The sequence below is a fragment of the Herbiconiux liangxiaofengii genome (genome assembly GCF_041927335.1).
GTDB lineage: Bacteria > Actinomycetota > Actinomycetes > Actinomycetales > Microbacteriaceae > Herbiconiux > Herbiconiux liangxiaofengii.
The window spans coordinates 54921-111070 of sequence record NZ_JBHFHD010000001.1 but is presented as its reverse complement, the minus strand read 5'-3'; the positions used below and the strand labels follow the sequence as shown (position 1 = coordinate 111070).

At 70.9% G+C, this 56150-nt stretch carries 49 protein-coding genes and 1 pseudogene (1 of these 50 only partly in view); 20 read left to right on the top strand and 30 right to left on the bottom strand.

Annotated features, from left to right (window positions below; genetic code table 11):
* Positions 1-667, bottom strand: the 5' portion of a protein-coding gene (locus ACEXOR_RS00540; RefSeq protein ID WP_374847390.1) for an O-acetylhomoserine aminocarboxypropyltransferase/cysteine synthase family protein. 695 nt of this gene lie to the left of the window's left edge; 667 of the gene's 1362 nt are visible here — the first part of the coding sequence; its start codon is at positions 665-667; the stop codon falls past the left edge of the window.
* A 136-nt stretch (positions 668-803) separates the two neighbouring features.
* On the opposite strand from ACEXOR_RS00540, the gene ACEXOR_RS00535 reads away from it, so the two are divergent.
* Entirely contained in the window at positions 804-2309 is a 1506-nt protein-coding gene (locus ACEXOR_RS00535) for a glycoside hydrolase family 1 protein (RefSeq protein WP_374847389.1), read from the top strand.
* Positions 2310-2313: 4 nt separating this feature from the next.
* The gene (locus ACEXOR_RS00530) at positions 2314-3312 is read left to right on the top strand and encodes a LacI family DNA-binding transcriptional regulator (protein ID WP_374847388.1); all 999 of its coding nucleotides are present in this window, start codon (positions 2314-2316) and stop codon (positions 3310-3312) included.
* Between the two features lie 96 nt (positions 3313-3408).
* Here ACEXOR_RS00530 and ACEXOR_RS00525 read toward each other — a convergent pair whose 3' ends face one another.
* From ACEXOR_RS00525 to ACEXOR_RS00495, 7 genes are all read right to left on the bottom strand, one after another.
* Complete coding sequence (locus ACEXOR_RS00525; protein WP_374847387.1) at positions 3409-3582, bottom strand: CsbD family protein; 174 nt, start codon at positions 3580-3582, stop codon at positions 3409-3411.
* Positions 3583-3632: 50 nt separating this feature from the next.
* Complete coding sequence (locus tag ACEXOR_RS00520) at positions 3633-4646, bottom strand: iron-siderophore ABC transporter substrate-binding protein (RefSeq protein WP_374847386.1); 1014 nt, start codon at positions 4644-4646, stop codon at positions 3633-3635.
* A gap of 63 nt (positions 4647-4709) precedes the next feature.
* Positions 4710-5549 carry an ABC transporter ATP-binding protein gene (locus ACEXOR_RS00515; protein WP_374847385.1) on the bottom strand — a complete coding sequence of 280 codons (840 nt, stop codon included), beginning with the start codon at positions 5547-5549 and terminating at the stop codon, positions 4710-4712.
* Positions 5546-6616: a FecCD family ABC transporter permease gene (locus ACEXOR_RS00510; RefSeq protein WP_374847384.1), complete on the bottom strand. Its 1071-nt coding sequence runs from the start codon at positions 6614-6616 to the stop codon at positions 5546-5548. The genes ACEXOR_RS00515 and ACEXOR_RS00510 overlap by 4 nt, the downstream gene beginning before the upstream one ends.
* Positions 6613-7674 (bottom strand): FecCD family ABC transporter permease, encoded by a 1062-nt coding sequence (locus ACEXOR_RS00505; RefSeq protein WP_374847383.1) that lies wholly within the window; start codon positions 7672-7674, stop codon positions 6613-6615. The genes ACEXOR_RS00510 and ACEXOR_RS00505 overlap by 4 nt, the downstream gene beginning before the upstream one ends.
* Positions 7671-8702: a siderophore-interacting protein gene (locus ACEXOR_RS00500; RefSeq protein WP_374847382.1), complete on the bottom strand. Its 1032-nt coding sequence runs from the start codon at positions 8700-8702 to the stop codon at positions 7671-7673. Before ACEXOR_RS00500 ends, ACEXOR_RS00505 begins: the two co-directional genes overlap by 4 nt.
* A 7-nt stretch (positions 8703-8709) precedes the next feature.
* Positions 8710-9825: a glycosyltransferase gene (locus ACEXOR_RS00495; protein ID WP_374847381.1), complete on the bottom strand. Its 1116-nt coding sequence runs from the start codon at positions 9823-9825 to the stop codon at positions 8710-8712.
* A 148-nt stretch (positions 9826-9973) separates the two neighbouring features.
* Between ACEXOR_RS00495 and ACEXOR_RS00490 the strand changes: the two genes are divergently transcribed.
* From ACEXOR_RS00490 to ACEXOR_RS00475, 4 genes are all read left to right on the top strand, one after another.
* Positions 9974-10816: a CPBP family intramembrane glutamic endopeptidase gene (locus ACEXOR_RS00490; RefSeq protein WP_374847380.1), complete on the top strand. Its 843-nt coding sequence runs from the start codon at positions 9974-9976 to the stop codon at positions 10814-10816.
* A gap of 56 nt (positions 10817-10872) precedes the next feature.
* Positions 10873-11880, top strand: coding sequence for a WcbI family polysaccharide biosynthesis putative acetyltransferase (locus ACEXOR_RS00485; RefSeq protein ID WP_374847379.1), 1008 nt, complete (start codon positions 10873-10875; stop codon positions 11878-11880).
* Positions 11877-12959, top strand: coding sequence for a glycosyltransferase (locus tag ACEXOR_RS00480; RefSeq protein ID WP_374847378.1), 1083 nt, complete (start codon positions 11877-11879; stop codon positions 12957-12959). Before ACEXOR_RS00485 ends, ACEXOR_RS00480 begins: the two co-directional genes overlap by 4 nt.
* Positions 12960-13033: 74 nt before the next feature.
* Positions 13034-14428 carry a glycosyltransferase family 2 protein gene (locus ACEXOR_RS00475; protein WP_374847376.1) on the top strand — a complete coding sequence of 465 codons (1395 nt, stop codon included), beginning with the start codon at positions 13034-13036 and terminating at the stop codon, positions 14426-14428.
* 104 nt (positions 14429-14532) lie between these two features.
* Here the strand turns inward: ACEXOR_RS00475 and ACEXOR_RS00470 are convergent, their stop codons facing one another.
* Positions 14533-15537: a DNA-methyltransferase gene (locus tag ACEXOR_RS00470; RefSeq protein ID WP_374847375.1), complete on the bottom strand. Its 1005-nt coding sequence runs from the start codon at positions 15535-15537 to the stop codon at positions 14533-14535.
* A 47-nt stretch (positions 15538-15584) separates the two neighbouring features.
* Here ACEXOR_RS00470 and ACEXOR_RS00465 point away from each other — a divergent pair, with 47 nt between their 5' ends.
* Positions 15585-15872, top strand: coding sequence for a GNAT family N-acetyltransferase (locus ACEXOR_RS00465; RefSeq protein ID WP_374847374.1), 288 nt, complete (start codon positions 15585-15587; stop codon positions 15870-15872).
* 45 nt (positions 15873-15917) lie between these two features.
* Complete coding sequence (locus ACEXOR_RS00460) at positions 15918-16679, top strand: cyclodeaminase/cyclohydrolase family protein (protein ID WP_374847373.1); 762 nt, start codon at positions 15918-15920, stop codon at positions 16677-16679.
* A 97-nt stretch (positions 16680-16776) separates the two neighbouring features.
* Here ACEXOR_RS00460 and hxlA read toward each other — a convergent pair whose 3' ends face one another.
* Positions 16777-17400 (bottom strand): 3-hexulose-6-phosphate synthase, encoded by a 624-nt coding sequence (gene hxlA, locus ACEXOR_RS00455; protein WP_374847372.1) that lies wholly within the window; start codon positions 17398-17400, stop codon positions 16777-16779.
* 50 nt (positions 17401-17450) lie between these two features.
* Positions 17451-18164, bottom strand: coding sequence for a 6-phospho-3-hexuloisomerase (hxlB, locus tag ACEXOR_RS00450; protein ID WP_374847371.1), 714 nt, complete (start codon positions 18162-18164; stop codon positions 17451-17453).
* Positions 18165-18264: 100 nt separating this feature from the next.
* Here hxlB and ACEXOR_RS00445 point away from each other — a divergent pair, with 100 nt between their 5' ends.
* Positions 18265-19101, top strand: a complete 837-nt coding sequence (locus tag ACEXOR_RS00445) for a LuxR C-terminal-related transcriptional regulator (protein ID WP_374847370.1) — start codon at positions 18265-18267, stop codon at positions 19099-19101.
* 21 nt (positions 19102-19122) lie between these two features.
* Here the strand turns inward: ACEXOR_RS00445 and ACEXOR_RS00440 are convergent, their stop codons facing one another.
* On the bottom strand, positions 19123-19749 hold the full coding sequence (locus ACEXOR_RS00440; protein ID WP_374847369.1) for a hypothetical protein: 627 nt from the start codon (positions 19747-19749) through the stop codon (positions 19123-19125).
* 47 nt (positions 19750-19796) lie between these two features.
* Positions 19797-20378 carry a hypothetical protein gene (locus tag ACEXOR_RS00435; protein ID WP_374847368.1) on the bottom strand — a complete coding sequence of 194 codons (582 nt, stop codon included), beginning with the start codon at positions 20376-20378 and terminating at the stop codon, positions 19797-19799.
* 83 nt (positions 20379-20461) lie between these two features.
* On the opposite strand from ACEXOR_RS00435, the gene ACEXOR_RS00430 reads away from it, so the two are divergent.
* The 3 genes from ACEXOR_RS00430 (at position 20462) to ACEXOR_RS00420 (ending at position 22763) form a co-directional block, all read left to right on the top strand.
* The gene (locus tag ACEXOR_RS00430; RefSeq protein ID WP_374847367.1) at positions 20462-20722 is read left to right on the top strand and encodes a hypothetical protein; all 261 of its coding nucleotides are present in this window, start codon (positions 20462-20464) and stop codon (positions 20720-20722) included.
* A 305-nt stretch (positions 20723-21027) separates the two neighbouring features.
* A complete protein-coding gene (locus ACEXOR_RS00425; protein WP_374847366.1) occupies positions 21028-21564 on the top strand; it encodes an MmyB family transcriptional regulator in 537 nt (178 codons plus the stop codon).
* 140 nt (positions 21565-21704) lie between these two features.
* On the top strand, positions 21705-22763 hold the full coding sequence (locus ACEXOR_RS00420) for a TIGR03617 family F420-dependent LLM class oxidoreductase (protein ID WP_374847365.1): 1059 nt from the start codon (positions 21705-21707) through the stop codon (positions 22761-22763).
* Between the two features lie 87 nt (positions 22764-22850).
* Here the strand turns inward: ACEXOR_RS00420 and ACEXOR_RS00415 are convergent, their stop codons facing one another.
* The 5 genes from ACEXOR_RS00415 to ACEXOR_RS00395 all read right to left on the bottom strand — a co-directional run bounded on the left by ACEXOR_RS00415 (position 22851) and on the right by ACEXOR_RS00395 (position 29817).
* Positions 22851-24779 (bottom strand): glycoside hydrolase family 35 protein, encoded by a 1929-nt coding sequence (locus ACEXOR_RS00415; RefSeq protein ID WP_374847364.1) that lies wholly within the window; start codon positions 24777-24779, stop codon positions 22851-22853.
* Complete coding sequence (arfA, locus tag ACEXOR_RS00410) at positions 24772-26364, bottom strand: arabinosylfuranosidase ArfA (protein WP_374847363.1); 1593 nt, start codon at positions 26362-26364, stop codon at positions 24772-24774. The genes ACEXOR_RS00415 and arfA overlap by 8 nt, the downstream gene beginning before the upstream one ends.
* A 156-nt stretch (positions 26365-26520) precedes the next feature.
* Positions 26521-27873, bottom strand: coding sequence for an ABC transporter substrate-binding protein (locus ACEXOR_RS00405; RefSeq protein ID WP_374847361.1), 1353 nt, complete (start codon positions 27871-27873; stop codon positions 26521-26523).
* Between the two features lie 68 nt (positions 27874-27941).
* Positions 27942-28751, bottom strand: a complete 810-nt coding sequence (locus tag ACEXOR_RS00400; protein WP_374847462.1) for a carbohydrate ABC transporter permease — start codon at positions 28749-28751, stop codon at positions 27942-27944.
* A gap of 157 nt (positions 28752-28908) precedes the next feature.
* Entirely contained in the window at positions 28909-29817 is a 909-nt protein-coding gene (locus ACEXOR_RS00395) for a carbohydrate ABC transporter permease (RefSeq protein WP_374847359.1), read from the bottom strand.
* A gap of 128 nt (positions 29818-29945) precedes the next feature.
* On the opposite strand from ACEXOR_RS00395, the gene ACEXOR_RS00390 reads away from it, so the two are divergent.
* Both ACEXOR_RS00390 and ACEXOR_RS00385 read left to right on the top strand, forming a co-directional pair.
* Complete coding sequence (locus tag ACEXOR_RS00390; RefSeq protein ID WP_374847358.1) at positions 29946-30992, top strand: LacI family DNA-binding transcriptional regulator; 1047 nt, start codon at positions 29946-29948, stop codon at positions 30990-30992.
* A gap of 61 nt (positions 30993-31053) precedes the next feature.
* Positions 31054-31548: pseudogene (locus tag ACEXOR_RS00385) on the top strand (TetR/AcrR family transcriptional regulator); the annotation flags it as partial.
* A gap of 111 nt (positions 31549-31659) precedes the next feature.
* On the opposite strand, the gene ACEXOR_RS00380 reads toward ACEXOR_RS00385, so the two are convergent.
* Together ACEXOR_RS00380 and ACEXOR_RS00375 are read right to left on the bottom strand one after the other, a co-directional pair.
* Entirely contained in the window at positions 31660-35589 is a 3930-nt protein-coding gene (locus tag ACEXOR_RS00380) for an Ig-like domain-containing protein (RefSeq protein WP_374847357.1), read from the bottom strand.
* 105 nt (positions 35590-35694) lie between these two features.
* Positions 35695-36234 (bottom strand): GNAT family N-acetyltransferase, encoded by a 540-nt coding sequence (locus ACEXOR_RS00375; RefSeq protein WP_374847356.1) that lies wholly within the window; start codon positions 36232-36234, stop codon positions 35695-35697.
* A 53-nt stretch (positions 36235-36287) separates the two neighbouring features.
* Between ACEXOR_RS00375 and ACEXOR_RS00370 the strand changes: the two genes are divergently transcribed.
* Both ACEXOR_RS00370 and ACEXOR_RS00365 read left to right on the top strand, forming a co-directional pair.
* Positions 36288-36857, top strand: coding sequence for a helix-turn-helix domain-containing protein (locus ACEXOR_RS00370; protein ID WP_374847355.1), 570 nt, complete (start codon positions 36288-36290; stop codon positions 36855-36857).
* 79 nt (positions 36858-36936) lie between these two features.
* Positions 36937-37551 carry a GNAT family N-acetyltransferase gene (locus ACEXOR_RS00365; RefSeq protein WP_374847354.1) on the top strand — a complete coding sequence of 205 codons (615 nt, stop codon included), beginning with the start codon at positions 36937-36939 and terminating at the stop codon, positions 37549-37551.
* Between the two features lie 142 nt (positions 37552-37693).
* On the opposite strand, the gene ACEXOR_RS00360 is transcribed toward ACEXOR_RS00365, so the two are convergent.
* The 4 genes from ACEXOR_RS00360 to ACEXOR_RS00345 all read right to left on the bottom strand — a co-directional run bounded on the left by ACEXOR_RS00360 (position 37694) and on the right by ACEXOR_RS00345 (position 41750).
* Positions 37694-38185 carry a heme-binding protein gene (locus ACEXOR_RS00360; RefSeq protein ID WP_374847353.1) on the bottom strand — a complete coding sequence of 164 codons (492 nt, stop codon included), beginning with the start codon at positions 38183-38185 and terminating at the stop codon, positions 37694-37696.
* Positions 38182-39231 carry a lipoate-protein ligase LplAB gene (gene lplAB, locus ACEXOR_RS00355; RefSeq protein ID WP_374847352.1) on the bottom strand — a complete coding sequence of 350 codons (1050 nt, stop codon included), beginning with the start codon at positions 39229-39231 and terminating at the stop codon, positions 38182-38184. The genes ACEXOR_RS00360 and lplAB overlap by 4 nt, the downstream gene beginning before the upstream one ends.
* Before the next feature lie 114 nt (positions 39232-39345).
* Positions 39346-40008 (bottom strand): response regulator, encoded by a 663-nt coding sequence (locus ACEXOR_RS00350; RefSeq protein WP_374847351.1) that lies wholly within the window; start codon positions 40006-40008, stop codon positions 39346-39348.
* Positions 40005-41750, bottom strand: coding sequence for a sensor histidine kinase (locus tag ACEXOR_RS00345; protein WP_374847350.1), 1746 nt, complete (start codon positions 41748-41750; stop codon positions 40005-40007). Before ACEXOR_RS00345 ends, ACEXOR_RS00350 begins: the two co-directional genes overlap by 4 nt.
* Positions 41751-41894: 144 nt before the next feature.
* On the opposite strand from ACEXOR_RS00345, the gene ACEXOR_RS00340 reads away from it, so the two are divergent.
* The 3 genes from ACEXOR_RS00340 to ACEXOR_RS00330 all read left to right on the top strand — a co-directional run bounded on the left by ACEXOR_RS00340 (position 41895) and on the right by ACEXOR_RS00330 (position 46964).
* A complete protein-coding gene (locus ACEXOR_RS00340) occupies positions 41895-43406 on the top strand; it encodes a CitMHS family transporter (RefSeq protein ID WP_374847348.1) in 1512 nt (503 codons plus the stop codon).
* A 71-nt stretch (positions 43407-43477) separates the two neighbouring features.
* Complete coding sequence (locus ACEXOR_RS00335) at positions 43478-44224, top strand: HAD family hydrolase (RefSeq protein ID WP_374847346.1); 747 nt, start codon at positions 43478-43480, stop codon at positions 44222-44224.
* 136 nt (positions 44225-44360) lie between these two features.
* On the top strand, positions 44361-46964 hold the full coding sequence (locus ACEXOR_RS00330; RefSeq protein ID WP_374847345.1) for a glycoside hydrolase family 65 protein: 2604 nt from the start codon (positions 44361-44363) through the stop codon (positions 46962-46964).
* 51 nt (positions 46965-47015) lie between these two features.
* Here the strand turns inward: ACEXOR_RS00330 and ACEXOR_RS00325 are convergent, their stop codons facing one another.
* Both ACEXOR_RS00325 and ACEXOR_RS00320 read right to left on the bottom strand, forming a co-directional pair.
* Positions 47016-48338, bottom strand: coding sequence for an alpha/beta hydrolase-fold protein (locus ACEXOR_RS00325; protein ID WP_374847344.1), 1323 nt, complete (start codon positions 48336-48338; stop codon positions 47016-47018).
* Positions 48335-49246, bottom strand: a complete 912-nt coding sequence (locus ACEXOR_RS00320) for an alpha/beta fold hydrolase (protein WP_374847343.1) — start codon at positions 49244-49246, stop codon at positions 48335-48337. Before ACEXOR_RS00320 ends, ACEXOR_RS00325 begins: the two co-directional genes overlap by 4 nt.
* Before the next feature lie 79 nt (positions 49247-49325).
* Between ACEXOR_RS00320 and ACEXOR_RS00315 the strand changes: the two genes are divergently transcribed.
* Entirely contained in the window at positions 49326-51251 is a 1926-nt protein-coding gene (locus ACEXOR_RS00315) for a cell wall-binding repeat-containing protein (protein WP_374847342.1), read from the top strand.
* 51 nt (positions 51252-51302) lie between these two features.
* On the opposite strand, the gene ACEXOR_RS00310 is transcribed toward ACEXOR_RS00315, so the two are convergent.
* From ACEXOR_RS00310 to xylA, 4 genes are all read right to left on the bottom strand, one after another.
* On the bottom strand, positions 51303-52148 hold the full coding sequence (locus ACEXOR_RS00310; protein ID WP_374847341.1) for a transglutaminase family protein: 846 nt from the start codon (positions 52146-52148) through the stop codon (positions 51303-51305).
* Positions 52145-53077: an alpha-E domain-containing protein gene (locus ACEXOR_RS00305; RefSeq protein WP_374847461.1), complete on the bottom strand. Its 933-nt coding sequence runs from the start codon at positions 53075-53077 to the stop codon at positions 52145-52147. The genes ACEXOR_RS00310 and ACEXOR_RS00305 overlap by 4 nt, the downstream gene beginning before the upstream one ends.
* 5 nt (positions 53078-53082) lie before the next feature.
* A complete protein-coding gene (locus ACEXOR_RS00300; protein WP_374847340.1) occupies positions 53083-54765 on the bottom strand; it encodes a circularly permuted type 2 ATP-grasp protein in 1683 nt (560 codons plus the stop codon).
* Positions 54766-54950: 185 nt separating this feature from the next.
* Positions 54951-56144 (bottom strand): xylose isomerase, encoded by a 1194-nt coding sequence (gene xylA, locus ACEXOR_RS00295; RefSeq protein ID WP_374847339.1) that lies wholly within the window; start codon positions 56142-56144, stop codon positions 54951-54953.
* Positions 56145-56150: the final 6 nt, after the last annotated feature.

The window sequence follows — 56150 nt, the reverse complement described above, 5'->3', positions numbered from 1 at the left end:
GCACGGAGCCGTGCCCGGCGAGGAACTTGCTCGCCGAGTGCACCACCACGTCGGCACCGTGTTCGAGCGGCCGCAGCAGGTAGGGCGTGGCCAGCGTGTTGTCGACGATGAGCGGGATGCCGTGCCGGTGCGCCACCTCGGCCACGAGGGACAGGTCGACGACATCGTTCTTGGGGTTGGGGATCGACTCGACGAAGAAGGCCCGGGTGTTCGGCCGCACGGCGAGCTCCCAGGCGAGCGGGTCGTTCGCGTCGACCACGAAGTCGGTCTCGATGCCCAGCCGTCCGAGGTTGTCGAGGAAGAGACCGCGCGAGCCCTCGTAGATGCTGTTGGCCGACACCAGGTGATCGCCCGACTGCAGCAGCGCGAGAACCGCCACCGTCACGGCCGCCTGGCCGCTGGCCACGAGCACCGCCTCGGTTCCGCTCTCGAGCGCGGCGATGCGACGCTCCGCGGCGGAGTTGGTGGGGTTCGCCAGCCGCGTGTAGCTGAAGCCGCCGTCGACTCCCGAGAACCGGTCACGCGCCTGGTCGAAGTCGTCGAACACGAAACCGGCCGTGAGGTGGATGGGGGTGGCTCGCGGATTGATGCCGTCGACGGCGCCCTCTCCGGCATGCACCTGCCGGGTGGCGAATCCGTGCTGCGGGGCTGTGAGGTGGTCGGTCATGATGCCTCAGGGTCGCACGCCCGCCGGAGGCACACCCCGAATGCGAAGTTCTGTTACGGCGGAGGCGGCCTGTAGGCTCTAGAGAGCGCTCTCATGCCAGCTGGGCGCGCGCACCGAGCAAAGGAGCAGTGCCTTCATGACGACCTCATTCCCGCCCGGATTCCTGTGGGGATCGGCGACGGCTGCCGCCCAGATCGAGGGCGCCGCCTTCGAAGACGGCAAGGAGGCCTCCATCTGGGACACGTTCTCGCGCGTGCCCGGTGCGGTGCTGAACGGCGACACCCCCGACGTGGCGGTGGACCACTACCACCGCATGCCCGAGGATGTCGCGCTGATGAAGCGACTCGGCCTGCAGTCGTACCGGTTCTCGACGAGCTGGGCCCGCATCCGCCCGGGTGATCGTGAAGTGAACCCCGCCGGGCTCGACTTCTACTCCCGGCTCGTCGACGAACTGCTCGAAGCCGGCGTGCTGCCGTGGCTCACCCTCTACCACTGGGACCTGCCGCAGGCGCTCGAGGAGCGCGGCGGCTGGGCGAACCGCGACACCGCCTACCGTTTCGCCGACTACGCCGAGATCGTGCACGGCACCCTCGGCGACCGGGTGTCGAACTGGACCACGTTCAACGAGCCCTTCTGCTCGGCCCTGCTCGGCTACGCCTCGGGCGTGCACGCCCCCGGCCGCCAGGATCCCGTGGCCGCCGTCGCCGCCGTGCACCACCAGCACCTGGCCCACGGCCTCGCGGTGCAGCGCCTGCGCGAGCTCGGCGCCCGGAACGGCGACGACCTCGAGATCGGCATCACCCTCAACCTCACGAACGCCATCCCGAAGGATGCCGACGACCCCGTCGACGTGGAGGCCGCCCGCCGGGTCGACGCCCTGAACAACCGCATCTTCCTCGACCCGCTGCTGCGCGGGGAGTACCCGGCCGACATCCGCACCGATCTCGCCGGCTACGGGCTCACCTTCGGAGACGAGGCGCTCGTGCGCCCGGGCGACCTCGAGACCATCGCCCAGCCGATCGACTTCCTCGGGGTGAACCACTACCACGACGACCTGGTGAGCGGGCATCCCCTCGAGGCACCGGCCGACCCCGACGTGGTGCCGGCCGACCCGCACGCGGTCGCGGGCGGCATCCGTTCGGTGGGCTCGCCCTTCGTGGGTGCCGAGTACGTGACGTTCCCGCTGCGCGGACTGCCGCTCACCGGCATGGGCTGGGAGGTGAACCCGGCGGGCCTGCATCACCTGCTGGTGCGGCTCGGCCACGAGTACGACAGCCTGCCTGCGCTGTACGTCACGGAGAACGGCGCCGCCTACGACGACGAGGTGTCCGGCGACGGCGCCATCCATGACGCTGGCCGTGCGGGGTACATCACCGACCACATCCAGGCGGTGGCGGAGGCGATCGCCGACGGCGCCGACGTGCGCGGCTACTTCGTGTGGTCGCTGCTGGACAACTTCGAGTGGGCCTGGGGTTACGGCAAGCGCTTCGGCATCGTGCGGGTGGACTACGACACGCTCGTGCGCACCCCGAAGGACAGCGCGCTCGTGTACGCCGAGCGGATCGCGGCCGCCGTGCAGGCGGCCGGTTCTCCCGCCGGATCCACCGGGGTTTTGCGGGAAGCCGCCGAGCTGCCACGATGATGCGATGAGCCGCGCGACGGGATCGCCGACGCTCGAGATGGTGGCCGCCGCCGCCGGGGTCTCGCGCGCCACCGTCTCGCGCGTGGTGAACGGCTCGCCCTCGGTGACCCCCGAGATCGTGCGGGTGGTGAACGCGGCCATCGCCGAGCTCGACTACGTGCCGAACCGGGTGGCTCGTTCGCTCGCGAGCCGTCGCGCCGACGTGATCGCGCTGATCGTGCCCGAGTCGGCCTCGACGGTGTTCGCCGACCCCTTCTTCGCGCCCGTGGTGCGCGGGGTGGCCCGGGCGCTCGGCGACACCGACTACACGCTCAACCTGCTGATCGCGTCGGAGGCCCGGCCCGAGAAGACCAGGCGCTACCTGCAGGGCGGCAACGTCGACGGGGCCCTCGTGGTGTCGCACCACGCGGAGGACCACTCCTACGTGGGCCTCGGTGAGGCCCTGCCGATGGTGTTCGGCGGCCGACCGCTGAACCCGGGGCTGGCGGGGCGGCACTACGTCGACGTCGACAACCTCGAGAGCGCGCGGCACGCCACCGACTACCTCGTGGGGCTCGGCCGCCGTCGCATCGCCACCATCGCGGGCCGGCAGGACATGCCGGCCGGCGTCGACCGGTTGAACGGCTGGCACTCCGCCCTCGAGCACTCCGGCCCGGTGGAGTTCGGCGACTTCACCCAGGCCTCAGGCAGCGCGGCGATGGAGCGACTGCTCGACCGCGAGCCCGACATCGACGGCGTGTTCGCCGCCAACGACCAGATGGCCGCCGGAGCGATGCGCGTGCTGGCCGACCGCGGCCGGTCGGTGCCGGGCGACGTGGCGGTGGTGGGCTTCGACGACGACTCGTTCGCGCCCACGCTCTCGCCCCCGCTCACCACCGTCCGCCAGCCCTCGATGGAGCTGGGGGCCTCGATGGCCGAGGTGCTGATGCGGCTGATCGCGAACGAGCCGGCGCCGCTCCGCACGATCATCCCCACCGAGCTCGTGCTCCGCGCCTCGGCCTGAGAACCGCGGCCTCGAGGCCACCCGGCCACAAGCGTGGGCGCCCGCGGACGCGGAAAGGGCCCGTCTTCGCGATGAAGACGGGCCCTTTCGGCTGGATCAGTGCTTGAACGCGTCCTTGACGTTCTCGCCGGCGTTCTTGAGGTCGGCCTTGGACTGGTCGGCCTTGCCCTCCGCCACCTTCGAGTCGTCGTTCGTCGCCTTGCCGAAGGCCTCCTTGGCCTTGCCGGCCAGGTCCTGGGCCGCGTTCTCGATCTTGTCGCCTGCACTCATAGCATTCGTCCTTTCAGAACCGCTAGTCAGCGGTACGACCCAGCATGCCCCTACTTGGCCGCGGCGGCCAGGCTGTCCACGAGCTGCTCGAGGCCCCAGGGCAACGACAGCGCGGTGGGCGGCGAGACGGCCGAGATGTACTGCGGGCCCACCAGCTGCGCCACGTTCCCGGCCTTCACCGCGGGGATGACCGAGGTCTGCGGGGCGGTGAGGAACGAGTCGGCCGCCTCCTGGGTGTCGGCGTAGTCGAGCACCACGTCGGCCTGCAGCTGGTCGAGCTGCTCGTAGCTGAGCGTGTAGAAGAAGGTCGAGTCGCCGTTGGCGAGCTCGTCGACCGACGGTGCGCTCACGAAGCCGAGGTCGAGCATGAACTCCACCCGCGGGTCCTCCTTCTTGTACACGTAGAACGTGCCGGCGCTGTCGACCACGGCCGCGATGGTCTTGCCCGCGAACTCGGGGTGCGCCGCCGCCTGCTCGGCGAGGTCGTCGTCGATGCCGGCCAGCACCTGCTCGGCCTCCTCCGACTTGCCGAGGGCCTTGCCCACGGTGGTGATCACGTCGCGCCACGGCGTGCTCCACGCCTCACCGGGGTAGGCCACGGTGGGGGCGATCTGGCTCAGGGTCTCGTACTGCTCCTCGGTGATTCCCGAGTACACGGCCAGGATGACGTCGGGATCGGCTGCGGCGATGGCCTCGTAGGGCGGCTCGTCGGGCGAGTCGGGGAGGATGGTGGGCATCGTGGCCCCGGCGGCGTCGACCGCGTCCTTCACCCAGGGCAGCACGCCGTCGGCGTCGCCCGCGTAGGAGTCGAACGGGATGGCCACGGGCACCACGCCCACGGCGATGGCGGCGTCGGTGCTTCCCCAGCCGAGGGTGACCACGTTCTTCACGCCGGCCGGCACGGTGGTCTCGCCGAAGGCGTGCTCGATCGTGACGTCGCCGCCGGCGGCAGCGGATGCGGTGCTGTCGGTCTCGCTCGACGCTCCGGTCGAGCATCCGGCCAGCACCAGGGCGGCGGCCAGGGCGGAGGCGGTGAGGGTGGCGAGCTTCAGGCGTCGGCGCACGGGTGATCTCTCGATTCGTTTCGGGTTGTCATACTCGGGGGGGGAGTGTAAGGGTTGCCTTACCTAATCCATGGTAGACGATGCGGCCCGGCCGTGGAACCGGCCCATCGGCACCACCATCGGCGATCCGCTCACCGGGTCGGGCACCACCAGCGCCTCGAGCCCGAAGGCCGACCGCACGATGGCGGGCGTGATGACGTCGCCGGGCGCCCCCTCCGCCACGATGCGACCGGCCGACATCACCACGAGGTGGTCGGCATACCTGGCCGCCAGGTTGAGGTCGTGCAGCACCATCACCACCGTGGTGCCCTGCTCGCGGTTGAGCTCGTGCAGCAGGTCGAGCACCTCGATCTGGTGGGTCACGTCGAGGAAGGTGGTGGGCTCGTCCAGCAGCAGCACGTCGGTCTGCTGGGCGAGCGCCATCGCGATCCACACCCGCTGGCGCTGGCCGCCTGAGAGCTCCTCCACCCGGCGGCCGGCGATGGCCGCGGTGTCGGTGGCCGCGAGCGCCTCCTCGACGGCGCGGTCGTCGTCGGCCGTCCACTGCCGGAACAGGCCCTGCCGGGGAAACCGGCCCCGCCCCACCAGGTCGGCCACGGTGATGCCCTCGGGGGCCACCGGCTGCTGCGGCAGCAGGCCGAGCAGCGTGGCGAGCTGCTTGCTCGGGTACCGGTGCACATCCGTGCCGTCGAGGGTCACGACGCCGCGCTCCGGGCGCAGCAGGCGCGCGAACGAGCGCAGCAGGGTCGACTTGCCGCAGGCGTTTGGCCCCACGATCACCGTCACCCGCCCGTCGGGCAGCAGCACGTCGAGGTCGTCCACAACGCGACGGCCGTCGTAGCCGAGCGACAGCCCCTCGGCCTTGAGTTCGTGCCGGGCGTCCGGATGCGCGTCAGCGGTCATGCGGCTCCTCTCGTTCGGTTGCCCCGCGCGAGCAGGGCGAGCAGGATCGGCGCCCCCACGATGCCGGTGACGATGCCCACGGGCACCTGCAGCCCGGGCACGGCGTGCTGGGCTGCCACGTCGGCCGCCGCCACCACGAGCGCACCCACGAGGGCGCTGGCCACCAGGGCGGGTCCGATGCCGCCGAGCAGCCGGCGCGCGATCGGCGCCGACACGAAGGCCACGAAGGCCACCGGTCCGGCGGCCGCCGTGCCGGTGGCGGCGAGGCCCACGGCCACGAGCAGCAGCAGCAGGCGGCTGCGGCTGACGCGCACCCCGAGACCCGTGGCGGCCTCGTCGCCGAGCTGAAGCATCCGGAGCCGCGGTGCGAGCAGGGCCAGCGCGACCCCGAGCACCGCCACGGCGAGGGCGCTGCCGACGAGCTCGGCGGGCTTCACCGTGCCGATGCTGCCCACCAGCCACACCAGGGCGCTCTGGGCGTTGCGCACGTCGGCTCGGGTGAGCAGGTAACCGATCACGGCCTGGGCGAGGAAGGCCAGGGCGATGCCGATGAGCACGAACCGGCTGCCGGCCGCACCCGCAGAGCCCACGGCTCCCGCGCGACCCGCCCGGCCGGCCAGCACCAGGATGGCGGCGGCCGCCAGCAGCGCGCCCGCGAAGGCCGCCCCCGACACCGCGAGCCCCGACGCCCCGCCGAGCAGCACGGCGGCCACGGCGGCCGCACTGGCGCCCTGCGAGATGCCGATGATGTCGGGGCTGGCCAGCGGATTGCCGAGCAGGCTCTGGAACACCGCACCGGCCAGCCCGAACGCGGCGCCCACCACCAGCGCCAGTGCGAGCCTCGGCGCCCGGAGGCCCAGCACCACGAAACGATCGCCGGCGTCGCCCTGGCCGAGTGCTGCGGCGATCACGTTCTGCGGGGCCACCACACGGTCGCCGAGCATCAGCGCGAGCACGGCCACCACGGCCAGCAGAGCGGCGAGGATGCCGCACACCAGCACCAGGCGGCGCCGGCGCGAACGCCGATCCTGCTCGAGCAGGGGTGAGCGGATGCCGCGGCCGGTCACCGGGTCACCGCCCGGTCGCGACGCACCAGCACGATCAGCACGGGCGCGCCCACCAGCGCCACCACGATGCCAGCCTCGAGCTCGGCGGGCTGGGCGATGAGGCGGCCGAGGGTGTCGGCGAGCACCAGCAGGATGGCACCGAGCGGCATCGAGTAGGCGAGGATCCAGCGGTAGTCGCCGCCCACCAGCCGGCGGGCGAGGTGCGGCACCACGAGCCCCACGAACACGAGCGGGCCGGCCAGCGAGGTGGCCGAGCCGCAGAGCAGGATGATGGCCACCCCCGCCACCACGCGCGTCAGTCCGACCCGCTGCCCGAGCCCTCGCGCCACGTCGTCGCCGAGCGCCAACCCGTTCAGGCCCCGCCCGAGCAGCAACGCGAGCACCGCGCCCAGCACGAGGAACGGCGCCAGCGGCAGCACGGTCGACACGTCGCGGCCCACGAGCGATCCCACCGACCAGAACCGGTACTGGCTGAGCGTGTCGAGATCGCGCAGCAGCACGAGGGTGATCAGCGAGGTGAGCACCGCCGTGACGGCCGCCCCCGCGAGGGTGAGGCTGAGCGGCGTCGGTCCGTTGCGGCCCGAGGCCACGAGGTACACCAGCACCGCGGCGAGCGCGGCGCCCACGAAGGCGAACCACACGTAGCCCGAGGGATTGGCGACGCCGAACACCGAGATGCCGATCACCACGGCCAGCGACGCCCCCGAGTTCACCCCCAGTAGGCCGGGGTCGGCCAGCGGGTTGCGGGTCAGACCCTGCATCAGGGCGCCCGCGAGGCCGAGCGCGGCACCCGCCACCAGCCCGATGATCGTGCGGGGCACCCGCAGGTCGAGCACCACCATCTGCTCGGTGCTGTCGCGCCCGGCCGAGGCCGAACCGGTGAGGGCCCGGCCGATGGCGTCGAGCACCGCGGGCACGTCGATCGAGCGCGACCCGAGCAGCAGACTCAGGGCCACCGCCACGATCACCCCGGCGAACAGGGCCACCAGGCCCAGGATGCGCGCCGGCCGTTGCCGGGCCCGTCGGGCGGTCGCCGCTCCGGGAGCGGCCGTCGTCATTGCCCCTCGGCCTTGCCCTGGCGCCAGTAGCCCATGAAGGCCACCTTGCGCCGGTCGACCCCCACCTCGCTCACAAGCAAACGCCGGAGCGACTTGATGGCTGCCGACTCCCCCGCGAGCCAGGCGTAGAACCGGCCGTGCACGTCGACGGGAGAATCCCAGAGCATCTCCACGTCGACGTCGATCTCGGCGAGCTCCTGGGCGGTCGGCGAGAGCGCGGGCGCGATCGCCTCGCGGTGGCTGTCGAGCCACCGCCGCACCTCGTGCTGCAGCACTCCGCCCTGGTCGCGGGCGACCCACGTGACGGAGCCGTCGGCGGCCGTCTGCACCGGCTGGGCGTCGTCGGCGCAGGGCACCTCGATGAAGGCGTGCGCCCGGGTGCCGGCGGGCAGCGACTCCAGGATGGCGCAGATGGCGGGTGCCGCGGTCTCGTCGCCGGCCAGCAGGTAGTCGACCGCCTCACCGGGGTGCCAGTCGAGGCCGAGGCGGTAGTCGGCGCTGAGGTCGTCGGGGCCCACGATCACCAGCTCGTCGCCGACCGCGGCGCGGGCGAGCCAGGCGGCGGCGGGGCCGGCGTGCCCGGCGGAGTCGCCGGCGGGGGTCTCGGCGGAGTGCGCCGCTGTGTGGTCGCCGGGAGCGTGGGGGCCGGCCGCATCCGGAGCGTCGTGCACCACGAAATCGACGTCGAGCTCGCGCTCGGCGGGGCGGAGGGCCCGCACGGTGTACGTGCGGAAGGGGTTGCGCTCGGCATCGGGCAGCTCGCGCCAGCGCTGGTACCAGGTGCCCGCGGCGAGCACCTCCGGGTCGTGCCAGCCGCAGTCGCCGTAGCTGCCGTCGGCGTGGGGCAGCACGATCTTGATGCGCTGATCGAGGCCGGCCGTGCCGAACGAGTCGAACTCGGGCCCCGAGAAGGTCACCCGCCTGAAGCACGGGCTCAGCTGCTGGATGCGAACCACCCGGGCGAGGAACGGCCGGTACGAGGGGCGGCTGTCACGCTCCGACTCGGTGCGAGGCACATAGGTAAGCATTACCTAATCATGCCACGCGACCTCCGAGCGCCTCCAACCGGTTCTGCAGGGCCCGCTGATACACCTCGGCGTGCGCATCGGCGATCTGCCGGCTCTGCCGGTCTCGATGGGCGTCCCGGAGCGCCAACTCCTGTGCCCGGTCAGCCGTCCCGGGAGCCGTGGCGAGGTCGAGCGCCGCACCGAGCGGGCCCGCGAGGTCGCCGCCCGCGCCGATGCCGCGCTCGCGGCGCACGATGCCCGCGGGCAGCTGCTCGAACGCGAAGCCGTGGCCGTCGTCGATCACCGTCACGCCGAGGTCGTAGCAGAGCTCGGCCCAGCCCGAGTGGGTGCCGTGAGAGTAGGGCAGCACGGCCACGTCGAGGTCGGCGATCCACTGCTCGAGGGCGGCATCCGTCTGCCGCCCGCCGCGCTCGAGGGCGACTCCGTCGGCGTCGCGCACCAGCCGCTGCACGACGGCGGCGGCTCCGGCGTCACGCACGTCGTGATCCATCCGGATGCGCGCGCGCACCGGCCGCCCCGCGCCCGTGAGAGCGGCCACGGCCTCGATCACCGAGCCCACCGTCTCGACGGCGGCGATGTTCGGGCGCAGGTCGCGCAGATGCACGCCCACCCGCGGGATGCCGGAGGGCGCCGCGACCCCCACGGGGCGGTGGCGTGCCATCCGGGGATGCGGGATGACGGTGGCGCTGCGCCCCCAGCGCGCCTGGATCTGGGCGGCGGCGCCCGGGGTGAGGGTGACCAGCTCGTCGGCCTCGGCCATCATCAGGTCGAGCTGGGCGCGGTGCACCGACTGGTCGCTCAGCTGCGGGTTCTCGAGGTCGTGAACGGTGAACACCACGGGGAGGCCCTCCTCACGCAGCACGGCGAGCGCCTCGACCAGCTGATCGGTGGGCACCGACTCCATGCCGAAATGCACGTGCACGAGGTCGAAGCCGCCGGCGTTCGCGCGCAGGTACCCGGCGTCGAAGAGCGCGGGCGGCCACCACTGGCCGGCGGGGCGGCCGGGCACCACCGGGTCGGGGAGCATCTGCGCCACCGCTGCATCGGGAGCGATCGAGGCGACGTACGGATGGCTCGCCGGAACGCTGGCGACGCGGATGGGGAGGCTCGGGTGCTGGGTCATCACTGTCGACGTTATTGCGATTCGGGCCGGAACGCCGTCATTCTCGCCATCACCGGTTCCCTCGATGCCGCATCTGCGGGTCTTCGCTACGCTGTGTACACCGGAGGGGTTGCGGTTGGGGCGGCTCTGCATGTCTGGAAGGAATCCGATGCCCGAGCGCGACTCCCTCTCACCGTGGAAGCGATTCTGGGAACGGGGCGGATGGTGGAAGGCCCTGATCCTCGTGGTCGTCTACTACGGCCTCTACCAACTCGTCGGCCTGCTGCTGTCGTTCGCCCTCACCGGCGTCGACATCGCACCGACGAGTGCTCCGGGAGTCGTGGTCGGCACCGGCCTGCCGATCCTGATCGGCGGTCTGCTGTTGGTGATCTTCGCGTGGTCGATCGGGTGGCTGCGTGAGCTCTTCGGCCGGCAGGCGATCCGGGGGCGGGGCTGGATGTGGATCGCGATCGTCGTGGTGCTGCTCACGAACATCCTCCGCTTCCTGACTCTCGACTATGCGGCCGCAGATGCGGCGGTGATCGCGGCGTGGCTGTTGACGGGTCTCGTCATCGGCTTCGCCGAAGAGGTTCTGACGCGGGGCTTCGTGGTGAACCTGATGCGGAAGGCCGGTCATCCTGAGATCGCTGTCGCCCTGGTCTCTGCGGGGCTCTTCGCGATGCTGCACGCGGGAAACTTCCTCGACGGTCAGGGCGCCTTGGCGACGATCCTCCAGGTCGGCTACACGTTCTGCTTCGGTCTTCTGATGTACCTGGCATACCGGGTCACGGGCCGGCTGATCGTCCCGGTCCTGCTGCACGCCAGCACCGATCCCAGCATCTTCCTTCAGACGATCTACCCGTCCGGGGCTCCTCTCGCCGCCATCGCCGGACTGGGCAATGTCATCGTGATCGCCACCGGACTCATCCTGCTGGTGGTGCTCGTCTTCCGCGGTGGCAAGGATCGCGCGTTCCCCCGCCCGGGACTCGCCGGGGATCCCGCGCCGGCCTGACGCCTCTTCTCGGGGTGGGGCGAGCGGATGTCGGCCCGGCGGGTGAGAGTGGAGGGGTGAGTTCTACTGGAGCAGGCGCGGGCGGTACCGCCGTAGATGAGGGGCGGCGGGCCCACTACGCCGAGTTCTACTCCCGGCCCGAGCAGGTCGTCGACGCCGGCGAGCCGGTCATGGTGGCCGTCGGCAACTGCCAGGCCGAGTCGCTCCGCCTCGTGGTGCCGGCCGAGGCGCTCCGCTCGGTGCGTCTGCCACCCGTGCACGAGCTCACGGCCGACGACGTGCCGCACCTGCAGGCGTGGCTGGGGCGGGCCGATGTGGTGTCGGTTCAGCCCATCCGCGACGGGTACCACGGGCTGCCGCTCGGCACCCGCGAGCTGCTCGCCGTGATGCGGCCGGAGGCGCGGGCCGCGGTCGTGCCCGTCATCCGGTTCGCCGGGCTGTATCCGCGGCATCTGATCGTGCGGCCGCCGTCCGATCCGTCGCTCACGCCTCCGCTCGTGGCGTACCACGACGCCGCGGTGCTCGCGGAGGCCGCGGGGCTCCGACTGCCCGCGCTCACCCCGGCGCGGGTGCGCGCGGTGGCGGCGGAGTCGGTGCAGGCGCTGCGGTCGCGGGAGGAGCGGCACGGGGCGATCGCCGTCTCCGACCTGTTCGAGGCGGCGGCCCCGGATGCGGCGGCGTCCCCGTCGGCGGCGTCCCCGTCGGCGGCCTCGGCCGGGCCGGCGCTCTCCTTCGAGCTGATGCGCACCGTCAACCACCCGGGCAACCCCGTGTGGATCGCTCTCGCCGACCGCCTCTTCGAGCGGGTGGGCGTCGACGCACGCGCATCCGACGGCGGACGCCCACTGCTCGACTCGGTGCACGCACCCCGCGAGCAGGCGGTGATCGACGCGTTCGGCCTCGACGCCGAGTCGCGCGCCGACTGGGTCGTGGAGGCCGAGACCGTCTCGGCCGACGCCGTGCGGGAGGCCCACCTGGCCTGGTACGCCGAGCACCCCGACGTGGTGCCGGCCGGCCTCGCGCGCCACGAGTCGACGCTGCGGCTGCTGGGCCTCACGTCGTGACGGCGTTGCAGCGCTCGCATCCGTTCCCGGCCTCGGGCGGTTCGCCGGAAGCCGACGCGCCCGCGGCGGCAGGCGCCATCCCGCGGCTCGTCATCACCGAACAGCCCGAGCACGGGGTGACCCTCTACGCCGCGCGACTGGCGTGGGCGCTGGGCGGGCATCCGGTCGACGGCACCCGGGCGCACGCCCACTTCACCGATCGGCTCTGGGGCGAGACTCCGGATGCCGCGGCGACGGCCTTCGAGCACCTGGCCGCGCGGGCTCCCGTCACCGTCACCCTGCACGACGTGCCGCAGCCCTCCGACGGGGAGGCGAGCCTGGCGCGCCGGGCGGACTGCTACCGGCGGGTGGTGGCGGCCGCATCCGGAGTGGTCTGCAACAGCCGGCACGAGGTCGAGCTGCTGCGGCGGTTCAGCGGGGTCGCGGCGGAGGCGGCCGTCATCCCGTTGCCGGTCGACCCCGTAGACCCGGTCGCCGACGGGCGTGCCCCGGTCGACCCTGTGATGCGCGGCCGTGCCGCCGCCGGGGGTTCGGTGGCCGTGCTGGGGTACGTGTATCCGGGCAAGGGGCACGAGCAGGTCATCCGGGCCGCGGCCGAGGTGGGTGGGGCTCGAGCGCTCCGGAGCGATGCGTCTGGCGGGTGGCCGGAGGTCGAGGCGTTGGGGCGGGCATCCGATGGTCACGACCGCGATGTCGAGAAGCTCGCCGCGCTGGCGGCTGCGGTGGGGGTGGGGTTCGAGGTCACGGGGTATCTGAGCGACGACGAGCTGCTGGCGCGGTCGCGACGGGCCGGGGTGCCGGTGATCGCGCATGAGCACGTGTCGGCCTCCGGGTCGCTGGCGTCGTGGCTGAGCGCGGGGCGACGGCCGGTGGTGGTGGCGAGCCCGTACATGGAGGAGATGGCGCGGCTGCACCCCGGGGCGATCACGCTGACTCCGGGTCATGGGCTGGCCGACGCGATCGCGCGGGCCCTGGCCGACCCGGCGAGCACCTGGCTCGACGGCGACGTGCGCCTCGGGCCGACCACCGCCGAGGTCGCGGAGCTGTACCGGGCGTTCTGGGCGGAGGTGCGCTGGTGAACGGGGCGACGGCCGGCGCGGCGTCGGCGGCCGGGACGTCGACTGCCTGGGAGACTGGCGCGGCGGAGGTGCGGGTGACGGGCAACGACTGGACGGCGCTCGACGGCCTGGTCACCGCCGACCCGCCGCTGGTGTCGGTGGTCGTGGTGCACTTCGAGCAACCGGGCGATCTCGCCCGCACGCTGCGGGCGCTCGGGCGGCAGACCTACCCGCGGCTCGAGGTGATCGTGGTCGACGACGGGTCGGAGCATCCGCCCGCCGTGCCCGCGGGGGTGCGGCTCGTCGTGCTGCCGGACGACGGGTTCCGCGTGGCGGCCGCGCGCAACGCCGGGGCGGCCGTGGCGCACGGTGAGGTGCTCTGCTTCCTCGACGCCGACACCTCGCCCGAGCCGGAGTACGTGGCCGAGCTCACGCGGCTGCCCGCGCTGCGCGATGACGCCGTGGTGGTGGGGCGGCGCCGGCACGCCGACCTCGACGCCGCCGACGCGGAGCCCGGCCCCGCCCGCGCCGGCTGGGCCGCCCGCGCCGGCTGGGCCGCCCGCGCCGGCTGGGCCGCCGACGCGGAACCCGGCCCTGCCCGCCCCGACCCCCACCCCGCCCCGGTCGAGGTCGCCGGCCCCCGCCACGAGACTCCCGAACCGCAGTGGCTGATCGACGCCTACGCCGACAGCGGCGACCTGCTGCGCTCCGACCACCGCTCCTACCGCTTCATCATCTCGGCCGTGATCGCCTGCACACGGACGTTCTTCGACAGCACCGGCGGCTTCGACGAGACCTTCGATCACTACGGCGGCGAGGACTGGGAGTGGGCCCACCGCGCCTGGACCAACGGTGCCGTCTTCGCCCACGTGCCCACCGCCGTCGCCTGGCACAACGGCCCCGACATCACCGGGCGCGAGCCCGACGAGGCCGCGCTCACCGAGCGGATGAACCACGAGGCCCTCGCCCTGCTGAACCGCATCGGAGTGCCGGGGGCGGTGGGGGGCGGCATCCGGAGCGCGGCCGTCGACATCGCGATCACCCTGCCGTCGGGCGGCGCGGCCGCCACGATCGTGTGCGCCGACCTGCTGCTCGAGGCCCTGCCGACCGCCCGGGTGATCGTCGACGACTCCACGTGCGCACTGCTGGGCGACGACCGCGTGATCGGGCGCAGCGAGTGGGATCGCGCATCCCACCAACCGCGCGTGCAGGTCTCGTGCGAGGCTCTCTTCACGGTGCCCCGCGCCGATCGCGCGGCGTTCTGCGACGACCTCGCCCGCGCGGCCGGCCGGGTGGGCGTCGGCACGCTCGGCTGGGTGGTTCTCGAGGGGCCGCGCACTCGCCTCACCGTCTCGGCGACCCGCGCCATCCGTCGGCGGGCCCGGCGACCGGATGCTGCCGAGTTCGCCACCGAGCGGCACCCGAGCCCGTTGCGCTGCTTCACGGCCGAGCCGCACCTGGCGGCCCACCTCGCCGGCTGGGCCCCCTGACCCCGCCGGCCAGTGGGTGACTGCCCGCTGCTCGGGAGGAGAATGCGGCCTTCGAGCCGTATATAGCCTCGAAGGCGTGATTCTCCTCCCGTGGGAACGGCAGCTCAGGGCGCCGGCGGCACGAACGCCACCACCCGGGCCGCGGGGAGGCGGCGGCGGATGACCTCGATGGCCTCGGGGTTCTGGTCGACCAGCACGTAGTTGCGGCCGAGGGCGGCGGCGACCGCACCCGTGGTGCCGCTGCCGGCGAAGAAGTCGAGCACGAGATCGCCCTCGCGACTGGACGCCTGCACGATGCGGCGCAGCACACCCTCGGGCTTCTGCGTGGGGTACCCCGTCTTCTCGCGGCCGGTGGGCGACACGATCGTGTGCCACCACACGTCGGTGGGCAGCTTGCCCCGGGCCGCACGCTCGGGCGTGACGAGTCCCGGTGCCATGTAGGGCTCCCGGTCGACCGCCTCGGAGTCGAAGTGGTAGCCGGCCGGGTTCTTCACGTACACCAGGATCGTGTCGTGCTTCGTGGGCCAGCGGTTCTTCGACTTGGCGCCGTAGTCGTAGGCCCAGATGATCTCGTTCAAGAAGCTCTCGCGGCCGAAGAGGGCGTCGAGCAGCACCTTGGCATAGTGGGCCTCGCGGTAGTCGAGGTGGAGGTAGAGGGTTCCGTCGTCGGTGAGCAGGCGCCACGCCTCCACGAGCCGGGGCTCCAGGAAGGCCCAGTAGTCGTCGAAGCGGTCGTCGTAGCTCAGGATGTCGCCCTTGATGCGCTCGTAGAGCTGGCCCTTGAAGCCCGCGTAGCGCGGGGCGGGGGTTTCGGATGCGGCGGCCGGCTCGGTGGGGGCGGGGGCGACGCCGGGCCGGGCAGGAGCGGCGGCGGGCGCGACGGGCTCGGGCGCATCCGGAGCGTGCCCCTCGGCCGCCGGCACGCGCTTCACGGTCGTCGACCTTCTGGCCTGCGCCCGCCCGGTGTTGAACGGCGGATCGAGGTAGATGAGTGTGAACGAGGCGTCGTCGAACCCGGCCAGAACGGCCAGGTTGTCGCCGTGGAAGACGACCCCCTCGCCGCGGGAGTCCGGCCCGAGGTCGGCGAGCGGCGAATCGGCGACAGGCATCCTGCAATTGTGGCAGTTCGAAGGTGGGCGGCGTATCGTCGGGCCGGATGAGCACCACGATCAAGAACGAAGCCCGGCAGAGCCGCTACACCATCGCCCTCGACGACGAGGTGGCCGGCTTCGCCGACTATCGGGTGGAGGGCTCGCGCATCATCTTCACGCGCACCGAGGTCGATCCCACCCGTCGCAAGGGCGGGCTCGCGGGCCGCCTGGTGGAGTTCGCGCTCGACGACGTGCGCACCTCGGGTGGGCTCACCGTGGTGCCGCAGTGCTCGTTCGTGGCCCACTTCATCGACGCGCATCCCGACTACCAGGAGCTCGTCGACCGGGGCTGAACCCCCGCATCCCTCCCTTTCACGGCCACGACGAACGGATGCCGCATGAGCCCCGAGATCGGCGCCACCACGGGCGGTTCGACCGTGCACGACTGGATGCGCCGGCTGGCCGAGCCGGTGGGCGATCCCGGCGGCGGGGCGGCTTCGGGCGTGATGCTGGCCATGGGGTGCGCGCTGACGTCGATGGTGGCGGGGTACGCGATGCGGGCGGCCGAAGGTACCGGGGCTCCGGGCGGCGTGGGCGGCGCGGGTGAGGGTGGCGGGGCCGCGGGTGCCGCACGCGTGGGCGGGGGCGAGGCAGGCGGGGGCGGGGCTGGCGATGCCGCCGATGGCAGTGCCGCGGGGTCCGCAGGTTCAGGCAGGGCCGCCGTAGCAGGGCGCGCGGAGGCGGTCGCCGCCATCCGGGCGCGGGCCGAGGAGCGGCGGGAGCGGGCGCTCGAGCTCGCCGACGTCGATGCGCGGCGCTCGAAGCAGTTCGGCGCCGCGTATCACCAGCCGGCGGGCGAGCGACGGGATGCCGCCGTGCGATCGGCGGGGTCGGCTGCGGCACGCGCATCCGACGACCTCGCCCTGCTCGCCCTCGACGCGCTGACCGACCTCGAAGAGCTGGCGCCGCTCGCACCGGCCTACCTGCGGCCCGATGTGGGGGTCGCCGCAGCCGCCCTGCGCGCCGCGATCACGGGGGCGCGAACGAACCTCGCCGCCGACCTCGCCGAGCTGACCCGCCACGGCGCCGAGCCCCCGGAGGGGCTCACGGCCGACCTCGCCCGCTTCGACGAGGCGCTCGCCCGGCTCGACCGCGTCTGAGCCGCGCGGGCCCCGGCGGCTCGGTGCCGGCGCGGGGTCGCCCGGCTCGACCGCGTCAGAGCCGCGTGGCCCGGCGCCGGCGCCGGCACCCGAACGGTCAGACGATGGCGGCGCGGAGCTCGGCGGCCGCCGCTCCCACGTCGGGAGCGCCGTAGATGGCGTTGCCCGCCACGGCGACCTCAGCGCCCGACCGCTGTACCGCCGCGATGGTGGACGCGGTGATGCCGCCGGCCACCGAGAACGCGACACCGGAGGCCTCGCCATCCCGAAGCAGGGTCTCGAAGGTAAAGCCCTCCTCGGCCTGCTCGTCGAGTCCGGCATGCATCTCGACGAACTGCACACCGAGCGCCACCACCTCGCGGGCGCGGGCCGGCTTGTCGGCCACGCCGATGAGATCGGCGACGATTCCCTTGCCGTGCTTGGTGGCGGCCTTGACGGCGCCCACGATGGTGCTGTCACCCGCGGTGCCCAGCACGGTCACCAGGTCGGCCCCGGCGGTGAAGGCGATGTCGGCTTCGAGCTCGCCGGCATCCATGGTCTTGAGGTCGGCGAAGACGATCTTGTCGGGGTGCGCCGCCTTGATCGCGGTGACGGCCGAGAGGCCGGCGGCTTTGATCAGCGGGGTGCCGAGCTCGAGGATGTCGACGTGCGGCGCCGCGGCGGCGGCCAGCTCGAGGGCGGCTTCGGTGGTGACGGTGTCCATGGCGAACTGCAGTTTCATCGGGCTTTCCTTCTGTTGCGGGAGGGGATCGGGAGAGGGGATCGTGGGCGTCATTCGAGGTTCGCGTGCCGCGGCCAGAGCTCGTCGGCGGATGCGCCCGAGCGGTGCCAGAGCGCGTCGAACAGCGCGTCGCCGAGCAGCACCACCGCCTGCTCGAACAGGCTCCCGGCATACTGCGCCGAGGCCGCGCCCGAGCGGTCGAGCTTGCCGGCGGCCGGAACCACCACGACGACGGAGGCGAGACGGGCGAGCTCCGAGCCGCGCTCGGTGGTGAACGCGGCCACCTTCGCGCCGGCCTGCCGGGCCGTCTCGGCGGCGCGCACGATGCTGCCCGTGGTGCCGGAGCCGCTCGCGGTGAGCAGCAGGTCGTCCGCCGCGATGGCGGGCGTGGTCACGTCGCCCACCACGTGCACGGTGAGGCCGAGGTGCATCAGCCGCATCGCGGTCATCCGCAGGGCGAGCCCCGAGCGGCCGGCGCCGTGCACGAACACGCGGGATGACGCGGCGACAAGGTCGGCCAGGTCGTCGAGGGCGTCGCGCCCGTCGGGGTCGGCGAGGTCGGCGAGAGCGGCGCGGTCGTCGCGGTCGTCGCGGTCGTCGCGGTCGTCGATTGCGGTGCCGTCGGCGCGGCCGCTCACGCCGTCGGTGCCGTCGGTGCCGCCGGCGGCAGCGGCCGGGCGGCCCGTCACCGCGGCGACCAGGCCGTCGAGCTCCCGCGCGATCAGGCTGAGCGAACCGGCGACATGGTGCTGCGAGATGGTCATCACCTCAGCCTGCGCGCCCCGCACGCCCCTGCCGCCCGCCCGTCGGGGCGGTTCCGCCCACCCGTTCGGGCAGGTGTCGCCGATCGGGTAGGTTGACCGGATGACCGCCACCGCATCCGCCGCGGATCCGCTCTCGGACGACTCGCGCCGTCACCTCACCGACCACGCCCGCCTGGTGACCGAGCAGGCCGACCGCCACGCGGTGACCCTCGAGTCGGTTCTCGCCATCCTCCGCTCCGACCGGCTCGACGACCGCGCGGCCCGCGCGCTGGCCGTCGAGCTGGCCACGAACGCCTTGGTGGGCCTGCGCGAACAGGGCGACCAGCAGCGCAGCGACCTTCTCGAGCCCGTCGTCGGCGCGTTCGCGCGGCTGCAGAACGACCTCAAGCCGCTCGTTCGCTTCGGCGGCCTCGACGTGCAGTTCGTTGAGCCGCCGGCCACCGGCCGCGCCCTCCCGGGCGAGGTGGCGCGAGCGGCGCGGGCGATCGCGCGCAGCACGGTGCTCGCTCTGGTCGACGGCGGCGAGGCCCGGCGGGTGCGCATCCAATGGGACTGCGACGGCCTCAACCTGCTCATCGGCATCCGCGACGACGGCCGGGGCGAGCTCACCGCGCACGACGACGCATTGCGCCCCATCGCCGAGCAGGTGGGCGCGCTCGACGGCGTGCTCACGGTGTCGGCGACTCCCGGATGGGGGTCGGCTCTCGACATCCGGATTCCCCTCGACCCGCCCGCCGAACCCGATCACCTCGACGCGGCGGTCGCCCTCTCCGACCGCGAGCGCGACGTGCTGCGCCTGGTTGCCGCAGGCGACCGCAACCGCGACATCGCCCGCGCCCTCGGCATCAGCGACAACACGGTGAAGTTCCACGTCTCGAACCTGCTGCGTAAGGCGGGCGCCCGCACCCGCGCCGAACTCGCCGCCCTCACCCGCTGACCCGCCCCGGTGCTGCCAGCGCTACTGCGATGCACAGAGCTGTTTGATCCAATCGTCCCACTGCGTGAGAAACGCTGCTGCCAACAGGTCGTCGCCTTCGTAGTCGCGATACCCAGACTGCAACGCTTCGCTCGCGATGCCCTCCACGGCCTGATCCAGACCGGGGTAGCTCTCGAAGTACGGCTCCAACTCCGACGCCTCCGCTCCGGTTAGCGCATCGGTCAACACACCGTACGAAATGGACGAGCACAGTGCCAGATCGGCCTCAGATGGCGACATCGATCGCGATGGCGGGGCCGCACTCGATGGCCCCGCCATCTCGAATCCGTCGAACATCTCCGACAGGGACTCTGCCGGACCGGTCGCGAACCAGTGGCCCGAGTACACGATCTGGTTTGACTCATCTATGAGCTCCGCCCAGTCGCCGATCATCTTGTAGGTGGCTTCCGGGTCGTCGTAAACCTTCACGATGATCCCCAAGCCCTCATCGGGAAGGCAGTACAGGCCGGCGGACGAGCCGTAGTAGTCCGGATCGCCGTCCAATCGGTGCGGACTGGTGCAGTTGGGATCGGCCTCGAGTGCTGTCAAACTCTCCATGTCAAAGCGTTCCCCGGACCAGACGGTGCACCCGCTGATCGTCGCCAGCATCGCGAAGGTGAGCGCTGTCGTCCACCATCGCGTCGCTCCACCCGAGCTCATTTCCAGCGCACGTAGCCGATCTTTGCTACGGCGTTCACATGCCCCCTGATCTTCGCAACAGTTGCGCGATTCCCGATGAAGGCGCTCACAGTGCCCTTGCTGCCGCAGCCAGCGTTGGACCACACGGGGGTGGATACGGTGCGGTTGGTGGAGTAGCCGCGACCTTGGACGCAGGACGGGCCCGAGTTCCATGCGAACGTATCTTGGCTCCAGCTGTAGGAATAGCGCGCCGACCAATCGAAGCCGATGATCCCACAGCCGTCGACCGAGTCCTGCCAGCCACTGAGGTTCGTGAACACCGCGTTTCGATAGTCACAGCCGGACAGACCAGCATCCGACGCTGAACCCGCCCCGGTGTCACCGGAGGACTGCTCGATTGCGCTCCCCGACTCGTCGACGACGACAACGGTCTCTGAGTCATAGACGGCAGGATCTACCACCGTAGCGCCCGCGCCGTCGATGTCGGCTTCGAGATCAACCTGGCCAGTCGAAGAGGCATCGGGCGGCGGCTGGGTTGCGGCCCCCATGAGGCACGGGAGAATCGCAATGGACACAAGCAGCGCTATCGGCTTTTTCATGACGTATTCTCAGCATTAATGGTCGAGGCTGTCAAGGCACCGACATGGTGGCAGTCAGGTGAGGCATGCGACGGAGGATCATCGTGGCGTTCGAGCTAGCTGAAGACGTGTTGTCGTGGATCGAGCTCACGTTCTGGGTGGCAGTGGGCGGCGGTGCCACCGTGCGCATCGTCATCGTCGCGGTTCGACGGCGTCGGCGTGACGCCGTAACGGATGTGCTGCGACCGATTACCGACGCCGTCAGCGTGGAGTCGCGCGCCGATGGATGGGATCCGTCGACATCCGACCAGGTGATCCAGGCCTTAGCTGACAGCCGACCAAGGTCGTTCGGCGATTCGAGCTGAATCCGCCAAGCCGCCCCGGCCGCCCGTCCGTACCCGCAGCATTCCCCGCCCAGCCGCTATGTGCTCTTCGGCTTCCGTGACATGGACTGCGGCGAGGCCTCGGCACACTGCGCGCCGTATCACCGAGCAGGTGGTCACGCCCGACGGCGTGCTCACGGTGTCGGCAACTCCTGGATGGGGATCGGCTCTCGGCATTCGGACTCCCCTGGACCCGCCCCGGCGCCCGCACCTCGAGAACGGCGGGACGGTCTGACCGTCCCTGGCAGGGACAGGGACGCGGGCCGCCCTCTGACTACGGTGGCGGCATGGAGCATGACGAGCTGTCGATGCACGCGCACCGAGCCCGCACGCGCGAGCAGATGCAGACCTGGACCCACCTCGGGGCCGTTCTGGTCGACCGCCACCTGCAGGTGCTGGCCTCGAACGCTCTGGCGCGCGCCCTCTCGCCCGGCTTCCAGGAGGGCATGAACCTCGCCCGCTACACGTTCCTGTCGAGCGAGGTGCCGCGCGACCGTGACTGCTGGGATGCCGCGGCCGCCCAGGTCGCCGGGATGCTGCGCGAGTCGATCGATCAGCATGCCGTCGACCAGTCCTTCGTCGGCATCGTCGGAGAGCTGGCCGCCACGAGCCAGGAGTTCTCCGACGCCTGGGCGGAGGAGTCGATCCCCTCCAAGCTCGCGGGCGAGCTGTCATTCCTCGACACCGCGATCGGCACGGTCTCCCTCGGGTACACCGTCACCCGGGCTCCCGAGCGATTCGACGACCTGCTGATCATCTGCCGCCCGCTCACCGAGGCGGCGCGCGCCGACGTCGACCGACTGGTCAGGGCCACCACGACCTGACCTGGGCGCCGGCCGCGGCGTAGCGCCGACCGCATCGAGGGCGAGCACCGTCACAGAACACGGGGCCGTCGTGGCCCGCCGGATTGTGCCCACCCCACAGCGGGCGCGCGCGCATCCGGGGCCTGTGCTGGGATGGCGGCATGCTCACCGACGAGACCCCCGAAGCCGCCCCCGACCGCCTGTTCGCCCTGGATGCCGGCGGCGACATCGCCAGCACCCCGCTGCAGCTCGAGCAGGCCGCCGTCACCGCCGAGTCCGAGGGATTCGACGGCGTGCTCGTCACCGAGACCAGGCACGACCCGTTCGTGGCCCTCACGCTCGCCGCCCGGGCCACCGAGCGCGTGCGGCTCTCGAGCGCCATCGCGGTGGCGTTCGCCCGCAACCCGATGAACACGGCCATGCTGGCGAACGACCTGCAGCTCGTCTCGGGCGGGCGGTTCGTTCTCGGTCTCGGCTCGCAGGTGAAGCCGCACATCGAACGCCGCTTCTCGATGCCGTGGTCGCATCCGGCCCGGCGGATGCGCGAGTACGTCGACGCGGTGCGGTCGATCTGGGCGAGCTGGCAGAGCGGCGACCGGCTGCGCTTCGAGGGCGAGTTCTACACGCACACGCTCATGTCGCCGGTGTTCGACCCGGGCCCGAACCCGCACGGCAACCCGCGCATCGCGCTGGCGGCCGTGGGCTCGCTGATGACCGAGACGGCCGGCGCGGTGGCCGACGGCTTCCTCAGCCACAGCTTCACCACCCCGCGGTACCTGAGCGAGGTGTCGCTGCCGGCGCTGGCACGGGGGCGTGCATCCGCCGGCCGCGGTGCCGACCTCGACGACACGGTCGAGGTGAGCCTGCCGGCGCTGGTGGCGGTGGGGTCGACGGATGCGGAGCTCGCCACCGCGATCACCGCCATCAAGAAACAGATCGCCTTCTACGGTTCGACGCCGGCGTACAAGGGCGTGCTCGAGCTGCACGGCTGGGGCGAGCTGCACGAGCAGCTGCACGCGGGTTCGGTGCGCAAGGAGTGGAACGCAATGACCGACCTCGTGAACGACGAGGTGCTGGCGGAGTTCGCGGCGGTCGGAACGCCGGCCGCGGTCGCGGCCCAGCTGCGCGAGCGTTTCGGGGGCGTGGTGCAGCGCCTGTCGTTCTCGACGCCGTACCCCGTGGCTCCCGAGGTCTGGCCCGCCCTGCTCAGCGCCCTCTGACCCCACCCTGAACACCAGATCCGTCACTTTTGGCCCCAAAACCGCGCGTTTGGGGCCAAAAGTGACGGATCTGGGGTGAGCCCGGGGTCAGAAGTCGGTGTGACCGAGGTCGGGGGCCGGCGCGAACGTGGCCGTCGCCGCGGCGGCGTGCAGCTCGAACACCACGAGGGTGTTGCCCGTGGCCCTGAGCACCGGCGCCGGCACGATGAGCGTGTGCTGCGGCCCGCGCGACCAGTACCGGCCGAGGTTGAACCCGTTCACCCACACCACGCCCTTGCCCCAGTCGCGGGTGTCGAGGTAGAGGTCGGCACCGGTGTCGACGTCGAACGTGGCGTACCCGAAGGCCGGGCCCGCCAGCGCCGACGGTGCCGGCACACGAGATCCGGATGCCGAGCCGTTCACGGGGTCGGCAGGCGCCTGGCGTGCGTGAGCCGCCTCCGCCAGCAGCCCGGTGAGGGCCGAGATGTCGTCGAGCTGCAGCGGCAGCACGTCCCACCCCAGCACCGGCGACCCGTCGAGGCACACGGTGCCGATCAGCCCCTTGGGCTCGCCGATCCGGGGGCCGTAGTCGACCCGGCCCTGGTTTTCCACGAGAATGTCGAGCGTTCCGCGCGCCCCGGCCGGCAGGGCGATGCGCCGGTCGTGGTGATCGCGGGCGAGTACGCCCACGGGGTCGCCGTTCAGCAGCACGAGCGCGCGGTCGCGCACCTCGCCGAACGAGAGCACGGAAGACCCGGGCGCCGTTCCATCGAGCTCGGTGCGGTAGAGCGCGAAGCCCGTGAAGTGCCCGAGGGCGTCCATGGTCGGCGCCTCCGAGCGGTGCACCCAGGTGCCGAGCGCATCGGTCACCGACAGCAGGGGCAGCGAGGCCGACATCGGAACCCGGAAGGCCGGGGCCGCGGCCGCGGACGACGCGGCATCCGGGGCCGGAACCGCGGCAGGCGCATCCGGGATCGACGGGTTGTACCGGGCGAGAACCTCCCGGAAGGCCCAGTACTTCGCGGTCGGCCGCCCGGCCTCGTCGAGCGGGGCGTCGTAGTCGTAGCTCGTGACGATGGGCTGGTAGACGCCCTTGTCGTTGGCGCCGTTGGTGAAGCCGAAGTTGGTGCCGCCGTGGAACATGTAGATGTTCACCGAGGCCCCGGCCGCCAGCAGGTCGTCGAGGTCGCCCGCCGACTGCTCGGTGGAGGTGGTGTGATGGTGGGCGCCCCAGTAGTCGAACCAGCCGTCCCAGAACTCGCTGCACATCAGCGGCCCGGTGGGCTGGTGCTCGCGCAGCGTGGCGAGCCGCTCGGTGGAGCGGGAGCCGAACGAGCCGGTCTTGTGCAGGGTCGGCAGGCTGCCGTTCTCGAGCATCTCGGCCGTGGGCTGGTCGACCGTGGTGAACGGAACGGTGAGGCCGATGCCCCGGTTCATGGTCACGAGCTTCTCGAGGTACACCGGGTCGGAGCCGTAGGCGCCGTACTCGTTCTCGATCTGCACCAGGATGACGGGCCCGCCGCGGTCGATCTGCCGCGGCACGAGCACGGGAGCGAGCTGCTCGAAGTACTTCTGCACGGCCGCGAGGTACTGAGGTTCGTCGCGGCGCACACCCACGGTTTCGCTGGTGAAGAGCCAGGCGGGCAGCCCGCCGTTGTCCCACTCGGCGCAGATGTAGGGCCCGGGGCGCACGATGGCGTGCATGCCCTCGGCGGCCACGTCGTCGAGGAACCGGCCGAGGTCGAGGCCGCCGCTGAGGTCGAACTCGCCCTCGCGCGGGGCGTGGGCGTTCCAGGCCACGTAGGTCTCGATGGTGTTCAGGCCCATCTCGCGGGCCTTTCGGATGCGGTCGCGCCAGAGATCGGGGTGCACGCGGAAGTAGTGCAGCGCCCCCGAGAGGATGCAGAACGGCTCGCCGTCGAGCTCGAAGTCGACGGGCCCGATGGCGAAGCGCGAGGCCGGCGCCCCCGGCGAGGCCGGCGCCCCGGGTTCCCCCGGCGCGGCCGAGTCGGAGGACGGCACGGTGAACTCAGACATTCGTCTGCTCCTTGACGGTCGGCGAGCCCGAAGGCCCGAGCACCACGACCGACCACGACAGGGCCGGCAGGGTGGCGGTGAGAACGATCGAATCGCCGCGGGCTTCCAGGCCCACCCCGTCGAGGGCCGTCAGACCCACGGGCTGCGACAGGGCGTCGTTCACGGTGTGACGGTCGCCTCCCTCGGGCGTGCGCAGCGTCTCGGCACTCTGCACCGAATAGGGCGCGTGCACCGAGAGAACGGATGCGCCCGGAACCGCGATCCCCACCTCGAGCGAGGCGTCGTCGTCGAGCGAGCGGTTGGTCACGAACAGCACCACCGTGCCGTCGTCGGCCACGGTCGCGACCGCGTCGACGAGGGGGGCCTCGCCGTGCGCGGCGGTGACGACCGCGGGCGCGTCGACCACCGTCTGCACGACGCGCCCGCGGGCGAGCGCAGCGGTGCGCTGGAAGGGGAAGAAGGTGGTCTGGCGCCAGGCCGGCGCATCCGGCTCGGCGCGGATGGGGGCGATCACGTTCACGAGCTGCGCGAGGTTGGCCATCGAGACGCGGTCGCTGTGGCGCAGCAACGAGACCAGCAGAGACCCGACAACCACCGCATCCGTCACCGAGTAGGCGTCTTCGATGAGTCGCGGGTGCTCGGGCCAGTCGCCGTTCAGTACCCGGGGCTTGTCGATGTCGTTCCAGCGGCGCTGGTACCACACGTTCCACTCGTCGACGCTGATGCCCACCGGATGCGCGGAGCCCGGCCCGGCGCCCGCCTCGTCGATGACGGCGGCCACCTGCTCGATGTACCGGTCGAACGCGGTGCCCGAGGCGAGGAAGCTCCGGGCGTCGCCCTCGACCTCCTCGTAGTAGGCGTGCAGCGAGATGTGGTCGACGAGGCCGACCGTGTGACGGAGCACCGTGCGCTCCCACTCGCCGAAGGTCGGCATCTCGGCGTTCGACGACCCGGCCGCCACCAGCTCGACGGTGGGGTCGGTGAACTTCATCAGCCGGGCGGTCTCGGCCGCCAGCCGGCCGTACTCGTCGGCCGTCTTGTGGCCGATCTGCCACGGCCCGTCGACCTCGTTGCCGAGGCACCAGAGCCGGATGCCGAAGGGCTTCTCGGCGCCGTTCGCCCGGCGGTCGTCGGAGAGCCGCGTGCCCGACGGGTGGTTGGCGTACTCGAGCACGTCGGCCGCGTCGGCGATGCCACGCGTGCCGAGGTTCACGGCGTACATCAGCTCGAGCCCGGCGTCGCGCGCCCACTCGGCGAACTCGTGCAGGCCGATGCGGTTGGTCTCGATGCTGTGCCAGGCGGCGTCCAGGCGCACCGGGCGTTCGTCGACCGGGCCCACGCCGTCTTCCCAGCGGTAGCCAGAGACGAAGTTGCCACCGGGGTAGCGCACGGTGGTGGCGCCGAGCTCGCGCACGAGGTCGAGCACGTCGCGGCGGAATCCACGGTCGTCGGCTGCGGGGTGCCCCGGCTCGTAGATGCCCTGGTAGACGCTGCGCCCCATGTGCTCGACGAAGGTGCCGAACAGGCGGCGCGGTACCGCACCGATCTCGGTGCCGGCATCGATCTCGACTCGGGCCTTGAACACGCTCAGGTGCCTTTCACGATCATCGAGTTGCGCCGAATCGCCCTCCGGGGGGCTCTGAAGGGGCGATTCGGCGCAACTCGGCGGGAGGGGCGGCCCGGCAGGGCCGCCCCGGGGTGGAGCGGGGTGGAGCAGGGGTGGAGCAGGGGTGGAGCGGGGTTACTTGACGGTGAAGCCCTGCTGGTTGCCGTAGTCGACCAGCTGCTCCTGCCAGGTCTCCAGACCGGCATTCAGGTCGCTCTTGCCCTCGTAGGCCTGGCCGACGGTGTCACCGAAGATGCTGTTGGCGTACACCTGGTAGGGCAGGTAGTGCCATCCGGTGGGCACGTTCTTCGACGCGTCGACGAGCACCTCGTTGATCTTCTGGCCGCCGAAGTACTCGGGAGCCTCGGCGAGGAACTCGGGCGACTCGAGGTCGGCCGTGGTGGACGGGAATCCGCCCGACTCCAGGAACACCTTGATCGACTCGGGGTCGGAGTTCAGCCACTTCAGGAAGCCCGCGGCCAGCGCCGGGTTCTTCGACTGCTTCAGCACCACCTGGCCGCCGCCGCCGTTCTCGGCGGTCACCGGGGTGCCGTCGTAGGTGGGCATGGGGGCCACGCGCCAGTCGCCGGAGGCGTCGGCGACCGACGACTCGAGCACGCCGGGCATCCAGGCACCGGTCAGCAGCGTCGCGATGCTGCCGTCGCCGAGACCCTTGTACCACTCGTCGTTCCAGGCCGGGGTGGTGGAGAGCAGGCCGCCCTCGTTGAGCTTGTCCCAGGTGTCGGCCCACTTCTTCGAGCCGTCGTCCTGCAGGTTGATCGACACGTCGGTGCCCTCGGCCGTGAACGGCTGGCCGCCGGCCTGCCAGATCATGCTCGTGGCGAAACCGGCGTCTCCGGTGTCGGCGGTGATGTACTTCGACGGGTCGGCCGCGTGCAGCTTCTCGGCGGCGGCGATGTACTCGTCGTAGGTCTTCGGCACCTCGATGCCGAACTGGTCGAACACCGTCTTGTTGTAGAACATGGCCATGGGGCCCGAGTCCTGGGGCAGGCCGTAGATCTTGCCGTCGAACGAGACCGAGCTCCACGGGCCGGAGCTGTAGTTGCTCTCGAGGTCGCCGAAGCCGTAGGAGCTCAGATCGACCAGGGAGTCGGAGAGCGCGAACTGCGGGATGGCGTAGTACTCGACCTGCGCGACATCCGGAGCGCCGGAGCCGGCGGTGATGGCGTTCTGCAGCTTGGTGTACTCGTCTTTGTTGGTGCCGGCGTTGACGAGCTTGACGTCGACGTTCGGGTAGGCCTTCTCGAAGGCGGCGACCTGGGCCTCGCCCGAGGGGGTCCAGCTCCAGTAGGTGAGCTCGCCGCCCTTCTCCAGTGCGGCCTCGATGTCGTCGGCCGAGCCGGCAGCGCCCGAACCGCCGTCGCCGGAGCCCGAGGAGCAGGCGGCGAGGGCGAGGCCCAGGGTGAGGGTGGTGGCTGTGGCGAGGGCGACACGACGCAGTGTCTTCCTCCGCGAGGTGGTGCTCATTGGGGTTCCTTTCGAACTTCTTCGTTGTGCAGGGGTGGGGGTGGGGTCGTCCAGCGGTGCAGGGGTCGTCACTGCTTGACGCTTCCGGCGCTCAGGCCCGATTGCCAGAAGCGCTGGAGGAACAGGAAGGCGATCACGATCGGCACGATGGTGAGGAGCGCACCGGTGATCACCAGGTTGTAGATGGGCTGGGCCGCGACGCCCGAGGCCTGCGCGCTCCACTGGCTGAGGCCGACGGTGAGCGGGTACCAGGTGGGCTCGCTGAGCATGATGAGCGGCAGGAAGTAGTTGTTCCAGGTGGCCACGATGGCGAACAGCAGCACCGTCACGATGCCGGGGGCGAGCAGCCGCAGCGAGATCGTGAAGAAGGTGCGCGCCTCGCTGGCTCCATCCATCCTGGCGGCCTCGAGCACCTCGGTGGGCACCGCGTCGACCGCGAAGTTCCAGATCAGGTAGAGGCCGAACGGGCTGATCAGCGAGGGCAGGATGACGGCCCACGGGGTGTTCGTGAGCCCCAGCTGGCTGAACATCAGGAAGGTGGGCACCGCCAGAGCCGTGCCCGGGATGGCGACGGCTCCCAGCACCACGGCGAATACCGCGCGCCGGCCCGGGAAGTTGTACTTGGCCAGGCCGTAGCCGGCCACCGTCGCCAGGAAGGTCGCGCCTCCCGCGCCCACCACCACGTAGAGCAGCGTGTTGCCGAACCACTGCACGAAGATGCCGTCGCGGTAGGTGAGCGTGTCGACGATGTTCTGCCAGAGGTTGAAGTCACTGCCGAACCAGAGGCCGAAGCTGGAGAACAGGTCGCCCTGGTCTTTGGTGGCGTTGACGACGAGCCAGATCAGCGGCACCACCGAGTAGATGACGAACAGGGCCATCACGATCGTGAGCACGATCGACTTGCGCTGGCGGGGCGCCTTGGACGGGCGCACGTAGGCGGGGCGGCGCGACCGGCGGGGCTTCTGCGAGGTGGCAGAGGAGGACGAGCCTGCGCCCGTGGGGCCGGCGGGCACGGAGTCGGTGACGGCGCTCAACTCAACGCACCTCCTGTCGGGAACCGCGCAACTGCACGATGTAGGCGATGACCGCGGTGATGATGCCCATCACGATGGCGACGGTGGCCGAGTAGTTGAACTGCTGCCCGGCGAAGGAGAGGTTGTAGGCGTACATGTTGGGTGTGAAGTAGCTCGAGATCACGTTGGGCGCCAGGTTCTTCAGCAGGTTCGGCTCGTTGAACAGCTGGAACGAGCCGATGATCGAGAACACCGTGGCGATCACGATCGAGCCGCGCAGCGCCGGCAGCTTGATGCCCGATATGATGCGGAACTGGCCCGCTCCGTCGAGCTCGGCCGCCTCGTAGAGCTCGCCCGGGATGACCTTGAGCGCGGCGTAGAAGATGAGCATGTTGTAGCCCAGGAACTCCCACGTGACGATGTTGCCGATGGAGGCGAGCACCCACTCCGAGCTGAACGGCTGCAGCAGCTCGAACCCGACGAGGTCGTTGATGGAGCCGGAGAGGCCGAACTGGTTGCCGTACATGAAGCCCCAGATCAGGGCGGCCACGACGCCGGGAACGGCGTAGGGAAGGAAGATCGCGATGCGGAAGAACGCGGTGCCGTGCAGCCGCGCGCTGTCGATGGCGAGGGCCGCGCCGAGCGAGAGGGCGAGCATGATCGGCACCTGCACCACCAGGAACAGGGCCACCCGGAAGAACGACTCCCAGAACTTCGAGTCCTGGAACAGCTGCACGTAGTTGCCGAGGCCCACGAAGCCCGATCCGCCCACCAGCTGCTGACGGAACAGCGACAGCACGATCGCGTAGACCACCGGAGCCACCAGCACGGCGAGGAAGACGATCATGAACGGGGCCACGAACCCCCAGCCGCGCCAGTCGCGCCGTGTGCGTCGCGCCGGGCGTGCCCTGGCTGCTGTCGCTGACGTCATCGTCGTTGTCCTTTTCGATCGGGTGAGCTCGAGTTGACGGATGTTTGCGTCAACATGAACGGCATGAGCATAACATGTTGACGTAACCATGCAAGCGTTGGCGGGCATCCGCTGAAATTGGGGAGACGATGACCGACACGCTCGAGACCGGAGGGCGGCAGCGCCGCGCGCCGTCCATGGCCGACGTGGCCCAGCACGCCGGGGTGTCGTCGCAGACGGTGTCGCGGGTGTCGAACGGCCTCAGCAACGTCGACGAGTCCACCCGCGACCGCGTGCTCGAGTCGATGCGCGCCCTCGGCTACCGCCCCAACGGCGCCGCCCGGGCCCTCAAGCGCGGCCGTTTCAACAGCATCGGCGTGATCATGTTCACCCTCGCCACCCTCGGCAACATGCGCACCCTCGACGCCATCGCCACCGAGGCGGCCAAGGCCGACTACTCGGTCACGCTCATCCCCCTCGCCGACCAGACGCTCGGCGCCGTGTCGGGCGCCTACCGCCGACTCAACGACCAGGCGGTCGACGGCGTGGTGATCGTGTTCGAGGCGCACCTGCTCGACCGCGGCGAGATCACGCTGCCACCTGGTCTTCCGGTGGTGGTCGTCGACTCCAACGCGAGCTCCGGATACGCGGTCGTCGACAACGACCAGATCGAGGGCGCGCGGCTCGCCACCCAGCACCTGCTCGACCTCGGGCACCGCACCGTGCATCACATCGCGGGGCCGACCACCTCGTTCTCGGCGATGCACCGGGTGGACTCGTGGCGCGACACGCTGCGGGCATCCGGCATCGAACCGCCCGAGGTGCGCCACGGCGACTGGTCGACCGAGTCGGGCTACCAGATCGCGCTCTCGCTCGGGGTCGACCCCGACGTCACGGCCGTGTTCGCCGCCAACGACCAGATGGCGCTCGGCGCGATGCGGGCGCTGCACGAGCTGGGCCGGGACATCCCGGGCGAGGTGAGCGTGGTGGGCTTCGACGACATGGAGGAGGCGCACTCGTTCTGGCCGCCCCTCACCACCGTGCGGCAGGACTTCCACTCGGTGGGCCGGCTCGCGATGGAGCGGCTGCTCGCCCAGATCGACGCGGCGGGCGACCCGGCGGCCGACGGCGGACTCACCACGGTGCCGACCGAGCTGATCGTGCGCGACTCCACGGGAGCCCCGCCGGCCCGCTGATCGGCCTCCGGTACGCCGGCCGCTCGGGCCGTGTACACCGTACGTACGGCATAGTCGAGGGATGAGATCGAGCTCTCGCACCGACATCCTCGAGGCCGCTCTGCGGGTGGTCGACGCGGAGGGCGGCGCCGACATCACCTACCAGACGGTGGCCACCGAGGCCGGCCTCACCAAGGCCGGCCTGATGTACCACTTCCCCAGCAAAGACGCGCTGATGGTGGCCGTGATCGAGCACGTCATCGAGCGCTGGCAGGGTGAGCTGCAGGCCGCGCTCGAGGTTCCGCTGCCGGAGTCCACCCTCGCCCAACGGGTGGCCGCGTTCGTCGACTTCGCCACCGAGGGCGGCGCCTCCGCCGGGGAGTTCGTGGTGTTCTCCGAGGCGGTGCGGCGGCCGGAGCTGTCGGCACCGTGGCTGGCGTACCTGCAGGAGTGGTTCGACTTCGGGGCCGCGGGTTCGGGGGGCTCGGCGGGTTCGGGCGGGGCCGACGCGGCGGGCGCCGGGCTGCTCGCGGCCTGGTCGGCGGCCAACGGTCTCTGGATCGCCGAGTCCACCGGCATCCTGCAGCTCTCCCCCGCCCAGCGCCACGCGGTGCGGGCGCAACTCTCTGCCCTCGTCGCGGGGTCCACCTCACCCCCGGCCTCCACCGACCCTTGCGGGGGCGTGTGGTCAGGACGTGCGGGCGAAGAGGCGTCGCAGGCCGAGCGTGAGGCCGCCCAGCAGGAGCACCAGGGCGAGGGCCGCGAGGCCGCGAGGGTCGAGACCCGTCGCCGCCAGGCCGGCCGGGGTCGACGCCCCGCCCGAGCCCGTCGAACCCGAACCCGTGCCGCTCCCCGAGCCGCCGCCGTCACCCGGACCGCCGGGCCCCGGGTCCACGGGCGGCGCCGGCGGCACGATCGCCGCCTGCACGCCCACCGCGGCCGAGACCGCCGTGCCCGAACGGAAGCCGGCAGCTCCGGCCGTCACGCGGGCCGACACCTCCCGGCCGGCGTCATCCGGCACCGGCGTGTACGACGGGCCCGTCGCCCCGGCGATCGGCGACCCGTCGCGCAACCACTCCACCGTGGCGCCGGCCGCGGCCGAGGCCGGGTCGGCCGTCACCACCACGGCGAGCGGCGAACCCACGCGGTACGCGCCCTCGATCTGGGTGCCCGACAGCACGGCGCTCACCGCCACCGTGCGGTCGAACCGCACGGTGTACGCGGTGCTCGAGACGCCGTCGGGCGCCGTCACCGTGACGGTGGCGGTGGCGCCGTTCGCCTCGGTGGCCGGGTCGACGACGACGGTCGCAGCCGTGTCGATCGGGAACGCCGCCGGAACCGGCAGTCGTGAGCCCGTGATCGGCACCACGTACGAGGTGACCGCCGGGTCGAACCCGTCGACCGTCGTGCCGTCGACGGCCAGCCGCGCGAGGCCCGAGACCGTCGACACCCCGGGAGCCGCGGCGTAGATCTCCACCTCAGACACGATCATGTGCGTGTTCGCCTTGGCGGTGAGCTGGGCGCGCACGGCCGAGGCGCGCACGCCGCCGAGCGCCACCTCGAGCACCGGTGCCGCCCCGTTCGGCGACACCACGGCCACGGGTGAACCGGGTGCTGCCACCCAGGCGCCCTCCGGCGTGCGGTACTCCACCGTCACCGAGGTGGGCCAGCTCTCCGACGAACCGTCCTTGAAGAAGCGCAGCGTCACCCCGTCGACGGTCTTCACCGAACCGAGGTCGTAGCTCAGGGTGTCGGATGCGCGCTTCGCGCCGCCCACCCAGTTCGACCAGCCCTTGTCGTCGAGCACCCGGTTGCGGGTGGCGTCGACGCTGTAACCCGGTTCGGTGAAGGTGGCCGAGGCCGTCGTCGCCGCATCCGGAGCGATGTTCGCCGACACCGGCTCGGTGACGATGAGCGACAGCGTGGCCGGCAGCGGAGCGGCGGCCGGGTCGTTCGACTGAGCCTCGCCGGGAACGGTCACGACACCCGGGGCGGCGAGGTCGGCATCGGTGAGGGGCGAGAAGTCCCACGTGACGGCGGCGTCGTAACTCGTGCTGCTGGCACCGATGCGAGCGGGCACGGTGGCCGGGGCCACCGCCTCGACGTCGGCGGCCGACGCCCCCGCGTAGGTGGTGAGCGACACCGGATCGGTGGCGGTGAACCCGCCCACCTCCACGGTCGCCGTGGCGTTGGTGAAGGCGGTGCCGAACGCATCCGTTCCCGAACCCGTCACGGTCACGGTGCCGGGCACGTTCCAGTCGATGCCCTCGGTGTTCCAGGTCACCGGCACCGCGATGCCGGCACCCGAGGCGTACACCGGCGTCACCGTGGCGGGCAGCGTCGGCGCGACGCCGGCCACCGTGTTCACGGCCACGGGCTCGAAGCCCTGCAGGGCGGTGTCGCGGAAGCTCCACGCCTGGTTCGCCCCGTTGTTCGACTGGTACACGTTCACCGGTGCGCCCTCGGCGGTCGACTGACCTGGCACCTCCAGCGCCGTGGCCAGCTGGGCGTTCACGAGCGACCAGGATGCGCCGGTCGACGTGGTGAGGATCCACTGGCTCGAGCGGTCTGCCGCGGCCTGCTCGGCCGTCTGGTCGCGCAGCACCACCCCGGCGGAGGAGGCACCGAGCACCTGACCGTTCGCCTCACGGAAGACGTACCGCTCGGAGTTCGACGAGCCGTCGGTGAGCTTGTCGACCGTCCAGAGGCGGCTCGACGCGTTCTCCGCGGTGGTGGTGGTGATGGTGGCGCCCGGGGCGGTGCCCGCGGCGACGGCGGTGTTCGGCGTGAGCGCCTTGCCGCTCTGCGTGCCCACGAGCTGGTAGGTCGCGCCGTCACGGAGCGGCACTGCGGCGTCGGCCACTCCGCTGACGCCCGACACCACGAACGTCGACACCGAACGGGCCGGCACCGTCACCGTGGCGGTCTTCGCCGCGGCGTCGACCGCCACGGCCGTTCCCTCGACGAGGGCGTTCTTGGTCACGTCGTCGGCGGGCGACTCGGTGGTGACGATCGGGGTGAGGGTCGCGCCCGCGGCGATCTGCCCGAACTTCGACAGGTCGACGGTGATGGTCTGCTCGGAGGTCGACGGGTTGGAGTGCACCAGCGTGACGCCGCTGCCGTCGCCCTTCAGCGCGGTGGTCGTCTGCGCATCCGTCGACGGGATGATGTGGTCGCCCGGGCGGATGTAGTGGGTGAAGTTGCGGATGGTGTTGTACTTCGCGTTGGTCTCGACCTTGCAGCTCGGGTCGGCGTCGCCGTCGGCCAGGCGCCGCACCGAGTCGCCGTCGGCGTTGCAGTCGAAGTCGATCTGCACGCTGCCCCAGTTGAGCTTCTCGACCTTCTCCATGTTGTACGCGTCCTCGACCGGCTGCCAGAGCACCCAGGCGCTCGGCTCGAGCTCACGCAGGTCGTCGGTGATTCGGGCCGCGACGCCGAGGCCGTTGGCCATGTTGGTCTGGTTGTTCACGCCAGAGCCGTCCCAGTCGCCCTCGATCTCGCTCATCCAGAGCGGCTTGTCGGCCGCCTTGGCGATGTCGCGGGCGTAGGGGCGGCCACCGGTGCCGTAGGTGTGCACGTTGAGCTGGGCCACGTCGGCCTTGGCCTCGTCGCTCCAGGTGTTCCAGTTCTGCGCGAACAGGCCCGGGTTGGTCTCGTCCATGGCCGAGATGACGGCGTCGGTGGTGGTGGTGTCCTCGGCGAGTTCGGCCGCGAGGGCCTTGATCACCTGATCCTGAACCTGGGGGCCGATGTGGGCGCCCTCCTGACCGCCCTGGCGGGGCCATCCGGTGTTCTGGTCGATGTTCGTGCCCCAGTAGTTCGTGTTGGGCTCGTTGAACGGGTCGACGGTGTCGAAGGTGATGCCCTCCTGCTGCTCCACCGACTCGACCACCGTCTTGAGGTACGCCACGTAGTCGCCGACGGCCTCGGGCTTCAGCTGCTCGGCGCTCGAGTCGAAGCCGCCCGACACGTAGCCGCTCTCGGTCATGAAGTAGGGCGGGGAGTTGGCGAAGGCCTCCCACTTGGTGATCGTGTCCTTCAGCTGCGACACCCACCAGCGCTGGGTCTCGTCGGCCGAGAAGTCGTAGCTCGCCGGGTCGTCGGGGTTCCAGGCGGCGGCGTAGCGGTCGCGGTCGGCGTAGTCGGAGGTGATGGGGCCCTGGGCGTCGCTCGCCTGCAGGTCGGGGTTCCACCAGCCGTCGACCGCCGCGCCCTGGCGCAGGTACGGCGGCACGTCGGAGGCGTTGCCGCCGCCGATGTTGTACCGGGCGATGTTGAGGTTCAGGCCGTCTTCGCCGAACACCTTGTCGAACAGGTCCTGCCGCACGTCGGCGGGGTAGTCGCCGGTGGCGTTCGCGAACCACACCAGGCTCGTGCCCCAGCCCTCGAAGGCCTGGTTCTGGTAGGCGGGGTTGGGGGTGATGGTGAGGGGGGTGCCGGTTGCTGCTGCTGCGGCTGCTTCTGCTTTTGCTTTTGCGGCGGCCTCCGTCGCTCCGGATGCGGCCTGAGCGGGGGCCGGCGAGGCGACGGCGGGGCCCGCTGCGAGGGCGGATGCGCCGAGCAGCAGGGCGAGAGAGCCCGCGAGCGCCCCCGATCGGGCACGTGACGACAGTGTCATGGGCGTGGAGCCTTTCCTTCATTGGAGAGCCTGTTTGCGTGAACATCATGACATCTGTCGAGATGGTGACGCAAACATTTCCGTCAGGAGCGACGTTCGCGGGGCTCAGACGATCTCGTCGGGTGCCACCGCACGGTCGGCACCCGGCGCCAGATCGAGCTGCGACCACGCGACATCCCACCACGCCCCGCCCTTCCAGCCGATCTCGCGGTACACCCCCACCGGCTCGAACCCGAAGTGCTCGTGCAGCCGGTCGCTCGCCGGGTTCGGCTGGGTGACGCCGGCGATCGCGCGCCGGTAGCCGCGCTCGCGCAGCACGTCGAGCAGTTGCGCGTAGAGCGCCCGGCCCCCACCCGTGCCGCGCCGGTCGGCGGCGAGGTAGACGCTCACCTCGCAGCTCCAGCGATAGGCCGCGCGGGCATGGAAGGTGCCCCCGTAGGCGTAGCCCACCACGCGACCGGCCTCTTCGAGCACGAGCCAGGCGTGCCGGTCGGACGCCCTCGCGATCCGCGCGGTCATCTCCTCCGCCGACGGGGGGTCTGTCTCGAAGGTGATCGGCGTCTCGAGCACGTAGTGCGCGTAGATCGCCGCGCACGCCGCGCCGTCGTCGCCGGTAGCGGGGCGGATGATTCGCTCGTCGGTCATGATCGCATAGTAGTCAGATCGGGTATCATCGTGTCAACCAAGGAGGTTTCCTGATGGAACTGCTGGCCGACGCCATCGCCCGCACCGTTCGATCCGCCCGCACCGAACGGGGCCTGAGCCCGGCGCAGCTCGCCGACGCCTCCGGGGTCTCGCGGGCCATGATCTCGAAGATCGAACGCGGCGACGCCCAGCCCACCGCCGCACTGCTGTCACGGCTGGCGAACTCGCTCGGCCTCACCCTCTCGGAGCTCATCGCCCGCGCCGAAGGGCCCGCGTCGCGGCTCGTCCGCCGCGCGCAGCAGGCGGTCTACACCGACCCCGAGACGGGGTACTCGCGCCGCGCGGTCTCCCCCGGCGCCTCGGCGGCGGTCGAGCTGATCGAGGTCACCCTGCCGCCCGGGGCCAAGGTGGCCAGCCCCGCCGAGTCGTACCGGTTCATCGACCAGCAGATCTGGATGCTCGAAGGTGAGCTCGTGTTCCGCGAGGGCGAGGAGCTGCACCGACTCACCGCGGGCGACTGCCTGCAGCTCGGCCCGCCGCAGGACTGCGTGTTCGCCAACCACAGCGACTCCCCCTGCCGCTACCTCGTGGCGCTGAGCAAGCTCCCCGCCGCCCGCCGCTGACGGTCAGGCTCTGTCCAGTTTGCTTTACCGTACGTACGGTAAAGTTCGAATGACGAGACCCGTACCCGAGAGGCCGCCCATGTTCACCATCGCCCCCGCATCCCCTGCCGACCTGCCCGCGGCGAGCGCCGCCCTGGCCTCCGCCTTCGAGCACGACACGGTGATGGGCACCCTCACCCGGGGAGCGGATGCGCGTGGTCGCCTCGAACTGCTGTTCCTCGCCCTCACCCGCTCGGGCGGGCTCACGGCCGGTCGCCTCGACCTGGCCCGGCGCGACAGCGACGGGCTCATCCTGGGCGCCGCCATCTGGGAGGCGCCGGGCCATCGCGCCTCGCTCCTGGCCCAGGCGCGGCAGCTGCCCGCGTTCCTCCGGGCCCTCGGCGCGCGCGGCCTGCTGGCCGCCGCCCGCGTGCAGTCCACGCTGGCCGAGCACCGCCCCGCCGAACCGCACTGGTACCTGGCCCAGATCGGTGTCACCGCCGAGGCCCGTGGTGCCGGAGTGGGCTCAGCGCTGCTGGACCGCCGGCTGACGCAGATCGACCTCGCCGGAGAGGCCGCCTACCTCGAGTCGTCGAACGAGCGCAACCGCGCCCTCTACCGCCGCCACGGCTTCACGTCGATCGGCCAGGTGCACGGCATCCCGGATGCGCGGCCCGCCGCCATGTGGCGCCGCCCGCAGCCCCTCCCCCACTGAACACCCCACCCCACCCCCCTACCCTCACCCCAGATCCGTCACTTTTGGCCCCAAACGGCGCGTTATAGGGCCAAAAGTGACGGATCTGGTCTTCCGCGGCGCTCGGCGGGGATCCGGCCAGGCGACAGCGAGGACGCGGGCGTCAGCGCGCGAGGTACGCCGCGAGTGCGTCGGCCGCGAGCTGGTGATCGACCACGTCGGGCTCACCCGACGCCGTGATCGTGCCCACGAGTTCGCCTCGCACGAAGAGCGGGATCGAACCGCCATGGGCACGCATCACCGCGTGGTCGACCCCGGGCTCGTCGACCTCCTCGAAGCGGGTGCCCGCCGCCTCGTGTCGACGCCGCACGAGCAGCGATGGCACGAGGAAGTAGCGGGCGACGGCAGACTTCCCGGCCAGCCAGAAGTCGTTCTCGGGCCCGGTGGCGCCGAGTTTGGAACGGAACACGAGGTCGTCCTCCAGCACGATGTCGACCGCGAGGTCGAGGCCCCGCTCGCGCACCAGGCCCGCCGCGAGAACACCGAGGTCGAGGGCATCCGTCTTCTCGAAGCGTTCCACGTCGAAGCGCGGTGCCGCCTCGAGGGCGTCCACCGTGAACACGGGCAGGTCGGGGCTGTCGGCGGCGATGCTCACGGAACCCGCCCGATCCACTCGGGGGTCGCGAATTTGGTGCGCACCAGCTCCTCAGCGGTGGCCCGCTCCTCGAGCGTGATCTCGGAGGGCGTCGCACCGTAGAGACCGGTGAACGTGGCGATCAGCCGGTCGATGATCTCGGCACGCGAGAGCCCGGTCTGGCTGCGCAGCGGGTCGACCCGCTTGGCGGCCGAGGTGGTGCCCTTGTCGCTCATCTTCTCGCGGCCGATGCGCAGCACCTGCGTCATCTTCTCGCCATCCATGTCGTAGCTCATCGTGGCGTGGTGCAGCACCGCCCCGTTGCCGAGCCGCTTCTGCGCGGCGCCGCCGATCTTGCCCTTGGCCGAGGTGATGTCGTTCAGCGGCTGATAGAACGCCTCGATGCCGAGCGACTTCAGCGCCGTGATCACCCATTCGTCGAGGAAGGCGTAGGAGTCGGCGAAGCTCATGCCCTGCACGAGAGCTGCCGGCGCGTAGATGGAGTAGGTGACCACCGAGTTCGCATCCATGAACATCGCCCCGCCGCCCGAGATGCGGCGAACGATCTCGAACCCGTACTTCGACGCGTTCTCGGGGTCGACCTCGTTCTTCAGCGACTGGAAGCTGCCGATCACCACGGCGGGCTCGTTCCACTCCCAGATGCGCAGCGTGGGCTTGCGGCGTCCCTCGCCCACCTCGTTCGTGAGCACCTCGTCCAGCGCCAGCTGCATCTGCGGGCTCTCCGCGCCGGTGTGGATGAGCTGCCACTCGTACGCGTCCCAGCTGGTCGCCCGCGCGAGCGAGCGACGGATGGCCACGGCCACCGCTTCGGGCGTGAACCCGAGAAGCACCGCGCCCTCGGGGAGCGCGCCCCGCACTGCTGCCGCGATGGTGGCCGCGTCACTGTCGGCCGGCAGCCCGTTCACCGCCGCGTCGATCAGCGGCAGCGCGTCATCCGGCTCGAGAAAGAAATCCCCGGCCAGCCGGAAGTTCTGGATGCGCCCGTCGACCTCGTCGAGGTCGACCACCACGAGTTTTCCCCCTGGCACCTTGTACTCACCATGCATTCCCTCAGCGTAGCCCCGGCACCCCTGCGTTCAGTCGCAGAAAGTCGTCTTCACGGGGCCCTGAGGACGAGTTTTAGCGACGCAACCGTGGGGTCACGAGGGTGGTGAAAGGGGTCACGAGCGGGCGGGGCGGTAGCGGTGCTCGGGGCGCCCGGTGCTGCCGTAACGCAGCTCGACCACCAGAGAGCCCTCGTGCGCCAGCGCCGACAGGTAGCGCTGCGCCGTCGCGCGCGAGATGCCGAGCTGTGCGGCGACCACGGGTGCCGAGAGGGCATCCGTGGTCGCGGCGAGCGCCTCGAGCACCGACTGCTCGGTGGGCGAGCGCCGCGCCGCGGCGTCGCGCTGCGCCGAGCGATGCAGCACCCGGCGGGCGCGGTCGATGGTCTCCTGGTCGAGCTCGGGCTGCGCGTCGAGCAGGTTGCGGTAGCGGGTGTAGCCGCGCAGCACCTCGGCGAGCTCCTCGTCGGCGAACGGCTTCACGAGGTAGGCGATGGCCCCGCGCTGGAACGAGGTGCGCACGGCCGCCGCCGTCACGGCCGCGCTCAGCACCACGGCGTCGACGTCGTAGCCGCGCACGAGGTCGAGCCCCGAGCCGTCGGGCAGGTAGATGTCGGCCAGCAGCAGATCGGGGCGCGCGGTCTCGATCGCGGTCTTGGCCTCGGCCACCGTGCCCGCGGTCGCCACCACGCTGTAGCCGCCCGTCGCCTCCACGATCCGCGTGTGCAGCCTCGCCACGCGGAAGTCGTCGTCGACGATCACCACCCGCAACCCGGTCACAGGCCGTCCTCCTTCTCGAACTGGTCATGCAGTTCGGCGCAGAACACCGCGCCGTGGTCGGATGCACCGGCCATCGCGAGCCACAGCCGCCCGCCGTGCCTGCGGGCCACGTCGGCCGAGAGCCGCAGGCCGATGCCGTGGCCGTGAACGGCTCCGGCCGGGCCGTCTGCGCCCGGTCCGGCGGGCGACGGATGCGCGCCGCCCGCGGAGTCCCCGCGCGAACCGGCGGCCCCGTCGCCCGAGTCCATCACCGAGAGGTGCAGCTCGCCGCCGTGCCGCAGCACCTCCACCTCCACCCACCTCGGCGTGCGCGCCGATCTGGCCGCCGCGTCGATGCCGTTGTCGACGAGGTTGCCGAGCACCGTCGTCACGTCCTCCGGGTGCACGAGCGACCCCACCACGTCGGCGTCGGGCCCCACCCGCAGCGACACCCCGCGCGCCTCGGCCTCCGCCGCCTTCGCGCCGAGGAACGCCTGCAGGTAGGGCTCCCGCACCAGTTGCGCGTTCTGCACCGGGAACCGCACCGGCCCGTGCCCCGCCACCTGGTCGAGGTACTCCAGCGCCTGATCGACGTCGCCCGCCCGCACCAGCCCCGACACCACGTGGATGCGGTTCGCGAACTCGTGCCGCTGCTCCCGCAACGCGCCCGCGAGCGTGCCCACCGCACTCAGCCGTCGCGTGAGCTCCTCCACGTCGGTGACATCGCGCACGATCACCACGCGCCCGAGCGAGCGCCCCTCGCGCCGCACCTCGTGCACGTCGACGTACAGCAGGTGCCCGTGTACGAGCAGCGGCTCCCCCAACGCCGCCGCGCCGAGGTCGCCGTCGCGGGATGCCGCACCCCCGCCGCCCGGCCCCACCCGCGACCGCACCCCGGCATCCGCAACCACCTCGTCGAACGCCCGGCCCACCGCACCGGGCAACCGGATGCCGAGCAGCTCCGCCGCCCGGTCGTTGCACACCGTCACCACCCCGTCGGGCGAGAGCCCCACCACTCCGTCGTCGACTCCCTGCAGCACCGCCTGCTGATCCTGCACGAGGCTGCGCAGCTCCTCGGGCTCCAGGCCCAGGGTCGCCAACCGCAGCCGCCGGGTGATGAATGCGGCGAGTAGCACGCCGATTCCGAGCGCGAGCACGGTCGACAGGCCCACCGGCAGCGCATCCGTCAGCACCGTCGACCACACCTCGGTCGGCGGCAGCCCCACGCTCACCTCGCCCACCACCCGGGCCGGGTCGGCGACCCCGAAGATCGGCACCTTCGCGCGCGCCGAGTCGCCCAGCGTGCCGCGCTCCCAGCTCACCGTCTCCTGCCCGGCGAGCGCCGCCTCCGGGCTCGTCGACACGGGGTCGCCGATCTCGTCGTCGTTCGGATGCGCGAGCCTGCGCCCCGTGTCGTCGGTCACCACCACGAACAGGGCGCCGGTGCGGTCCTCCACCGAGCGCGCGTAGTCGTCGACCGTTCCGGCCACCAGCTCGGCATCCGTCGACGGGGTCGGCCGGTTCGACTCGGCCTCGGCCACTGCACGCACCGACGGGGTCTCGGCCACGCTCTGCGCCACCCGCAACGCCGACTCCTGCGTCTGCTGCACCAGCCGGTTGAAGCCAGTGAGGGCGAACAGCGCCACGGTCACGAGCGACACGAGCACCATCGCCGCCACGATCGAGCGGAACACCAGCGCCGTGAACGGAACCGATCGCGACAGAGCGTGCCCGCGCATCCGTCGTCGCAGCCTCGTCGCCATGCCGGAATGCTAACCCGGGCCGCCGGGCCACCGTGAGCAGAATGCGCAGAACGCGCTCAATGCGCTCTTCGCGGCAAATGCGCAGTAGCGCGCGCCGCCACCGGCCGCTTTCTAGCCTTGCCGCAACAGACGAAGGAGTCTCTCGTGCTCGTACTACTCGGATTCGGCATGGTCGCCACGTTCATGGTGCTCATCATGACCAAGCGCATGACCCCGGTGCTCGCCCTGATCATCGTGCCCACCATCTTCGGCCTCTTCGCCGGCGCGGGCCTCGGCATCGGCGACATGGCGCTCGACGCGATCGGCGGGCTGGCGCCCACGGCGGCGCTGCTGATGTTCGCCATCATCTACTTCGGCCTGATGATCGACGTGGGGCTGTTCGACCCGCTCGTGCGCATCATCCTGCGCATCGTGGGCCACGACCCGGTGAAGGTGGTCGTGGGCACGGCGATCCTCGCGGCGGTGATCTCGCTCGACGGCGACGGATCGACCACGTTCATCGTGGTCACGAGCGCCCTGCTGCCGATCTACCTGCGCCTGGGGCTCAGCCCGGTGGTGCTCACCTGCGTGGCGGGGCTCGCCAACGGCACCATGAACATCCTGCCCTGGGGCGGACCGACGGCCCGCGCCGCCGCCGCGCTCGACCTCTCGCCGAGCGACGTGTTCGTGCCGATGATCCCCTCGATGCTCGCCGGTCTCGCCGTCATCTTCCTGTTCTCGTGGCATCTCGGCCTGATGGAGCGCAAGCGTCTCGGGGCCATCGGGCTGCCCGGCGACACCGACCCCTCCACGAGCCGCTCGGGCGGGACTCCGGATGCCCGTTCCGGCCGCTCCGGCCGAGCCCCGGTGTCGTTCTTCCGACGTGGCGGCGCCGCCGCGGCCGGCGTCGGGGGCCGCGGCGCCGGCACGCCCGCTGGCGCCCGCCCGCCCACCGCCACCCAGGTGGAGCGCATCTCCACCGGCGCGCTGCAGGCCATGGTGAACCCCGCCGACACGGCGATGGCCGACACCATGCTCGACCCGAACCGCCCCACCCTGCGGCCCAAGCTGTTCTGGTTCAACCTGGTGCTCACGGTGGCCGTGATGGTGCTGCTCGTGGCCGACGTGCTGCCGCTGGCCTACGTGTTCATGGCCGGCAGCGCCATCGCCATCCTGGTGAACTTCCCGCGTGTCTCGCAGCAGGCCGAGCGCATCGTGGCGCACGCGCCGTCGATCGTGGGCGTGGTGTCGATGGTGCTCGCGGCCGGGGTACTGATCGGGGTGCTCGAGGGCACCGGCATGGTCGACGCGATGGCGGCCTGGGTGGCGGGTTCCATCCCGCAGCAGCTGGGGGCGTTCTCGGCGGTGATCACGGGTCTGCTGAGCATCCCGATGACGTTCTTCCTGTCCAACGACGCGTTCTACTTCGGCATCCTCCCGGTGCTCTCCGAGAGCGCAGCGTCGTTCGGCGTCAGCCCGGTCGACATGGCCCGCGCCTCGATCACCGGCCAGGTCGTGCACATGCAGAGCCCGCTCGTGCCCGCCATCCTGCTGCTGGTCTCGCTCGCCGGGGTGAACCTCGGCGACCACCACAAGAAGGTGCTCTGGCGCGCGGTGGTGGTGGCGCTGGTGATGCTCGTGGTGGGCGTGGTCGTGGGCGCCATCGGCCTCGGCTGAGGCGGATGCCGGGCCTGAGATCGAAACACGGCGATTACACGGTGTTCACGTCGAGCGCGTACCGTTTGAGCATGACCGATACCGCCGTTCGCGATCAGACGCGCATCATCAGCGCGAAAGCGTTCCTGTTCGACCTCGACGGGGTGCTCACCCCCACCGTCGACGTGCACATGCGCGCCTGGGCGAGACTCTTCACGCCCTACCTCGAGGCCCACGGCTCGGCTCCCTACACCGACGACGACTACTACCTCTACATCGACGGCAAGCCGCGCTTCGACGGCGTGAAGTCGTTGCTGGACTCCCGCGGCCTGTCGCTGCCCGACGGGTCGCCGGACGACCCGGCCGGCGAGTCGACCGTGTGGGCCCTCGGCAACCGCAAGAACGACGCCTTCGCCGAGGCCCTGCGGATCGACGGCATCGAGCCCTACCCGGGATCGGCCGTGATGCTCGACCGCGCCATCGCCGCCGGCTACGAGGTGGCCGTGGTGTCGAGCTCGCGCAACGCCGAGGCCGTGCTCGTGACGGCCGGCATCCGCAACCGCTTCTCGGTGATCGTCGACGGCATGGTGGCGGCGGCGGAGGGCATCTCGGGCAAACCCGCGCCCGACACCTACCAGCGAGCGGCCGAGCTGCTCGGCCTGTCGACGACCGACTGCATCGTGGTGGAAGACGCCCACTCGGGTGTGCAGGCCGGCCGTGACGGCGATTTCGCCCTTGTCATCGGTGTCAATCGGGGGGTGGGCGCCCAGGAGCTGCTCGACTCCGGCGCCGACATGGTGGTCGACGACCTCGACGAACTGCTGCCCGACCTCCGCTGACACACAGCGTCGCCTTCTCGCGATTTTCTCCACAGGCTCACCCCGGGCATCCGCTGTTCGCTAGCATCGAGCGACCCCGCATCACCCCGCCCCGCACCACCCTCGTGGCCCCGCCCACCCATCGAGAAAGCCACCGATGAATCCCATCGCCTCCGACCCGCTCGACCGCAGCCAGTTCCCGCTCGACGAGTGGGCCCTCACCGAGGCCGAGTTCAACCTCGCCACCCAGGGCCGCACCGAGACGCTGTTCGCCGTGGCCAACGGCTACCTCGGCATGCGCGGCAACTTCGAGGAGGGCCACAAGGCCCACGCCGAGGGCACCTTCATCAACGGCTTCCACGACACCTGGCAGATCAGGCACGCCGAAGAGGCGTACGGCTTCGCCCGCGTGGGGCAGACGATCGTGAACGCTCCGGATGCGCGGGTCATCCGTCTCTACGTCGACGACGAGCCCTTCGTGGTGGCCGACGCCGACACCATCGAGTACTCGCGAACGCTCGACTTCCGCACCGGCGTGCTCGAGCGCGTGGTGGAGTGGCGCACCCCATCGGGCAAGCGCGTGCTCATCCGCTCGCGCCGTCTGGTGTCGTTCACCGACCGGCACCTCGCTGTGATCGACTACGAGGTCACCATGCTCGACGCCGACGCCTCGGTGCTCATCTCGAGCCAGATCCTCAACCGGCAAGACCGGGTCGACGAGTACACGCCCGTGGCCAACGGTGGCGGCGCCGGCATCGGCGACCCGCGCAAGGCCTCCTCGTTCAGCGAGCGCGTGCTGCACCCCCGCTACAAGTGGGTGCACGAGGGCCGCTACGTGCTGGGCTACCGCACCGCGAACTCGGGCCAGACCCTAGCGGTGGGCGCCGAGCACCACCTCGAGACCGAGAACGAGTGGGACGAGTCGGCCCAGATCGACGACGACATCGCCAAGCAAGTCTACCGGGTGCGCGCCAAGGCCGGAAAGTGCGTGCGGCTGATCAAGACCATCGCGTACCACACCTCCTCCACGGTGCCCACGACCGAGCTGGCCGACCGCGCGAACCGCACGCTCGACCGCATCCGCGAGTCGCCCATCGAAGACGTCTTCGCGCGGCAGGAGGAGTGGCTCGCCGAGTTCTGGCGTCGCTCCGACGTGGTCATCCCGGGCCAGCCGGCGGTGCAGCAGGCCGTGCGCTGGAACATCTTCCAGCTCGCCCAGGCCACCGCCCGCACCGACGGCGGGGGCATCGCGGCCAAGGGCGTCACGGGCTCCGGCTACGGCGGCCACTACTTCTGGGACACGGAGATCTACGTGCTCCCCTTCCTCACCTACACCTCGCCGCAGGTGGCGCGCAACGCGCTGCGCTTCCGGCAGGGCATGCTGCCGGCCGCCCGCGACCGGGCGGTCGAGCTGAACCAGCGCGGCGCGCTGTTCCCGTGGCGCACCATCAACGGCCTCGAGTCGTCGGCCTACTACGCGGCCGGAACGGCGCAGTACCACATCGACGCCGACATCTCCCACGCGCTCTCGCAGTACGTCTCGGCCACCGGAGACGACGACTTCCTGCGCCGCGGAGCCATCGACATCCTGGTGGAGACGGCTCGCATGTGGGCCGATCTCGGGTTCTGGCGCGGGCGCGAGGGCGACCGGGGGCCACGCACCTTCCACATCCACGGCGTCACCGGGCCCGACGAGTACACCACCGTCGTCAACGACAACCTGTTCACCAACGTGATGGCCCGCGCCAACCTCCGCGCCGCCGTGCGCCAGGCCCGCCGCCTGCGGCACGAGTCGCCCGACGACTACGCCACCATGGTGAAGCGCCTCGACCTCACCGAAGACGAGATCGACGAGTGGTCGGATGCGGCGGAGGCCATGCACATCCTCTTCGATGCCGAGCTCGGCATCCACCCCCAAGACGCGCAGTTCCTCGAGAAGGAGCTGTGGGACTTGGAGAACACCCCGGCCTCCAAGCGCCCGCTGCTGCTGCACTTCCACCCGCTGGTGATCTACCGCTTCCAGGTGATCAAGCAGGCCGACGTCGTGCTCGCGCTCTTCCTGCAGGGCGACGAGTTCAGCACCGCCGAGAAGCGCGCCGACTTCGAGTATTACGACGCCCTCACCACCGGCGACTCCACCCTCTCCGCGTCGACCCAGTCGATCATCGCGGCCGAGGTGGGCTACCGCGAGCTCGCGCTCGGCTACTTCCAGGCGGCGCTGTTCGTCGACCTCGGCGATCTGCACCACAACACGGCCGACGGCATCCACGTGGCCTCGACCGGCGGTGTCTGGAGCGCTCTGGCCTTCGGCTTCGGCGGCATGCGCGACTACCTCGGCAAGTTCACCTTCGACCCGCGGCTGCCCGAGGAGTGGAGCCAGATGGTGTTCCACGTCACCATCCACGGCTCGCTGATCGAGGTCGACCTGCGCCAGACGAGCATCACCTTCACGATGCTCGGCGCCTCGGCCCCGGCTCCGGTGGCCGCCCTCGACGCGTCCTCCGCCGCCGGCACCGCTGGCTCCCCGTCCGACGACCTGCGCCCGGTCGAGCTCTGGGTGCGCGGCGAGCGGGTGCTCGTCACCTCAGCGGCCCCGGTCACGGTGCCGCTCTCCGACGACCCGCCCACCATCGAGGGCGCGCCCACCACGTCCGACATCGAAGGAACGGTCCGCGCCGACGGCTCGGTCATCACGGCGTCGATGCCCACCATCGTGTCGCTCGACGACGACCCGGACGGCGCTCTCAACCCCTTCGACTGAGCGGCCGGCAGGGCGGGGTGGAAGGAGTAACGGGGATCGGGAGGCGGGGCGTCAGCCCGCCGCCGGCGGCGCCAGCCCCAGCCGCGGGTAGAGCACCTCGAAACCCTTCTCGAAGCCGCCGCGCAGCGCATCCTGCACGTGCCCGGCACCCGGAACCACGAAGTACGTCGTCTTCCAACCCGCCGCGGCCGCGGCCTTCGAGGCGCCCTCCGCCTCGGGGATGAAGGTCGGGTCGTTCTCCCCCACCGTGAAGATCGCCACGGTGTCGGAGTACGCATGTGCGCGAGACGTCAGGATGCTCTCCGGCTTCTGGGCCTCGAAGGCGGCCGCGTCGCCGCCGAACAGGTTCTGAACCACCGAAGAAGGCTGCTCCGAACCCGGATACTCCTCCCCGGAGATGTCGAGCACGTTGCCGAACAGTTCGGGGTACTTCGCCCCGTACTTGAAGGCGCAGCCGCCGCCGTTGGAGTAGCCCGCGATGGTCCAGTGCGCCGGGTCCTGCAGGATGCGCAGGTTCGCCCGCGCCCACGACACCACGTCCTGCGTGATGAACGTCTCGGCGTTGCCGAGCGCGGCCGTGTCGGCGCACACCGGGTCGCGGTCGGGGTCGCCGAGCTGGTCGGCCACGATCACGATCGGCGCGAGCCCCTGGTGCGCGGCGGCGTACTCGTCGAGCACCGTCGCGATGTACTGGGTGTCGGGGTTGCCGGGCTGGCCCATCATCAGGATCACCAGCGGCAGGTCGGGCGGGTCGGCCACCTGGGCGGCGGGCGGCAGGTAGATGCCGGCCGGCCGCGACGAGAATCCGGATGCGGTGGCCGGGATCACCTGCGTGCCCTGCTTGCCCGTTGCGGGCATGTCGGCTGGCGGTGTCCAGGTCTCGTAGAGCGGCCCGGCCGCATCCGGAACGCCTGTGCCCGTGGGCGACGGTGTCGACGTCGGCTTGTTCAGATCGATCGGGTGCTCGACGGTGATGCCGAGCAGGGCCGCCACCGTCGGGTTCAGCCCGAAGTAGGCGTTGATGCCGAGCGTTCCGGCCAGCGCGAAGAGCACGACGCCGAGAACGGCCACCGTCTTGCGCCACCACCGCGACCGTCGCAGGTTCACCAGAGCCAGGGCGATCGCGGCGAACGTGGCCACCACCCACGCCTTGGTCTGCACGGTCAGCGGCACCCCGAACACGTTCAGGGCGCCCACCACCACGAGCACCACGAGCGCGATCCCCGCCCCCACCAGCAGCGCGATCACGGCGGTGAGCACCCACCGGATGCGCGGCGGCCGCGCGAGCAGGTACACGAACGCGGCGGCCGCGAGCCCCCACACGATCCAGATCAGGGGCCCGTCGATGATGGGCAGTTCGAGCAGCGCGTTCACGACGGGGAACCGGCGGGCACCCGGGAATCGAGCCAGGCGATCAGGTCGCCCACCACCTCGTCGCGGTTGGTCTCGTTCAGGATCTCGTGCCGCGCATCCGGATACACGGTGAGCGTCACATCGCTCAGCCCCGAGCGGGAGCGGTAGGCCCGAGCGAGCTTCTCGGCGCTCGCTCGCCCGCCGAGGATGTCGTCGTCGCCCACGATGATGAGCAGCGGAACGTCGCCGGCTAGCCGGCGCGCCGGCCGCCCGAACAGCCGCAGCCCGTCGAGCACTCCGAACAGCTTCAGCACCTCGGCCGGGAACATCAGTTCGTCATCGGCGGCCCGCTGCTGCGCCGCCACGTCGCGCGAGAGCCACTCGAAGCCATTGCCGGGCGCATCCGGCGAACCCTTCGCGGGGCGATGCCGGCGGGTGAGGTCTCCCCCGTCCATCGACCCCGGCATCCGGTACGCCGTGCCCACCAGCACCACCCCGGCGTAGTGCGCCAGCGCGGGCGAGTTCACCAGTTTCTGCACCATCAGCGAACCCCAGCTGTGCCCGAGCAGGATGAGCGGCACACCGGGGTGCTCGCGCGCCGCGTGCACCCCCAGCTGCCGGATGTCGTCGACGGCGGCGCGGAGCCCGCCCGGGCCGAGCCGGCCGAGCTTCGAGCGGTCGCCACCGTGCTGGGCGAGGCCGGTGGCGCCGTGCCCGCGCTGGTCGGCGGCGTAGACGCTGTAGCCGGCGTCGTTCAGTTCTGCGGCGAGCGCGGCGTAGCGCAGCGCGTGCTCGCCGAGGCCGTGGGAGATCTGCACGAGCGCCAAGGGCCGCTCGACCGTCCACCCGTAGTAGACGATCTCGACACCCTGCTCGTCGACGAACGAGGCGGTGAAGTGCGCCGCGGGGCGGGGGCGGTGCTCAGACATACGTCATTGTTGCACCTCCCCCGGCGGAAGATCCGGCGGAAGATGGACGCCCCCGATCAATTTGAGGTATCCTCGCTTCATGTCGACTGTGATTTCTCGGATGTCCCGCTTCGCGAAGACTCTGGCCATGCTGGCTGGTTTAGGGGTGGTCGCCGGGTCGCTCGCGGTGGCCACCCCCGCATCAGCCCTCGGCTCGAACCGCGTGTCCCTTCAACTCCTCGACTCGGTCACCCCGACTGGAGCCGCGCGCATCTCAGGTGTCGTCGTCGACAGCACGACTCACCGCGGCTATGTGCTGGATCGCACGAACAAGGCCATACAGGTGTACGACGTCTCCGGCGAGAAGCTCGTCCGTATCGCATCGATCTCGATGGGTGTTTCCAACCCGTTCACGCTCGCACTCGACGAGGTCCAGCACCAGCTTGCTATAGGCGATTCCACTCAGCCGACAGTCGCGTTGATCGACGTCGACCCGAACTCCCCCACCGTCAATTCAGTGATCAAGTCAGTCGATACAGGGTCCGTCATTCCGCAGTTTCTCTCGATCGACGACGGCACTCTCTATGCCGGAGGCTACACCGGCGACTCGATGTCGATCGTCGATATCGGAACCGGATCGATCAAGACCGTCACTGTGGGCTTCGGCGAGAAGCTGCCCATCGCCGATCCGATCACGCACGACGTCTACGTCGCACTCCCAGCGTCGTCCAGCGTTGCAACCCTCGATGCGACTGGTGACATCTCGCTCGAAGCACTGCCGGCCAAACCACTATCCATAGCAGTCAGTGACGGCGGGATTCTTGTCGGAACGTCCACACGCATCGAACGCTACGACCCGTCGACGTGGGCGCGCACGGCAGTCTCAGCAACCCTGCCTCTTGGGTCGCGGGCCATCCGAGTAGACGAATCGACAGGCATCGTCTACTCCCTGAGCACCGCAGTCACCGACACGACCATCACAGCACTCAAGGCCGAGTCCCTGGCCCCCGATGGCACGATCGAGATAGGTTCACTCGTGTCCGACCTGGCCGTGGATCAGCTCGGACGCCGGACGATCGCGCTCACCGACACCGCAACCGTCCAGCTGTACTCGTCCGAACCCACCGTCCAGCGGCGGGCCGGAGCCGATCGCTTCGAGGTCTCCGCCGAGATCTCGCGAAGCCAGTTCGCTCCATCGATTCCCGTCGTCTACATCGCTTCCGGCGCGGTGTACAGCGATTCGCTGTCGGCATCCGCCGCAGCAGGAGTGGGGGGCGGCGCAGTACTCCTGGTGCGAAAAGATGAAATCCCCAGCAGCATCAGGTCAGAGCTGACCAGGCTCACGCCCCAGCGCATCGTCGTGATCGGCGGATCGGCCACCATCGATCCCTCGGTCGAAATTGAGCTCCGGGCGTTCTCACCCAAAGTGTCGCGCATCACGGGCGCAGATCGATACGTTGTGTCAGCCGCTATCTCAGCCGCTACCTTCGCGCCCGGGGTACCGGTCGCATTCATTGCGTCCGGGGAGGTCTTCCCTGATGCCCTGTCGGGATCAGCCGCCGCCGGAAAGAGTGGCGGGCCGGTACTGCTGATTCAGAACGGCCAGATCCCTGAAAGCGTCAGGACCGAGCTGAGCCGGCTGTCACCAGCCAAGATCGTCGTGCTCGGCGGACCGAAGACGGTTGCGAACTCGGTCGTCGATGAGCTGACAGCGAAGGTCCCGAACACGACTCGAGTGTCAGGAGCCGATCGGTTCGAGGTCTCGGCAGCAGTATCCGCCTCGAGTTTTGCAGTCGGGCTGAGGACGGTCTTTGTCGCATCAGGCGAGGTCTTTCCAGATGCACTGTCGGGATCGGCTGCTGCCATTGCCAATGGAAGTCCGGTTTTGCTGATCAGCCGTGATTCGATCCCGGCGACTGTCGCAGCCGAACTCGATCACTTGAATCCTGGCCGCATCATCGTGCTCGGCGGAGCGGCGACCATTTCAGAGTCAACTCTCGAACAGATGAAGCGCTACATCAACTGATGCGGTCGTCCGCTCAGGGCAGGCTGAGGGAGGCTGTTGCACCTCCCCCGCTCACGACTCCCGGGTGATCTCCACCTTCACGAACAGCTGCGAACCGAACGGCCCCGCGTACACGCCGCGCAGTGGGGCGACGTCGTTGTAGTCGCGCCCCCGGCCCACGATCACGTGCCGCTCGCCGATGTCGATGAGGTTGGTGGGGTCGAAGCCGCGCCACTCGCCGCAGAACCACTCCACCCAGGCGTGCGACTCGCCGGTGACCGTCTCGCCGATCGGCGCGTTCGGGCGCGGGTGCAGGTAGCCCGACACGTATCGCGCCGGAATGCCCACCGAGCGCAGCGCGCCGATGGCGATGTGCGTGATGTCCTGGCACACCCCGCGCTTGTCCTTCCATGACTCGCGCGCCGTCGACTGCACCCCGGTGACGCCCTGCACGTACTCCACGGCCCGGCCCACCTCCTGGCAGATCTCGAGCGCGGCGTCGCAGGGCGAAGCGTGCTTGGCCGCGATCGACTCCGCCAGCGCCACCAGGTCGGCGGCCGGCTCGGTGAGCCGCGTCTGCTTCGCCTGCTCCACGTAGGTGGTGGAGGTGGCGGCCTGGTCGGCCAGCAGCTCCCAGTCGACCGGATGCGGGGAGTGCGTGCGATTGCGCACCTCCACGAGGCTCGTGGCGGTGAGCGTCAGCTCCTTGTGCGGCGTGAGCACCTCGAACGACGACACCCGGGTGCCCCAGTAGTCGACGTAGCTGTGGTTCGACGACACGGGTGCGATCTCGAGCGAGGAGTGCAGCACGAACTGGCCCTCCGAGCTCACGGGCAGCATCCGCGCCTCGTTGTACGAGGCCTGGACCTCGCCCTCGTACCGATACCCGGTGATGTGCCGGATGCGCAGCCGGTTCATGCGCTCTCTCCGATCCAGCTCGGGGCCGTGTTGGTGGGGAAGTAGCGCTGCCGGATGGCCTCGCTCGCCGCGCTCGTGGCTTCCTGCACGCTGTCCATGTGCTGCGGCAGCTCGTGCAGGATGTCGGTGATCGGCCGGTACTCCAGCTCCGACCGGATCTGCCCGAGCAGCCGCTGCGCGCTGTCGCTCACGCCGAGCCGCTCGTTGCGGGGGCCGAGGTCGCGCAGGCACTGCTCCGCTCGCAGCACCGAGTACAGGATGGAGCGGGGGAACAGGCGGTCCAGCAGCAGGAACTCCGCCGCGTTCCGCGCGGAGGGAACGCCGCGGTAGGTGCGCAGGTAGGCCTCGTAGGCACCGCAGGAGCGCAGGATCGTCGTCCACGACGGACCGCTCGCCTCGGTGAGGCTGCGGGTGGCGAGCAGCCGGGCCGTCATGTCGGCGCGCTCGATCGAGCGGCCGAGGGTGAAGAAGTGCCAGGCCTCGTCGCGGCTGGCGCTGGACTCCATGATGCCCACGGCGAGCGCCGAGCGGTCGCGCACCCAGCCGAAGAACTCGTGCGTCTTCTCCCCGGCGATCTTGCGCGGCATCCGGGCGCGCGTGGTGTTCAGGCACTCCCAGAGCTCGGTCGACACGATCTCGCGGGCCCGCCGGGCGTTCTCGCGGGCGGCGCCGAGCGAGTAGGCGATGCTGGCCGGATGCGTGCGGTCGACCGCGAGCAGCGCGAGCACGTCGGCGCGGGTCAGCGAGCGGTTGTCGTCGGGCACGTCGCTGCCCATCACCGACAGGAGCGACCGGCAGGCGAGGTTCTCCTCGATCCACGGGTCTTCCAGCAGCAGCTGCAGGTGCACGTCGAGGATGCGCGCGGTGCCGTCGGAGCGCTCGATGTAGCGTCCTATCCAGAACAGCGACTCCGCGATGCGGGAGAGCATGGCCATCAGCTGCGCTCCTCTCGAACGCCGGCACAGGCATCCTGAGCAGTTTGCTGCTGCTGTTGGGACTGGTCGTTGCGGGGGGCGTCCTCGGGCGAGTGGTCGGGCTGATGTCCCACGATGGGGATGGCCTGGGTGTTCGCCGCCTGCTCGGCGACCAGACCTTGGATGTTGTGCGCATCCCGAGAGGCCGCGCCCACCGTGGCGAACGGATCCTGACCCACAACCCAGGTGTCCTTCGAGCCGCCACCCTGCGAGCTGTTCACCACGAGCTGGCCCTCGGGCAGCGCCACGCGGGTGAGGCCGCCGGGCAGCACCCAGATGTCGTTGCCGTCGTTCACGGCGAAGGGGCGGAGGTCGGCGTGCCGCGGGCGCATGCCGTCCTCGACCAGGGTGGGGATGGTCGACAGCTGCACCACGGGCTGGGCGATCCAGCCACGCGGGTCGGCGATGAGCCGGTTGCGCAGGGTCTCGAGCTCCTTCGGCGAGGCGTCGGGGCCCACCACGAGGCCCTTGCCGCCCGAGCCGTCGACCGGCTTCACCACGAGTTCGTCGAGCCGGTCGAGCACCTCTTCGAGCGCTCCCGGGTCTTCCAGACGCCAGGTGTCGACGTTCGGGATGATGGGCTTCTCGCCGAGGTAGTACTCGATCAACGCGGGCATGTAGGTGTACACGAGCTTGTCGTCGGCCACTCCGTTGCCCACGGCGTTGGCGATGGTCACGTTGCCGAGCCGGGCCGCCAGCAGCAGCCCGGGGCTGCCGAGCATGGAGTCGGCGCGGAACTGCAGCGGGTCGATGAACTCGTCGTCGACCCGGCGGTAGATCACGTCGACGCGCGTCGGCCCCGCCGTCGTGCGCATCCACACCCGCCCACCCGAGCAGAACAGGTCGCGGCCCTCGACGAGCTCGACGCCCATCAGTCGGGCCAGCAGGGTGTGCTCGAAGTAGGCCGAGTTGTAGACGCCGGGCGTGAGCACCACCACGGTGGGGTCGTCGACCCCGGCGGGGGCGGATGCGCGCAAGGCCTGCAGCAGCTTGTTCGGGTAGTCGCCCACCGGCCGCACCCGCATGCTCACGAACAGCTCGGGCAGCGTCTGCGCCATCACCCGGCGGTTCGAGATGACGTAGCTCACGCCGGAGGGCACGCGCACGTTGTCCTCCAGCACCCGCCAGGCGCCGTTCTCGTCGCGGATGAGATCGATGCCCGACACCTGGATGCGCACGTTGTTGGGCGAGACGATGCCTGCCGCCTCGCGGTGGAAGTGGTTCGACGAGCTGATCAGGCCGGCCGGGATGATGCCGTCGCGCACGGCGGCCTGCGAGCCGTAGATGTCGGAGAGGAAGGCCTCGAGGGCCTTGACGCGCTGCTTGATGCCGCCTTCGACGTCGGTCCACTCGCTCTGCTCGATCACCCGCGGCACCGCGTCGAGCGGGAAGGGTCGCTCCTCGCCGGCGAAGTCGAAGGTGACCCCCTGGGCGAGGTAGGAACTGGCGAGGGCGTCGGTGCGGCCCCGGAGCTCCTCCTGCGTCATGCGGGCGAGCGCGTTGTAGATGTCCTTGTACGCGGCGCGCGCCTCCACCGGGTCGTTCGACTTCGGTTCGGGGAACATCTCGTCCCACGGTGAGGCGCTTCCGCGACGGGATCTCGTGAGCAGGGTGGCTCCGTAGCCGTCGAACAGGTCAACCATGGGGGCGAGCATACTGCCGTGGTGTTGCGGCGGTGTTTCGCGCAGCCCGCCCGCGCTGGAGCCCATCCCGCCCATCCGCCGCCCCCGCTCGCGCCCCCGCCGAGTTGCGCGAAAGTGCCCCTTCCCGACCAGGGAAGGGGCACTTCGGCGCAACTCGGCGGAGAGGCGCGGAGCCGGGGAGGTGGCTAGGAGCGGGCGCCCGTAAGGTGCTCGAGCGCGAGCTGCTGCAGGCGCACGAAGCCGAAGCCCTTGCCGTTGAAGTAGGCGTTCGAGTCGAAGTCCTCGTAGGCCGAGGTGTCGGCCAGGATGGCGTCGTAGGTCTCGCCCTCGTTCAGGGTGGGCACCGCGAGCTCGTTCACGCGGGCGGCCTCGAGGGCCTGCTGCACCTCGGGGTCGGCGCGGAAGGCCGCGGCGCGCTCCTTCAGGATGAGGTAGGTGCGCATGTTGGCCTTCGCCGACTCCCACACGCCGTTCTCGTCCTCGGTGCGCGAGGGCTTGTAGTCGAAGTGGCGAGGGCCGTCGTACGACGGGCCGCCGTTCGGGCCGCCGTTCTCGAGCAGGTCGACGAGCGCGAAGGCGTTGTGCAGGTCGCCGTGGCCGAACACGAGGTCCTGGTCGTACTTGATGCCGCGCTGCCCGTTGAGGTCGATGTGGTAGAGCTTGCCCTGGTAGAGCGCCTGGGCGATGCCGGCCGCGAAGTTCAGGCCCGCCATCTGCTCGTGACCCACCTCGGGGTTGACGCCCACGAGCTCGGGGCGCTCCAGCGTCTCGATGAACGCCAGCGCGTGGCCGAGCGTCGGCAGCAGGATGTCGCCACGGGGCTCGTTGGGCTTGGGCTCGATCGCGAACCGGATGTCGTAACCCTTGTCGGTGACGTAGTCGCCGAGCAGGTTCACGGCCTCGCGGTAGCGCTCGAGCGCGGAGCGGATGTCTTTCGCGGCGTCGTACTCCGCACCCTCGCGGCCACCCCACATCACGAACGTCTTGGCACCGAGCTCAGCGGCGAGGTCGATGTTGCGCAGAACCTTGCGCAGTGCGAAGCGGCGCACCGCGCGGTCGTTCGAGGTGAAGCCGCCGTCTTTGAACACCGGGGCCGAGAACAGGTTGGTGGTCACCATCGGCACGATCACACCGGTGTCGGCGAGCACCTGCTTCAGGCGGTCGATCTGGGTCTGTCGTTCCGCATCCGTCGACCCGAACGCGAAGAGGTCGTCGTCGTGGAAGGTGAGGCCGTAGGCGCCGAGCTCGGAGAGCTTCTCGACGGCGTGCACCACGTCGAGGGGGGCACGGGTCGGGCCGCCGAAGGGGTCGGCTCCGTTGTACCCGACGGTCCAGAGACCGAAGGAGAACTTGTCGTCGCGGGTGGGGGTGAGGGACATCGTGGA

Excerpts from the sequence above, each read along its gene's own strand:
- ACEXOR_RS00535 (WP_374847389.1), top strand. The coding sequence starts at position 804 with ATGACGACCTCATTCCCGCCCGGATTCCTGTGGGGATCGGCGACGGCT.
- ACEXOR_RS00530 (WP_374847388.1), top strand. The coding sequence starts at position 2,314 with ATGAGCCGCGCGACGGGATCGCCGACGCTCGAGATGGTGGCCGCCGCC.
- ACEXOR_RS00525 (WP_374847387.1), bottom strand. The coding sequence starts at position 3,582 with ATGAGTGCAGGCGACAAGATCGAGAACGCGGCCCAGGACCTGGCCGGC.
- ACEXOR_RS00515 (WP_374847385.1), bottom strand. The coding sequence starts at position 5,549 with ATGACCGCTGACGCGCATCCGGACGCCCGGCACGAACTCAAGGCCGAG.
- ACEXOR_RS00505 (WP_374847383.1), bottom strand. The coding sequence starts at position 7,674 with ATGACGACGGCCGCTCCCGGAGCGGCGACCGCCCGACGGGCCCGGCAA.
- ACEXOR_RS00500 (WP_374847382.1), bottom strand. The coding sequence starts at position 8,702 with ATGCTTACCTATGTGCCTCGCACCGAGTCGGAGCGTGACAGCCGCCCC.
- ACEXOR_RS00495 (WP_374847381.1), bottom strand. The coding sequence starts at position 9,825 with ATGACCCAGCACCCGAGCCTCCCCATCCGCGTCGCCAGCGTTCCGGCG.
- ACEXOR_RS00490 (WP_374847380.1), top strand. The coding sequence starts at position 9,974 with ATGCCCGAGCGCGACTCCCTCTCACCGTGGAAGCGATTCTGGGAACGG.
- ACEXOR_RS00470 (WP_374847375.1), bottom strand. The coding sequence starts at position 15,537 with ATGCCTGTCGCCGATTCGCCGCTCGCCGACCTCGGGCCGGACTCCCGC.
- ACEXOR_RS00465 (WP_374847374.1), top strand. The coding sequence starts at position 15,585 with ATGAGCACCACGATCAAGAACGAAGCCCGGCAGAGCCGCTACACCATC.
- ACEXOR_RS00460 (WP_374847373.1), top strand. The coding sequence starts at position 15,918 with ATGAGCCCCGAGATCGGCGCCACCACGGGCGGTTCGACCGTGCACGAC.
- hxlA (WP_374847372.1), bottom strand. The coding sequence starts at position 17,400 with ATGAAACTGCAGTTCGCCATGGACACCGTCACCACCGAAGCCGCCCTC.
- hxlB (WP_374847371.1), bottom strand. The coding sequence starts at position 18,164 with ATGACCATCTCGCAGCACCATGTCGCCGGTTCGCTCAGCCTGATCGCG.
- ACEXOR_RS00445 (WP_374847370.1), top strand. The coding sequence starts at position 18,265 with ATGACCGCCACCGCATCCGCCGCGGATCCGCTCTCGGACGACTCGCGC.
- ACEXOR_RS00440 (WP_374847369.1), bottom strand. The coding sequence starts at position 19,749 with ATGCTGGCGACGATCAGCGGGTGCACCGTCTGGTCCGGGGAACGCTTT.
- ACEXOR_RS00435 (WP_374847368.1), bottom strand. The coding sequence starts at position 20,378 with ATGAAAAAGCCGATAGCGCTGCTTGTGTCCATTGCGATTCTCCCGTGC.
- ACEXOR_RS00425 (WP_374847366.1), top strand. The coding sequence starts at position 21,028 with ATGGAGCATGACGAGCTGTCGATGCACGCGCACCGAGCCCGCACGCGC.
- ACEXOR_RS00420 (WP_374847365.1), top strand. The coding sequence starts at position 21,705 with ATGCTCACCGACGAGACCCCCGAAGCCGCCCCCGACCGCCTGTTCGCC.
- ACEXOR_RS00415 (WP_374847364.1), bottom strand. The coding sequence starts at position 24,779 with ATGTCTGAGTTCACCGTGCCGTCCTCCGACTCGGCCGCGCCGGGGGAA.
- ACEXOR_RS00405 (WP_374847361.1), bottom strand. The coding sequence starts at position 27,873 with ATGAGCACCACCTCGCGGAGGAAGACACTGCGTCGTGTCGCCCTCGCC.
- ACEXOR_RS00400 (WP_374847462.1), bottom strand. The coding sequence starts at position 28,751 with ATGGCCCTGTTCGTCATCTACTCGGTGGTGCCGCTGATCTGGCTCGTC.
- ACEXOR_RS00395 (WP_374847359.1), bottom strand. The coding sequence starts at position 29,817 with ATGACGTCAGCGACAGCAGCCAGGGCACGCCCGGCGCGACGCACACGG.
- ACEXOR_RS00390 (WP_374847358.1), top strand. The coding sequence starts at position 29,946 with ATGACCGACACGCTCGAGACCGGAGGGCGGCAGCGCCGCGCGCCGTCC.
- ACEXOR_RS00380 (WP_374847357.1), bottom strand. The coding sequence starts at position 35,589 with ATGACACTGTCGTCACGTGCCCGATCGGGGGCGCTCGCGGGCTCTCTC.
- ACEXOR_RS00375 (WP_374847356.1), bottom strand. The coding sequence starts at position 36,234 with ATGACCGACGAGCGAATCATCCGCCCCGCTACCGGCGACGACGGCGCG.
- ACEXOR_RS00370 (WP_374847355.1), top strand. The coding sequence starts at position 36,288 with ATGGAACTGCTGGCCGACGCCATCGCCCGCACCGTTCGATCCGCCCGC.
- ACEXOR_RS00365 (WP_374847354.1), top strand. The coding sequence starts at position 36,937 with ATGTTCACCATCGCCCCCGCATCCCCTGCCGACCTGCCCGCGGCGAGC.
- lplAB (WP_374847352.1), bottom strand. The coding sequence starts at position 39,231 with ATGCATGGTGAGTACAAGGTGCCAGGGGGAAAACTCGTGGTGGTCGAC.
- ACEXOR_RS00345 (WP_374847350.1), bottom strand. The coding sequence starts at position 41,750 with ATGGCGACGAGGCTGCGACGACGGATGCGCGGGCACGCTCTGTCGCGA.
- ACEXOR_RS00335 (WP_374847346.1), top strand. The coding sequence starts at position 43,478 with ATGACCGATACCGCCGTTCGCGATCAGACGCGCATCATCAGCGCGAAA.
- ACEXOR_RS00330 (WP_374847345.1), top strand. The coding sequence starts at position 44,361 with ATGAATCCCATCGCCTCCGACCCGCTCGACCGCAGCCAGTTCCCGCTC.
- ACEXOR_RS00320 (WP_374847343.1), bottom strand. The coding sequence starts at position 49,246 with ATGTCTGAGCACCGCCCCCGCCCCGCGGCGCACTTCACCGCCTCGTTC.
- ACEXOR_RS00315 (WP_374847342.1), top strand. The coding sequence starts at position 49,326 with ATGTCGACTGTGATTTCTCGGATGTCCCGCTTCGCGAAGACTCTGGCC.
- ACEXOR_RS00310 (WP_374847341.1), bottom strand. The coding sequence starts at position 52,148 with ATGAACCGGCTGCGCATCCGGCACATCACCGGGTATCGGTACGAGGGC.
- ACEXOR_RS00305 (WP_374847461.1), bottom strand. The coding sequence starts at position 53,077 with ATGCTCTCCCGCATCGCGGAGTCGCTGTTCTGGATAGGACGCTACATC.
- ACEXOR_RS00300 (WP_374847340.1), bottom strand. The coding sequence starts at position 54,765 with ATGGTTGACCTGTTCGACGGCTACGGAGCCACCCTGCTCACGAGATCC.
- xylA (WP_374847339.1), bottom strand. The coding sequence starts at position 56,144 with ATGTCCCTCACCCCCACCCGCGACGACAAGTTCTCCTTCGGTCTCTGG.